Consider the following 57671-nt stretch of genomic DNA (forward strand, 5'->3'; position numbering starts at 1 on the left):
TCAGATCGCTGCCCTCTTTGCGCACAAACTGCAGGCCAGAGCCCACGCCAACCGGCAACCCATCCGGAAAAGCGCTGGCATACGCCCCTTGATATTCCACACGATCGTTTTGCGGAAAGGTGACAACGTAACGGTCAACGTGAAATTCAGCCGCCTGGCAAGCCCAGGGAAAAAGACAGGTGAATAATAGTGCGGGTGCTTTTAATTTCATGCTTTTACGCATCCTTTGATATTGAGTCACCGTTTTATAAAACAGTCAGATGACACAAATATGACGCCCACCCGCCCGCGCTTCACAAGATAAATAAACCTTCCGCCATTTCTGCCGATATTAAAGGAAGCAGCGGTGATTCGTCCGGGTCATCGGTATTAGTAAACGAGAATATTCTATTGATCTAAGGATCTTTTATGTCAGTCAGGCGTTTTTCTATTTTAGTTTTCAGCATCTTACTTATTATCTTTTTAGCCAGTACCGCCTCAAATATCTGGTCGCTCACCCGCAGTAATCAGTCGCTGGATAATGTGAACCGCGAAATTCGCGTGGTGTTGTCGGTTATCGATCCGATTAACCACAGCCGCACTCTGCGCGTGCGGGCGCTTGAGGCGATGGAAGAGATGCAGCGCGGCCGCGCCGAACAGGCACAACAGGCGCTTGAAGGCGCAAGGACGGTATTGGGTAAAACTAACGATGCCTTCCAGGCCTATCTGCAGGCGCCGAAACAACCCGGCGAGCAACCTCTCGCCGACGCGTACCAGGCCGCGTTTCTTGCTTATCGCAACGAGGGTTTGCAGCCGTTGCTCGACGCAGCTTCAGCCAATGACAAACAGCGTGTGAACGATTTGGTGACGATGACCATACCCGCCCTCGATCGCCAGTACGAAATTACGCTGGATAAGCTTCTGGCTTTCCGCGAGCAGTATGCGCAGCAGCTTAACAAAGATGCGCAGTCCCGGTTCAGCTCAAGCCTGCTGCTGATTGCGATATTTGCCGTACTGTTTATCGCCATTCTGGCGGGTATTTACGTCCTGCTGAAATCTCGCCTGCTCAATGAGTTAGACCGCGCCAAAAAGCACTGCAGCGAAATTGCCAGCGGGCAGTTGCATACGCCTGTCGTGGCTCGCGCTAAAGATGAAATCGGTGAAATGATGCGCACGCTGGAGCAAATGCGCCAGTCGCTTGCGCACATCATCGGCCAGGTTCGCGAGTCCAGCCAGACTGTCGCCTACGCCTCAGAAGAGATTGCCGCCGGCAATACCGACCTCTCCTCCCGAACCGAAGAACAGGCCGCATCTCTGGGCGAAACGGCCGCCAGCATGGAGCAGTTGACGGTCACCGTGAAACAGACTTCTGAGAACTCTCGGCAGGCAAATTCGCTGGCAGACGGCATGCTGGTTGCGGCAAATGACGGCAATACTATTGTGGAGGAAGTGATTAGCTCGATGCGTAATATTGAGTCCAGCTCCGGCAAGATAGACAGCATCATCAGCATTATTGAAGATATCGCCTTCCAGACCAATATTCTTGCGCTCAACGCCGCAGTGGAAGCCGCGCGTGCCGGGGAACAGGGCCGCGGATTTGCGGTTGTCGCCTCAGAAGTGCGTAACCTTGCCCAGCGTTCTTCCGTTGCGGCCAAAGAAATCAAAGACCTGATTGAGCTTTCCGGCGAACAGGTCAACCGTGGCAGTTCGCTGGTTAATAAAGCGGGCGAAAGCATGCAGCGCATTTCCAAAGCCATTAAAGAAGTAACCACGCTAATGGAACATATCGCCGTTTCCACAAGCGAACAGAGCACGGGCATTGAGCAGATTAATCAGGCCGTGGTGCAGATGGACGTTGTAACACAGCAGAATGCGGCTTTGGTTGAGGAAGCTTCTGCGGCCGCGATGTCGCTGAAAGAACAGTCGCAAATGCTTAACGAAACGGTGGCGGTGTTCAAACTGGCATAAGCGATATAGCGATAGCCGCGCCCGGGGATTGTCGTTCGTCTCCAATCTGATTTATGTAGCCGCCCGCCGCTTCAGCGGCTGCATAAATCCCCTGTCGCCGGCTACTTTCTCATCCACTGCCCGTTAATGCCGCGCACATATTCGCCCGGCTGCGCGCGCGTCACCAGTTTTTGTCCGGCGAGCTTTGCGACCTCATCCACGGAGATATTATTGCTGTCGGCCAGTTGTTGATAATGGGCCGCCCTTGCCTCGTTAATGCTTTTCACCAGCGCCAGCGCCTCTTTATTCTGCCTGACGGGCGCGATATAGCCGCTCAGCGTTTCCCCTACCAGCCCCTGCTGACGAGCCTCATTCAATGTTAAGGCCAGCAGCGGTTGACTGAACAGCAGGGTAACAATCAGCGCGCCTTTGATTAGGGTTTTCATTAAGCATTCCTCATCAGAACAAGTCGCTGCGGCTTTTAAGCAGGCTTTCGACGTCTTTATCCACCTTAATGTGAATTTCGTGCTCGATTTTCACATTCATGTTGATGGTGATGGGTTCTTTCGGCGCGGCTACTTCAATACGCGGCGTACAGCCCGTAAGCAGCAGACTTCCGGCCGCGAGCCCTGCGGCGATAAATATTTTCATTGTGTTTCCTCACATGCTTCGCCGGGAGTCTGACAGCGCGCACCGGGAAGTGCAGCGTGTTGTTCCAGCCAGTTCTGTAAATTGTCGCCAAAGCGCAGGCTGCGCCACAGCGTGAAAAGGTTTTCCTGATGGGTATAGTTGAGATGGACGGTATTTTTCTTCCCTTCCACATGGCTTATCCCCGTCACGCTGGCGCTCATTGAGACCTCACCCAGATTATCTAAATTAATTTTCGCCCAGGATCGCGAAATCTCCATGTAACGCAGCCAGTTTATGGCCGAGCCCGCCGCCATGTTATTGGCAACGATAGCGTCGGCCATGTCTTTGTCCATGCGAAATGTCATCGGACCTGGATTAGTAAGCCAGCCGTCTTTGATAATCCATTGCGGATGATTAAGCCACAGCGGCAGCGCGCCGGTAAGGCGTCCGGACAAAGTGAACTGCTTGGGATTCACCGCCGTAACCAGCTCGCTTGATGAAATATCCTGTAGCCGAAGCAACGCAGCATCCCGCTGCGGCATGCGGAGCTGCTGCATAAGGATTTTGCCTCCCAGCACATCAACGCTAACGTTGCTTAGCGTCAGCGGTTGTTTGTCGCTCCACGGATACCAACCGTCGAGATCGGCGGTGATATTCCGGGCCGTTACCTGGTTTTTCACCTCGCCGATGCGCAGCGTCACCGGGCCATGGGTGCCCAGATGCCATGTCGAATCGCTAAAACGGAACGGCAGAACAAAGTCGACGCCGTTAATCTGATTATCCGGCAGCCATACGCTCCCGCTCTTCACGACGCCATGCCCACCGGCTTCAAAGCCTTGCCCGCTTGCGGCAGAAAAGGCGATTTGCGCATAAAGATTGCCGTCTTTCAGATCCATCTTCCAGTCCGGCGGGATCAGAGGCTGGAAAACGGTCAATGTCTGTTTTGGCCACCAGGCGTTACCGCGCAGGCGCTCGCCATCCCAGCGGCCCATAACGCGCACCGAGCCAATTTTTCCGGCATGAAGATCGCCCTTAAACTGAAATGAAGAAGGATCTTCGCCATCGAGGCTAAATTTCAACGTTGAAGCGGGTAAAGCGCTGCCGCCGGTAAAGGTCGTGCTTCCTGCCTCCAGCAACAGAGCGCCGGTAAAAGAGGCGCGCTCCTGCGCCCGCTGCCAGCGAACAGGCTTTTCCAGCGCCAGTCGCGGTTTGTTCATCAGCATTGAGCCGTATTGCAGCTTGTCGAACCCCGTTGAAAGCGAGGTCAGTTCGATAGCGCTGTCGCGCCACTCGCCTTTGCCGCTCACATCCCAGCGGGCACTCATCGGCGTGAATGCGCCGTTGCCCCAATAGCGCCATTGCCACAGCCCCGCATCGGGCATGAAATCGTCGGCTTTGCCATCAAGATGTAAGACAAAATTACCCATTTCATTTTCGTGGGCGCGAATAATAGCCTGCAAACGCCCGTCTACGCCCCGCTGTGTTAGGCGCACGCCCGCCAGCGGCCAGCGAATTTCATCGATATCCAGCGAATCAATTACCCGCCCGCGGGAGCGCAGCAGCGCGCCTGGCCTGAACAGCAACTGCGGATCGGTCAGGGCGCCGCTTAACTCTCCGGGCAGTACCGCATAGAAGATGAGCGCATCCTGCTTGGCTTCACCCGTGATCTGGAGCGGCAGCGCGCTGTTTGTCATGCTCAGTTTGCCCGGCCCAATATTCAACACCGCATTGCCCTTGCCCGCTCGCCCCTGCGTAACCACGTTCATGCGGCCGCTAAAAGTGGCGTTTTCCAGGCCCTGCTGCCAGTCATCCACGCGCAAAGCCAGGCCGCCACGCAGCGGAAATCCCTGATATGGCCATGCCCATTGCCCGCCGTTGATTTCAAAAATCTTCTGGCTGATTGTCCAGGGCAGCGAGACCAGCGGTTCGCTATCCCTGGATTTGCGCAGCGTTAAAGCGCCCTGATCTTCATGCCAGTCAAGTTCAACATTAATAAGCTCAGGCTCCTGCGGAATGCGTAGCGCGGAAGTGATGCGCCCTTGCTCCGGCAAACCGTTCGGCACCCGCGGGAGCGTAAACGTGCCGGCCAGCTCAATCGGGTCCATTCCTTCGAACGCGCTAATGTTCAGCTTCTGTAACTCAAGCGTCTGGCCTTTAAGCTTTGCATCAATGGCTAACAGCGGGCCGGAATAATGCACTTCTTGCTGGGATGGCGTCAGCGCGACACGCAGTCCGCCGGCAAACTGCTGCCACGGCGTGACGTTCAACTTATCAATGGTCACCAGCGTGTTGGGCAGCATGGATTGCCATTCGGCAAGCGTTCGCGGCGCGGCCGGGGCGGCATCATCAAGCGGAATTTTGCTGATGCAGTCGGGATTAAGAGTGAGTTCGTTCAGGTGCAGACGCCAGCGGCTCGGATGGCTCAGCCTGGCGTTCCGCAGGTTTGCCAGCTCACAGTCTCCGGCCAGATAGCGAAGATCGGGAATAATAATCGCCCCACGGCTCAGGCGGGGGCTGGCCTCCATGGCAATACGCGTCCCCTGCGGAAGCCAGATGCCGGCAAGCGTCGGCAGCCAGTTGGCGATGGTCAGAAGCAGCGCAAGCGGCAGCAAAATAAACAGTAATGCCAGGGCGATAATGGCTTTGTATTTACCCTTCATGGGCGGTTAATATCCTGATTCAGCGACAATTTATGCCGAAGTATGCGATGATTCTGGCACGATTCGGGCCGGGCGTGAAGTTAACGCTATCGTCTAAGCTTAGATGAGCAACAGACGGCAAGCTTTTCCCGCTTGCGAAAACTAATTTTTAAGAATTGTAAGAAAATTTTAAGCATGGTAATTTGACACTAAAATTATTCTGGAGAAAAGTCTTATGAAACTGGCCGTGTATAGCACAAAACAGTACGACAAGAAGTATCTGGAGAATGTTAACCAGGAATATGGCTTTGAACCTGAATTTTACGACTTCCTGTTAACGGAGAAAACCGCCAAAACCGCGCATGGCTGCGACGGCGTGTGCATTTTCGTTAACGACGACGGCAGCCGCCCGGTGCTGGAAGAGTTAAAAAAGCAAGGCGTGAAGTTTATTGCTCTGCGCTGCGCGGGTTTCAACAACGTGGATTTAGACGCGGCGAAAGAACTTAACCTGCCCGTTGTGCGCGTGCCGGCCTATTCCCCGGAAGCGGTAGCCGAGCATGCCATTGGCATGATGATGTGTCTGAATCGTCGCATCCACCGCGCCTATCAGCGTACCCGTGACGCAAACTTTTCCCTTGAAGGGCTGACTGGTTTTACCATGTTCGGCAAAACGGCGGGCATTATCGGCACCGGGAAAATCGGCATTGCGGCGCTGCGAATTCTGAAAGGTTTTGGCATGCGCCTGCTGGCATTCGATCCTTACCCAAGTGCGGCGGCATTAGAAATGGGCGTGGAATATGTCGATCTGTCGACGCTTTTCTCGCAGGCGGATGTCATTTCTCTGCACTGTCCGCTGACGCCGGAAAACTACCATTTGCTTAACCGCAGCGCGTTTGAGCAGATGAAAGACGGCGTGATGATTATTAATACCAGCCGCGGCGCGTTAATCGACTCGCAGGCGGCCATCGAAGCGCTGAAAAATCAGAAGATCGGCGCGCTGGGCATGGACGTTTATGAGAACGAACGTGATTTGTTCTTCGAAGACAAGTCTAACGATGTGATTCAGGATGACGTATTCCGTCGCCTTTCCGCCTGCCACAACGTGCTGTTTACCGGCCATCAGGCGTTCCTGACCGCCGAGGCGTTAACCAGCATTTCTGAGACGACGCTTGAGAATCTGCGCCAGCTTGAAAGCGGCGAGCCTTGCGTGAATCAGGTCAACTAATTGCCGTTTGGTTTTGCCTCCTCTCCCGCCCGGGAGAGGAGTGTTTAGGATAATCCTTACTGCATCCCGGCGCGCATTTTGCCAAAGTGGCGCCAACTCATTGATGAAACGAACAACTTAGGGAGAAGAAATGAAAAAATTAGCCTCACTGATGCTGGCGACGGCGGTACTGGCCGGCTGTGCGCAATCTGGTGACAAAGGAAGCGTCACCGCACAGGATTTGCAGCATCACCGCTATGTTTTACAAAGCGTGGACGGCAAACCGCTGGAAGGCATCAAACGTATGCCGGAGCTGAGCTTCGGGGAAAATATGCATATTTCAGGCAGCATGTGTAACCGCTTTATGGGCCAGGCAACGCTTGAAGACTCTACCCTGAAGGCGAAAGGATTGGGCATGACGATGATGCTGTGCGTGGAACCGCAGCTTAATCAACTCGATCGTATGATCAACGACATGCTGACCGGCGGCGCGCAGGTTGGCCTGGCACAACAGCAGTTAACCCTGAAAAACAGCCAGCATACTTTAGTGTATAAACTGGCCGATCTGGTCAACTGAGACTAGTAGGCTCCGCAGGTTCCGGCGGCAAGCGCGTTTTCACTACAGCGTTTGCCGTTGGGCATCGCGCACATCCCGATTGCCGACCCGTCAAGCTGACGGGCAACGCTCAGCGTCCCACCAATCATCGCACAACTCGCCTGCCCCTGATTTGACATAGCAGCGCGCATCCCCGGCGGGACGTGAGCGGCGGTAGCTTGTTGAGGTGGTTCATTACTACTGCATGCTGATAACAGTGTTGTTGATAACAACAAAGCGGCACATCCGGCTAAAAACGCAGCGCGCATTACTCTTCTCCCCCTGAACGTTGCAAAACCTAAGAATCATAAGCGTCATGCCCGCGCTGCGTCGAGGGCATCAGGCAAGAAAAAGTGTTGCTTTATGCGAAGCGGATCACTTTTTTGGATAAAACTTCAGATAATTCCCATCAGAAAACATTCACGCCGCCAATACCTATCACACAAAACCGAAAATCGCGCTTTCCGGCCTTTGCTAAACTTAAAACATTATTCAGGGCCGCCGCTGTAATGCGAGCCTCATACTTTAGCGCTTTGTAAGGGTCACTTATGATCACTATCGACGGCAATGGCGCAGTCGCCTCAGTGGCGTTTCGCGCCAGCGAAGTTATTGCCATCTACCCGATTACTCCCAGCTCAACTATGGCGGAGCAGGCCGATGCCTGGTCCGGCGATGGCCGCAAGAACGTCTGGGGAGATACGCCGCGGGTCGTAGAGATGCAGTCGGAAGCCGGGGCCATCGCCACCGTACACGGCGCGCTGCAAACCGGCGCCCTTTCCACCTCATTTACCTCATCGCAGGGTTTACTGCTGATGATCCCCACGCTCTACAAACTGGCCGGGCAGTTAACGCCGTTTGTTCTGCACGTGGCCGCCCGCACCGTGGCTACTCACGCGCTTTCAATTTTTGGCGACCATTCGGATGTGATGGCTATCCGTCAGACCGGCTGCGCCATGCTTTGCGCCAGCAGCGTTCAGGAAGCGCAAGACTTCGCGCTAATTTCGCATATCGCAACGCTAAAAAGCCGCGTGCCCTTCATTCATTTTTTCGACGGGTTCCGCACTTCGCACGAAATCAATAAAATCGTCCCGCTGGCGGACAGCACCATTCTTGAACTGCTGCCGCAAAAAGAAATCGATGAACACCGTGCCCGCGCGCTCAATCCTGAGCATCCTGTCATTCGCGGTACGTCCGCCAACCCGGACACTTACTTCCAGTCCCGCGAAGCAACTAATCCCTGGTACAACGCGGTTTATGCGCACGTCGAACAGGCAATGGACAGCTTTGCGAAAGTCACAGGTCGCCAGTATCGTCCGTTTGAATACTATGGGCACCCGCAGGCCGAGCGGGTGATTATTCTGATGGGTTCCGCCATCGGCACCTGCGAAGAAGTTGTCGATGAGCTGCTGACGCGCGGCGAAAAAGTCGGCGTTCTGAAAGTTCGCCTGTTCCGTCCTTTCTCAGCGGATCATTTGCTGGCAGCGTTACCGGAAAGCGCGCGTCATATTGCCGTGCTGGACAGAACCAAAGAGCCGGGGGCGCTTGCAGAACCGCTGTATCTGGACGTGATGACGTCGCTTGCGGAAGCCTTCAACCGTGGCGAGCGCGAAACGCTGCCGCGCGTCATCGGCGGCCGTTACGGCCTGTCTTCAAAAGAGTTTGGCCCGGACTGCGTGCTGGCGGTCTTTAACGAACTGAAAGAAGCGAAGCCGCGGCCGCGATTCACCGTGGGAATTTACGACGACGTGACCAACCTTTCGTTGCCGCTTCCGGAAAACACCCTGCCGTCTCGCGCGAAGCTCGAAGCGCTGTTTTATGGGCTTGGCAGCGATGGCAGCGTCTCGGCGACCAAAAACAATATCAAAATAATCGGTAACTCCACGCCGTTCTTTACCCAGGGCTATTTCGTTTATGACTCGAAAAAGGCTGGCGGCCTGACGGTTTCGCACCTGCGCGTCAGCGAGCATCCGATTAACTCCACCTATCTTATCGACCGCGCCGATTTCGTTGGCTGCCACCAGCTCCAGTTTATCGACAAATACCAGATGGCCGAGCGCCTGAAACCGGGCGGCATTTTCCTGCTCAACACGCCTTACGATGCAAATGAAGTCTGGCATCGTCTGCCGCAGGAGGTTCAGGCGGTTCTCAACCAGAAAAAAGCGCGTTTCTTTGTCGTCAACGCGGCGAAAATCGCTCGCGAATGCCAGCTTGGCGCGCGCATAAATACCGTTATGCAGATGGCTTTCTTCCATCTCACTCATATTTTGCCGGGCGACAGCGCGCTGGCTGAACTGCAGGGAGCGATAGCTAAAAGCTACAGCAGCAAAGGCCAGGAGCTGGTTGAGCGTAACTGGCAGGCGCTGGCGCTGTCCCGTGAGCTGCTTGCCGAGGTTACGCTGCAGCAGGTCTTCGAAAACAGCCCGATGCGCCCGCCGGTGGTTTCCGACGCCGCGCCGGATTTTGTAAAAACCGTTACCGCCGCGATGCTTGCCGGACTTGGCGACGCGCTGCCTGTATCCGCGCTGCCGCCGGACGGCACCTGGCCGATGGGCACCACGCAGTGGGAAAAACGTAATATTGCCGAAGAAATCCCTATCTGGAAACCGGAGATCTGCACCCAATGTAACCACTGCGTCGCAGCCTGCCCGCATTCGGCAATTCGCGCTAAGGTCGTTCAGCCGCAAGCGTTGGCAGATGCGCCCGCCGCCCTGCAATCGCTGGATGTGAAATCCCGCGATATGCGCGGCCAGAAATACGTTCTGCAGGTCGCGCCTGAAGATTGTACCGGCTGTAATCTGTGCGTGGAAGTTTGCCCGGCGAAAGACCGGCAGAACCCGGAAATCAAGGCCATCAATATGATGTCGCGCCTTGAACATGTAGAAGTTGAGAAAGAGAATTATGATTTCTTCCTTAGCATGCCGGAGATGGACCGCACCAGCCTGGAACGTATCGATATCCGTACATCCCAACTGCTGACGCCGCTGTTTGAGTACTCCGGCGCCTGCTCCGGCTGCGGCGAAACGCCGTACATTAAGCTACTGACCCAGCTTTATGGCGACCGTCTGTTAATCGCCAATGCTACGGGATGCTCGTCAATTTACGGCGGCAACCTGCCCTCCACGCCGTACACAACCGATGCCAACGGGCGCGGTCCGGCATGGGCGAACTCGCTGTTTGAAGATAACGCCGAGTTTGGTCTCGGCTTCCGTCTGACGGTTGACCAACACCGCGTGCGCGTGATGCGCCTGCTGGAGAAGTTCGCGGACCTCCTGCCAGCCGAACTGAATGAACAGCTACACGCCGAAGCCACGCCGGAAGTGCGCCGCGAACAGGTTGCCGCCTTACGACAGCATCTGGCTAACGTAGATGACGCCGATGCTCGTCAACTGTTGATCGATGCGGACGCGCTGGTTGAAAAATCCATCTGGCTGATTGGCGGCGATGGCTGGGCTTATGACATCGGTTTTGGCGGCCTCGATCACGTGCTGAGCCTTACCGAGAACGTCAATATTCTGGTGCTGGATACGCAATGTTATTCCAATACCGGCGGCCAGGCGTCGAAAGCTACTCCGCCAGGCGCGGTGACCAAGTTTGGCGAGCACGGCAAGCGTAAGGCACGTAAAGATCTCGGCGTGAGCATGATGATGTACGGGCACGTTTATGTGGCGCAGATTTCCCTTGGCGCGCAGCTAAACCAGACGGTTAAAGCGATTCAGGAAGCGGAAGCTTATCCGGGTCCGTCGCTTATCATCGCCTACAGCCCTTGCGAAGAGCACGGTTACGATCTGGCGCTAAGCCACGATCAGATGCGTCAGCTCACCGCAACCGGTTTCTGGCCGCTCTACCGCTTCGACCCGCGCCGGGCGGATGAAGGCAAGCTGCCGCTGGCGCTGGACTCCCGTCCGCCGTCGGACGCGCTGGCTGATACGCTGATGAAAGAGCAGCGCTTCCGCCGCCTGAGTTCGCAACAGCCGGAAGTGGCTGAACAATTGTGGAAAGACGCCGCCGAAGATCTGCAAAAACGCTACGATTTCCTGGCGCAGATGGCGGGCAAGGCTGAGAAAGCCGCCGACAGCTAAACGCTATCAGCGCCCAGCAACACAATGCAAGCCCGGGCCGTTGGTTCCGGGCTTTTTAATTTCACGCTGTAAATCGATAATCGCGGTGATAACCAAAGCGGGCAAAATTCCTGAACTCATTCCACTTGCAGACTGTATTCATTGTTTGGTTTAAAGTTGAAAAAATGCACGCATTTCAAGGACGATACTATGCCTATAAGGACTTATAGATTCTCACAAATCGCAATGATGCCAGTTGAAGGCGTTGGCATTCATGCAAGTTTTTCTATTTCAATTGTCGTCAGAGATGAGAGGATCAAAGGGGGTAATCGTAGTGTCCATCTCTCAGCGCATGGAAATAGCAATGCGGCAAAAGCTGCTGGCACAGGGAAACTCTTATTCTGGTGTACAGTTACCAATAATGCTAACCATAAAAAATATGTTCTTGATAACAAAAGAGATGAGATGTTTGCCGCAGGCGTTGAGGATGTAGTTATTGGCTGCGCGAAGTTTATCATTGACGCTAAATATAATATTTACCCTTCTCTTACGGTTGAGGGAGGCTATAAACTTGCAGACTATACAGGGCAACATATCCCCCTGCCTGGAAGGATACGAAGAGTAATTAAACTCGAACCGTTTCAAGGATGATTCAGCATGAAACTTATCATATCTGTCTTACTGTGCTCCCTGATGTTATCTCCCTGTATCGCATCCAGTAGCTATGCGGACAAGGCAACTGAAACGGGTGCAAAACTAGTCGATGAATACACGAAAGCAAGCAGTAAAGGGAAGCAGCGGTTCATCACTGAACTGCAAATATTGACGCATAAAAATCCAGAAAACAGCAATGTACGTAAGATGTATGCAAATGTACTGCTGGCAGACAAGCAATATCAGTCGGGTTTACAGCAGATTGAGATTATTAATAAAAAATATGGCACCCCCTCTTTTTTATTAACTGCGTGCATGGTGAAAGAAAGGCTAAATATGCCATTTAATGGATGTTACAAGGATATCATCAGGATAATGGATAAAAATAATGTAAAGGATGTTAATTATCTGACCGCTTTATTTTTTGCATCCGATCCGCGTTTCGATGAAGAAAGAAGAAAACAATTACGTGCGGATGAAATATCTGGTGAACAAGCAGCATATTATAATCTTTCGCGGGAAGATTTTTTATTAAACCTTTACCCCTCACCTTAGCTGTCTCTTCGCAGGGAGAGAAATTTCTCCCTCACCCTGCAAGGGGGAAGGTCACTATGAAAGTTTTTTTGCTACTCCCGTTACATATTCCCAACATCGCCATTGCGAAGAATATATTCCTGCGCATGATGTCGCTTTGCCTTCCCTGATAGAGCAAATTGATGATTGCCGTTGCTTTAGTTGATGACCATGTTGTGGTGCGTTCCGGTTTCGCCCAGCTTTTAAGTCTGGAAACGGATATTCAGATTGTCGGGCAATACAGTTCAGCCGCCGAGGCCTGGGCTGCGCTTATTAAAAATCCCCCGGACGTTGCCGTACTCGACGTGGCAATGCCCGACGAAAACGGGCTAAGCCTGCTTAAACGCCTGCGCCAGCAGCGCCCGGGTTTTCGCGCCATTATTCTGAGCATTTACGATACCACCGCATTTGTGCAAAGCGCGCTGGACGCCGGCGCAAGCGGCTACCTTACCAAGCGCTGCGGTCCGGAAGAGTTAGTTCAGGCCGTTCGCGCCGTGGGTATGGGCGGGCATTATTTATGCGCCGACGCGCTGCGTGCCCTGCGCCACGCCGGCCAGCCAGCAAAAGCGCTTGAAGGCTTAACCCCTCGCGAGCGCGAAGTTTTTGATCTGCTGGTAAAAGGTGAAAGCGTCAAACATATCGCGGAAATGCTTACGCTAAGCCATAAAACGGTGCACGTGCATCGGGCCAATATTCTCGGCAAGCTGCAATGTGAAAGCACTATCGATCTGGTGCATTTTGCTCTTGACCACCAGTTGCTGACCGGGCACTAAATGGGACGTTCGTGGCGTCATCTGCTGCTATCGCTGTTTATTGTTTTCGCCTGGGGGCTGGGCTGGCAGGCGCTGTGGACCGTTAGTTTTTATCTCACTAATAACGGCCAGCAGGCCACGCTGCTTTTGCCGCAGGGCGTACATCTCGCGCTGCTTATTCTGCTTAACCGGCGTTACTGGCCTGCTCTGTTTGTGCCGGTTATTGGCATGCTGGGCTGGCTGTGGCAGCAACAGCTAATGACCGAACCGGTCATGCTGCTTTCTCCACTTCTTAGCGCAATCCCTGCGCTGCTCGTACAGCGTTACTGGCACCGTTTCACGCTTTACTGGCAGCGGCTTTCTTTGTTGATGGCGGCAATTACCGGCGATGCGCTACTGCATACGCTGATGCTGACGCCCTTTCTGGCAAGTTCCGCTTCGCAAATTTTACTGGCCGCGTTTACCGGCGGGATTTTGCTGACGCCGTTCGTGTATCTGATTTATGAGTACCTGCGCCAGCAGCATCTGGAAAGCCTGCTGGCGCAGGAGACGCCGAACCCGCCGCTGCGTACTTCGCTGCTTATCTGGTGCAGCCTGTTTTTTATTATTGGCGTGGGCGCGCAGATGGTGCTGTCGCCTGAAATCGAGCGGTTGCTGCTGATTGTGGTGTTTCTGCCAAACGTCGTGATGGCCTATAAATTCGGCTGGCAAGGCGGCGTACTGGCGGCGCTGCTGGGCAGCATGATGATCACCATCGCCCGGCAGATCGGCAGCGGTTTTAACGGGCTGATGGAAATGGAGCTGTTTTTGTCGACCCAGGCGCTGCTGGGCATCGGCCTTGGGATCGCCATCAGCCGTCAGCAGCATCTGGCAAACAATCTTCATCGTTACCGCCAGCGGCTGGAAATCGAGCTGCAGGCCCGGCGCGAGCTGATGGAACAACTGGTTCACGCCGAAGAAGATACGCGTAAAGATCTCGCCCGCGAGCTGCACGACGAAATAGGCCAAAACATTACCGCCATCCAAATCCAGTCGATGCTGGTGAAACGCACGGCCAACGGCGATGCCGCGACGCTTGCCGCCGAACAAATCAACCAGCTTGCCCAGCGTATTCACCATTCAACCCGCCAGTTGCTGCGCCAGCTTCGCCCTCCCGTGCTCGATGAAATGTCCCTTGAGAAAGCCCTGCATCATCTGGTGCAGGAGTTTGCTTTTGCCGAGCGCGGCATTGTCTGCCGTTTTACTTACGATCTGCCCGGGCAGCCCGTCAGCGATACCGTGGTGTTCACGCTTTACCGCCTGGTGCAGGAGCTGCTGAACAATATCTGCAAGCATGCTGATGCAAGCCATGTCGACATTTCCCTTACTTCCCGGCCGCACGGCGTGCGGCTTGAGGTGAAGGACGACGGCATTGGCTTTGCCGGCGATATCCGTACCGGCTTCGGATTGCAGGGCATCGAAGAGCGCATCCGCGCTTTAGGCGGAGATTTAACGCTTGAGGGCCGGTCCGGGACGCGCGTAATTGTTAACCTGCCCACACTTTTTCAACAAAATCAGGAATAACCAGGAAAAAGTCTTAGTCGACTAAAACCTTGTCTCATCCCCTGACCGCCGCCGTTTCCTATAGTCGCCTTAACCCGGAGGAATCCCATGATTTCTGAGCAAACCATTGGTCGTGATTATCGTTACTGGCGCCCGCGTTTGCTGTTTTCAATGGTGGTGGGCTACGCCGCTTTTTACCTGACGCGTAAAAGCGTGAGCTTTGTTCTTCCGGCGATGCAGATGGATCTTGGGCTGAGCAAAAGCGATATCGGCCTGCTGGGCACGCTGTTTTATCTCTCGTACGGCCTGTCGAAATTTGCCGCTGGGCTCTGGCATGACAGACGCGGAGAGAGCTGGTTTATGGGCGCAGGCCTGCTGGCCACCGGCGTGCTGAATATCCTGTTCGCCTTTGGCAGCAACCTGACGATGCTGCTGATTATCTGGACGCTGAACGGGTTTTTCCAGGGCTGGGGATGGCCGCCCTGTGCAAGATTATTGACGCACTGGTATTCGCGCAATGAACGCGGCTTCTGGTGGGGGTGCTGGAATACCTCGATTAACCTGGGCGGCGCGGCGGTACCGATGATTTCCGCGCTGATGGCGCTGTGGTTCGGCTGGCAGGCGGCGCTGCTGGTACCGGGCGTTATCGGCATTTTGACCGGTATCTGGCTGTGTCGCCGCCTGACCGGCACGCCGGAAGAAGCAGGACTGCCGCCGGTGGGCGTCTGGCGGCATGACCCGCTGGAGATGCGTCAGGCGCAGCTTAGTCCGCCAATGCCGCTGTGGCAGATGTTCCGCAGCACGGTGCTGCAAAACCCGATGATTTGGCTGCTCGGCGCGAGCTACGTGCTGGTTTATCTAATTCGTATCGCGCTGAACGACTGGGGCAATATCTGGCTTGCGGAAAGCCACGGCGTGAACTTACTTAGCGCCAACGCTACGGTGATGCTGTTTGAAATGGGCGGATTGTTCGGGGCGCTGTTTGCAGGCTGGGGATCGGATTTACTGTTTCGCGGCCAGCGCGCGCCGATGATTTTGCTCTTTGCCCTTGGGCTGTTTATTTCCGTCGCCGCCCTCTGGCTCTCGCCGGTGCACCATTACGCGCTGCTGGCAATGTGCTTTTTTGCCATCGGCTTCTTCGTGTTTGGCCCGCAGATGCTGATTGGCCTCGCGGCGGTGGAATGCAGTCACAAGCAGGCGGCGGGCACCGTCACCGGATTTTTAGGGCTGTTTGCCTATCTTGGCGCGGCGCTTGCGGGCTGGCCGCTGTCGCAGGTGATTGAGCGTTACGGCTGGTCAGGAATGTTTGTGCTGCTGACCATCGCCGCCGCGCTGATTGGATTTTTGCTGATGCCGCTGCTTATGGCGGGCATCAGCGCGCAGGACAGGAGTATTGGGGCCATGGACCCGGCCACCACCTTACCTCAGGACACTTAGGATAATAATATGAAACTGACCGTGCTCTCTTCTCTGGTTGCCGCAGGCCTCGCGCTGGCGACGCTTTCGAATGCCGCCCAGGCCAAAGGCCGTCTGGTGGTGTATTGCAGCGCCACCAACGAAATGTGCGAAACGGAAACCAAAGCGTTCGGCGAAAAGTACGATGTGAAAACGTCTTTCATCCGTAACGGCTCCGGCAGTACGCTCGCGAAAGTGGATGCCGAGAAGAAAAATCCGCAGGCCGATGTGTGGTACGGCGGCACGCTGGACCCGCAGTCGCAGGCAGGTGAAATGGATCTGCTGACGCCTTATAAGTCGGCCAATCTTGAGCAGGTCATGCCGCAGTTCCGCGACCCGGCTAAGCGCAAAGGCAACTATTCGTCTGCCGTATACGTCGGCATTCTCGGCTTTGGCGTGAATACTCAGCGCCTGAAAGAGAAAAACCTGCCGGTGCCAAAATGCTGGAAAGACCTGACTAACTCGATTTATAAAAGCGAAATCCAGATTGCCGACCCGCAAAGTTCCGGCACGGCTTATACCGCCCTTGCGACCTTTGCCCAGCTTTGGGGCGAGGATCAGGCTTTTGATTATCTGAAAAAACTCAACGGCAACGTTTCCCAGTACACCAAATCCGGCATTGCCCCGGCGCGTAACGCCGCACGCGGCGAAACGGCCATCGGCATTGGCTTCCTGCATGATTACTCGCTGGAAAAAGAGAACGGCGCACCGCTGGAGCTGATTTCCCCCTGCGAAGGCACCGGCTATGAAATTGGCGGCGTCAGCATTCTGAAAGGCGCGCGCAATATGGACAACGCTAAGCTGTTCGTTGACTGGGTGCTGTCAAAAGAAGCGCAGGAACTCTCCTGGAAGAAAGGTAAGTCCTACCAGATTCTGACCAACACCACCGCTGAAACCTCGCCGCTTTCCCTGAAGCTCGACGATCTGAAGCTTATCAATTACGACATGGATAAATACGGCGCGACCGACATGCGTAAGGCGCTGATTGGCAAATGGGTAAATGATGTGAAGATGGGTAACTAACCCACCCGCAGGTGACAACGTCACGTCACCTGCTTCTCTTTCTTTTGGCCGATGAGGCACTTATGTCTGAAACTTTACTTTTGCGTACCCCGCAAAAGCGGGACGCTATTATCTGGTGGGTGGCGCTGTGCTGGCTGGCTTTCGCTCTGCTGCCGAGCTGGAGTCTGGATTACGGCCTGTTTGAATCCACGCCTGATGAGATAATCGACGCCTACGGCTGGTCTGGATTAAACGTCAGCCTGCTGTGGTATATCCTGCCTTCGCTGCTGTTGCTGCGGCCGTTTAATGAACCGGGGCCTGAGAAAAAACAGCGCCACTATTTCGACGCTGGCTGGGCCTTATTCTGCATGGCTTTTGTGGTGGTAAGCGCAACGGTTACCGAACGCGGCATGGGCTACGCCACCCTTGTGCTGTTTATCGCGCTGGGCATGATTATTACCCTCGCCCTGACCCGCCTGGAATGGCTGGGCGGCGACCGCTTTGTCATTGGCTCGCTGGTTGCCATTGTGGGGCTGATCGGCGTGTTTATCGTCTGGCCAAGCATTGCGATTTTCATCCCGATGTTCACCAACGCCGCCGGAGACTTTGCGCCGCTGGCGTTTATGGCGGTGCTCGGCCAGGCGCACATTGTGCAGGTGATTATTAACTCCATCGGCCTGTCGATAGCCGTAGGGATTGGCTGCACCTTTTTCGGCCTGGTGCTGGCGATTTACACCACACGTATTGCTAAACGCAGCGCAATTATCGGCCGCATTTTCTCCATCTTGCCAATAGTGACGCCGCCTTTTGTCGTCGGGCTTGGGGTGACGCTGATGATGGGCCGCTCCGGTTATATCACCGAGCTGATGGTGGAGTGGTTCGGGCTGACCAATACCAACTGGCTGTACGGCTTTACCGGCATCTGGCTGGCGCAGGTTCTGGCCTTTACGCCAATGGCTTTTATGATCCTCGATGGCGCCATCAAAACGATTCATCCATCCCTCGAAGAAGCTTCTTACACGCTGCGCGCCACGCGCTGGAAGACCTTTAAAAACGTATTCCTGCCGCTGTTAAAACCGGCGCTGGCCAATGCTTTTTTGATTGTGATCGTGCAGTCGCTGGCGGATTTCAGCAACCCGCTGGTGCTGGGCGGCAACTTCGACGTGCTCGCCACCCAAATCTATTTCTACATTACCGGCTCGCAGCTTGATTATCAGGCCGCCAGTACGCTCGGCGCGTTCCTGCTGCTGTTCTCGCTGATGGTGTTCTGCATTCAGTATATGTGGATTGGCAAGCGTTCGTACGTAACGGTTTCCGGTAAATCTAACCGTGGCGACGTGCAGCCGCTGCCCGTGACGCTGGTGTGGGCGGTTATCGCTCTTCTGGCGGTCTGGATCGCGTTTAACGCCCTGCTGTACGGCAGCATTTTTTACGGCAGCTTTACGGTGAACTGGGGCGTGGACTACACCCTGACGCTGGATAATTTTATCAAGCTGTTCGGCCAGGGCATGAGCGACGGCGCATGGCCTTCCCTGCTCGACACTCTGCTTTATGCCGGGATTGCCGCGCCGATCACCGCTTTCTTCGGTCTGCTAATCGCCTGGGTCGTGGTGCGCCAGCAGTTCCGCGGCAAAAAAACCATCGAATTCACCACCATGCTGTGCTTCGCGGTACCGGGCACCGTGGCGGGCGTTTCTTACATTCTGGCGTTTAACAGCGCGCCGGTTTATCTGACGGGCACCGCCGCCATCGTCATTATGTCGATGGTGATGCGTAACGTGCCGGTGGGCATTCGAGCCGGAATTGCCGGGCTGGGGCAGATTGATAAGTCGCTCGACGAGGCTTCATTGAGCCTGCGCGCAGGCTCCATGCGCACCATTGTCAATATTCTGTTGCCGCTGCTGCGCCCGGCCATTCTCTCAGCGCTGATTTACAGCTTTGTGCGCGCTATTACTACAGTCAGCGCCATTGTCTTCCTGGTAACGCCGGATACCCGCGTGGCGACGGCCTACATTCTTAACCGCGTGGAAGACGGCGAATATGGCGTGGCGATCGCTTACGGATCGATTCTGATCGTCGTCATGCTGACGATTATCTTTATTTTTGACTGGCTGATTGGCGAGGCGCGTATTTCCCGCTCGAAAGCCAAAACCAACGCGTGATTACGGAGTTAACCATGACACACCCTCATTTTGTAGAACTGCGCGGCGTCACGAAACGGTTTGGCAATAATACCGTCCTGGGCGGCATCAATCTGGCCATTCCGAAAGGCGAGATGGTTACCCTGCTCGGCCCGTCCGGCTGCGGCAAAACCACCGTGCTGCGCCTGGTGGCCGGGCTGGAAAAACCCACCGAAGGGCAGATTTTGATTGATGGAGAAGATGTTACCCATCGCTCTATTCAGCAGCGTGATATCTGCATGGTATTTCAGTCCTACGCCCTGTTCCCGCATATGTCGCTTGGCGACAACGTCGGCTACGGCCTGAAAATGCTGGGCACGCCGCGAGCGGAGATCAAAACCCGCGTGAAAGAAGCGCTGGCGATGGTCGATCTTGACGGCTTCGAAGACCGCTTCGTGGACCAGATTTCCGGCGGACAACAGCAACGCGTGGCGCTGGCGCGCGCCCTGATCCTCAAACCCAAAGTGCTGCTGTTCGATGAGCCGCTAAGTAACCTCGACGCCAACCTCAGGCGCAGCATGCGAGATAAAATCCGCGAGCTGCAAAAGCAGTTCAATATTACGTCGCTGTATGTCACCCACGATCAAAGCGAGGCGTTTGCCGTGTCGGATACGGTGCTGGTGATGAACAAAGGCGAAATCATGCAAATTGGCAGCCCGCAAACGCTTTATCGCCAGCCGGCTTCACGCTTTATGGCGAGCTTTATGGGCGACGCCAACGTCTTCCCGGCGCGCTTTGGCAGCGATTATGTTGAAATCCACGGATATCGTCTGCCGCGCCCTCCGCAGCTTGAAATTGCGCAAGCGGAAGGAACAGTGGGGGTACGACCGGAAGCCATCACGCTTAGCGAACACGGTGCGGAAAGCCAGCGCTGCTTGGTTCGCCACGTGGCCTATATGGGGCCGCAGTATGAAGTCACGGTGGAATGGCATGGCCAGGCGCTGCTGTTGCAGGTGAACGCCACGCGTTTGCAGCCTGACGTCGGGGATAATTACTACCTGGAGATTCACCCGTACGGGATGTTTGTGCTGGCGGATGCGGCTTAGGATTTGCTGCGTGAAACAGGTGGATGGCGCTGACGCTTATCCACCCTACCGTTTTGTAAGTCGGGTAAGCGAAGCGCCCCCGACGTTTACCGCAGGTTACTTCAGCAAACGAACCTTAACGGATTTGCCTTTGATTTTGCCCTGCTGAAGCTGCTTCCACGCATGGCGGGCAACGGACTGACGTACCGCAACGTAGACGTGAATCGGATGCACGTCTATTTTGCCGATGTCCGCCCCATCAAGCCCCATATCGCCAGTCAGCGCGCCAAGAATATCGCCCGGACGCATTTTGGCTTTTTTACCGCCGTCGATGCACAGGGTTGCCATTTCAGCCTCCAGCGGCTTGATGCTGATGCCCATCGGCGCCTGCTGCCAGTTCAACGAAAGGTTTAACATCTCTGCCAGCACGCTTGCGCGCTGCGCTTCTTCTGGCGCACAGAAGCTGATTGCCAGACCGCTCTGCCCTGCGCGGGCGGTACGGCCGATGCGGTGAACGTGCACTTCCGGGTCCCAGGAGAGCTCGTAGTTAATCACCATTTCCAGCGCTTTGATGTCCAGCCCGCGAGCGGCTACGTCGGTTGCCACCAGTACGCGGCTGCTTCCGTTGGAAAAACGTACCAGCGTTTGATCGCGGTCGCGCTGCTCCATATCGCCGTGCAGGGCCAGCACGCTTTGATTGCTTTCGCTCAGCGCATCGCACACGGCCTGGCAGTCTTTTTTGGTGTTGCAGAACACCACGCAGGAAGCCGGCTGATGCTTGCTGAGTAATTTTTGCAGCAGGCCAATTTTGCCGCCGCGGGAAACTTCATAGAACTGCTGTTCTACGGACGGCAGTTCGTCTACAGAATCGATTTCGATAGTCAGGGGATCGCGCTGCACGCGTTTACTGATGGTGGCTATTGCCGTGGGCCAGGTTGCGGAGAAGAGCAACGTCTGGCGTTTGGCGGGCGCATGGCTTATCACCTCATCGATAGCGTCGGCAAAGCCCATATCCAGCATGCGGTCGGCTTCATCCAGCACCAGGGTTTGCAGCGCGTCCAGCTTTACCGTCTCTTTTTTCAGATGGTCGAGCAGACGGCCCGGCGTGGCCACAATGATGTGCGGGGCGTGCGTCAGGGAATCGCGCTGCACGCCAAACGGCTGCCCGCCGCATAGCGTCAGCACTTTAATATTTGGCATATAACGCGCAAGGCGGCGTAGCTCTTTGGCGACCTGGTCGGCAAGCTCGCGCGTCGGGCAAAGCACCAGGGACTGAGTAATAAACTGGCTGGCGTCAATATGTTGCAGAAGACCAAGTCCAAAGGCGGCAGTTTTTCCGCTGCCGGTTTTAGCTTGAGCGCGGACATCTTTCCCTGCAAGGATGGCGGGCAAAGCAGCAGCCTGAACCGGGGTCATGGCGTGATAGCCCAGTTCGTTAAGGTTGGCGAGTTGTTCCGCAGGCAGAATGTTTAAGGTAGAAAAAGAGGTCACAATTATACTCTCGATAAATGGGCTGTCGGTCAGCGGCTGGTGCGCATTCTAGCAGCTTCGGCTGGCAGGGTCATTTATCTGCGTATTTATCACCAGACAGGGCGCTGATTACGGTACTCATTGCCTTTGTTGTTAACTCAGAACGCTTTATTTTTTGATTTGCAAGCGAGGCCCGTAATACGCCGGCTATGACGATATGTTTGGGTTCCTGACCCAGATCGCGCATCTCCAGCACGACCTTACCCACAACGCGACACATTTCCTGGTACAGCTCTTCGTCTTTAGTCTGGTTTCCCATGCTCACTCCATTTTTAAATTCGCGTAGCACAGTAGCATCATGCAGGCGGGAATTTCAGCCCGGGCTCGCTTTTATTGTCCTCGCATCACAATTTCAACCGCTTCGTGGCTTATTGCGCTTCCGATACCATCGCCGATTATTTTTCCCTGCCGGTACAGTTCATCAATGATGTTGTCGCGATTTATTACGGTTCCTTCGGCTATCAAACTGACCACTGCCGCACCAATGGCGCAGCCGATTAACTGCGCACGTTCTTCATCCTGCCTCATTAATCCGCTCTCTTGTTATTACCCTTAGAAAAACTAGCACAATTTTCAGAGCGCGCCATGATGCGAAGGGAGGGAAAGTTTTTAGATTGAAGGGGAAGCGTAAGGGATCGAAAGCTCCGCGATTTTCTTCATAAAAATCGCCTGAAGGCACACTTAACGGCCCCAGGGCTTCGTAAAGGTATTCAGGCTCCGCATTCTGCACCGTTAATGATTGATGTTTGCCTGAATGCCGCTGTAAAACTTTCTGGCATTCGGCGCGCCGATCCGTACCATACACGCCAGCATTACGCGTTACGCGTGTTGGTTTACAGCCCGAGAATTCCATGACCAGTCAAAAAGAACAGTACAATCTGAACAAATTACAAAAACGTCTGCGCCGCAACGTGGGCGAAGCGATTGCTGATTACAATATGATCGAAGACGGCGACCGCATTATGGTTTGCCTCTCCGGTGGTAAAGACAGCTACACCATGCTGGAAATTTTGCGCAACCTGCAGCAAAGCGCGCCCATCAGCTTCAGCCTGGTGGCGGTTAACCTCGATCAGAAACAGCCTGGCTTTCCGGAACATATTCTCCCGGCCTGGCTGGAGAGCATCGGCATTGAATATAAGATTGTCGAAGAGAACACTTACGGCATCGTAAAAGACAAGATTCCGGAAGGTAAAACGACCTGTTCTTTATGTTCTCGCCTGCGTCGCGGCATTTTGTATCGCACGGCCACGGAGCTGGGCGCGACTAAGATCGCTCTTGGCCACCATCGTGATGACATTCTGCAAACGCTGTTCCTGAATATGTTCTACGGCGGGAAGATGAAAGGCATGCCGCCGAAATTAATGAGCGACGACGGCAAGCACATTGTTATTCGTCCGCTGGCCTACTGCCGCGAGAAAGATATTGAGCGTTTCGCCATCGCGCGCGAATACCCTATCATTCCGTGCAACCTTTGTGGCTCGCAGCCTAATTTACAGCGTCAGGTCATTGGCGAAATGCTGCGCGACTGGGATAAACGCTATCCTGGCCGTATCGAAACCATGTTCAGCGCGATGCAAAACGTGGTGCCTTCACACCTGTGCGATACCGAACTGTTCGACTTCAAGGGCCTGAAACACGGCGCGGAAGTGGTGGACGGCGGCGATCTGGCGTTCGATCGTGAAGAACTGCCGATGCGGCCTGCCGGCTGGCAGCCAGAAGAAGACGACAGCGAAACGCCGCTGCAACGTCTGGACGTACTGGAAATCAAATAAAAGACCTTCCCTCTCCGCCCTGGAGAGGGAACCCTTTACATGTGCGGCGGCGGATCGATGATGGGCTTCGGATCGGGGTCAACAGGTGGATCGGGTATCGGTTGCGGTTTTGGAAAAGGATCGGGATTCGGTACCGGATCGCTGGGGGTCGGGTCGCTCATAAATATGCCTCGGTGATAAGTCATAAACTCCTCCTGTTAGTTCTCCCTTTAAGCATAGACAACAAATCGCAGACAAAAAAAAGCCGACTGTTAAAGTCGGCGTCGTACGAATCAATTGTGCTATGCAGTAATTCTAAAAAAAAGGAAGTAAGACAATATGGAGCGCAACGCCCATCGCTTGACGTTGCATTCACCTGCGGGAGAGATATTGCCTCTAATGGCGTGGCGGTTTATTGACTTCGCTCAAATCAGGCGGCCTTTTTTGGTGACAATTATGTTAAAAATGTGAAATTTTACAACCATTTACTGCGATGTAACCACCAGGCAACACCGCCAATCAGAACCACCAACATAAGGCAGAACAGGCTAAAGCCAAAATGCCATCCGCCGCCCGGAATACCGCCAAGGTTTACGCCAAACAACCCGGTAAGGAAGGTGCTGGGTAAAAACACCATCGCCATCAGCGACATGGTGTAGGTTCGTCGTCCCATCGCTTCCTGCATGACCTGCGCGATTTCGTCCGTCATCACCGCCGTGCGGGCTATGCAGGAATCTATTTCGTCCAGCCCTCGCCCTAACCGATCTGAGATATCCTGCATTCGACGGCGATTATCATCGCTCATCCACGGCAGCCGCTCGCTTGATAAACGTGCGTAGACATCCCGCTGCGGAGCCATGTAACGACGCATCACAATCAGTTGCTTGCGCAGCAGCGCCAGGAAACCTCGCGGAGGAATTTGCTGATCGAGCAGGTTATCTTCGAGATCGATAATTTTGTCATGGAGCTGTTCGATAAATTCGCTGGCGTGATCGGTCAGCGCATCGCAAACATCCACCAGCCAGCTACCGCAGTCCGTAGGCCCGGTGCCTTCGTTCAGATCGTTAACCACGTCATCAAGCGCCAGAACCTGTCGCTGACGGGTCGATACGATAAGGCGTTCGTCCATATACAAACGCATCGCAACAAGCTGGTCCGGACGTTCATCGGTGCTGCCGTTAATGCAGCGCAAAGTGATTAATGTCCCCTCCCCAACGCGCGACACGCGCGGGCGCAGGCTTTCGCCGGCCAGCGCATCCCGGACATAATTCGGCAGTAGCGGCGTTGTCGCCAGCCAGTCTGCGCTGTCACGATTGGTGTAATTAAGATGCAGCCAGCATGGATGCTCACGATCGATGATGGTGTCGTTTTCAATCGGTTTGACCCCGCCCTGCCCGTCCAGTTGCCAGGTGAACACGGCATCAGGCACATTGAGCTCGGCCCCTTTCAATACTTCCACTCTCTTTCCCTCAACGGATAACGACTCTGTTGTCAGTCTAGTCATCCTGTTTTGTTAATCAACCTGCATCTGTAAGCAAACGCGCTGAATTAATTAAAGAAAAAACGTTTCTCACCGTTAACCATTAGACAAGATAGCCACACGCGCTACAGTTAACCGCAAAGAGAAATCTCTTTATACGCGGTTCCAGGAGAAGAGTTTGTCAGACAGACGTAAAGCATGCCCCGATTTTGACTTACGCCTCAGCATGATACGCCAGCACGCCATCACCGTCAGCGGCACCTGGTTTCTTTGGATAAATATCCTGTTTTCCGCGTTTATCCTCGGTCGTAATTACTTTTCCCCTGAGAGTCTGGCGGCCGGGCCGCATCATCCCCGACATCTGCTGGAAATCTCAATGGTGCTGATACTCGCCTTATCGGCAGCGGTCATCTTCATTCTGCGGATGGCCCCCGACCAGCAAGCGCCCTGGCTTAGTAAACTCACTCACTGGACGATGTTTTGTCTCAGCGGACTGTGGGCCCTGTGTTTTTATGTCTTTATCGCCAGCGGCGATGTGAGAATTGTTTTCCCATTTTCGGCGCTGCTCATTTTTACCGCCTTAATTTCGCTGTACTTTGACGGGCGAGTTTTGCTCAGCTTTACCTTGCCGGTTTGGATAGTGATTCTGGTATGCAACTTTGTCTATCCCACCACGCTTACCGCTTTAAATGCGATTTTATACGTGCTGATGGCGGCACTGTTTGAGTCCGGCAGGCGAATTCTGCGTAGCTGGTTTGTGCTCGCCATTCGTCGCGAGCAGGAAAACGTCGATTTAATCAACCAGCTAAAGCTGCTGGCGAATCGGGACCCGCTGACCGGTATCGCCAACAGACGTTCTTTCCAGCTACTGCTGGAAAAAGAGATCCAACGCCTGCAGCAAACGAACGCTGAACTTACGCTTATCATGTTGGATGTCGATCATTTCAAAAAATATAACGACCGCTACGGACATCAGGCCGGAGATGAATGCCTGATCAACGTGGCGCGTTGTCTGGAAAGCGCTGCGCGTAACACTCAGGACGTAGTGGCGCGCTTTGGCGGTGAAGAGTTTATTATGCTGCTGCCGGATACTTCACCGCAGCAGGCGGTGGCGATTGCCGAACGTGTGAAAATGAATTTGCAGGCGCTGGGGATGGAGCATAAAAGCTCGCCGATTTCTCCCTTCGTGACAATCAGCCAGGGCATTGCCAACTGCGTTAAAGGCACTTCTGCCATCCGGCTTATTGCGCAGGCTGATGCCGCGCTTTATCAGGCGAAAGAAGCGGGCAGGAATCGCTGGCAGAGCTACCAGCCTGAGGATTGACTAGCGCAACTGGCTGTCTTTCGAGCCGCGTCGGTTGTAGCCTGAAAACGTAGATCTTCTGGCGTCTTCCTCCTGCTGGCACTTCACGCACAGCCGCACGCCGGGAATCGCTTTGCGGCGTTTTTCAGGGATAGGCGCTCCGCATTCCTCACAATGCGTCAGGCTTTCACCTTTTGGTAATTCGCTACGTGCGCGAGCGACGGCATCATCTATCGTGCTGTCGATTTGCTCCTGCACCGCGTCGTCATTTGCCCAACCAGATGCCATTTTCCACCTCGATAAGGGTATTTTTTCGTTCAGCTACCTAAATGAAGATTACCTGATAAAGTTAGTTGAATAATCGGTGAAGCGACGCCGTGTTGTCTTAATTAATTATGAGCGGATGTTGATCCTTAAGGATGGCTTCCTGTACTCGCTCAACCTTGCTGGAAATATGATGAGACAATACCGATACTCCGTTTTTGCCCGCTGTCTTTTCCTGATAATTAGCGTCAAAGCTCATGCTGAGCTCGATCTGGGCTCGATTGATATATTTTCGCAGAACAACGCCTCCAGCCCGGTTCCTAAAGGGTTTGTGCCAGGCGTAGCCGTTATTGGCGGCCAGGCGCGTTATGATGCGCAGAAGAACGACGCCCTCGTGGTTCCCGGCGCCGTTTATTTCGGCAATCAGTTCATGTACCTGGGCGACCGGGCTCGTTACTACTTCCACCTCGATGATACGGTGGCCGCTTACGGCTACGGCAGAGTGCGTTTTGGCAATCTTGATCCCGACGACAGTAGCGCATTCGATGGCATGGAGAAGCGCAAATGGGAGTTCGAAGCGGGCGCAGGCGCGACCATCATCACGCCTTACGCTCTGCTAAGCGCACGAATCGCCTCCGATGTAAGCGGTCGCAGCAACGGGCAGGAAGCTTTGCTGTGGGCCGACTTCCCCATCATTATGGATAAACTGCTTGTGATGCCGGGTATGGGAATGATGATCCGCAGCGACAGGCTGGCAAATTATTACTTCGGCGGCGTATCGGCTAACGAGGCCACGCCCCGGCGGCAGCAATGGGACACGGGAACAACCTACTCCCCGATGGCAGCCGTTATTACCAGCTATCGCTGGAGTTCCAGATGGGTAAGCATGGTTGCTGCCAATTATGAGCTCTATGACAAAGATATCGCAGACAGCCCCCTTGTTCAGCACAGGGGCGAGCTATACGCTATCGCCGCGGTAGGCTACATCTGGTAAATCGCCGGGCTGAAGTTAACCAGGCACAGCGGCCATGCGATCTTTTATTGGCGGCAGTCCGTACATGCGGCGGTATTCCCGGCTAAACTGCGACTGGCTGTCATAACCCACCTGGAAGGCAGCGCTTGCCGCATCCATTTGTTCAAAGAGAATGAGCCGTCGGGCCTCGTGCAGACGAAGCTGCTTTTGATATTGCAGCGGCGTGAGCAGCGTAGCTTTTTTAAAATGCAGATGAAGGGCCGACACGCTTAAACCGGCATGCTTTGCGAGCTTCGTCATGCTGAAACCGTGCGCATAGTTTTCCTTCAGCCAGGCAATGGCGCGAACGACCGAAGCCTCGGCTTGCCGGCTAAATACCATCCGGCAGAGAAATTCTCCTTCGGGTTTTCTGAGAATACGGTAAATAATTTCCCGTTCGGCCATAGCGCCAAGAAGCTTTGCATCCACAGAATTTTTCAGACTTTCAGTCAGCCGTCTGAAAGCATCGGTTATACCGCTGTCGTTATCAACCAGCGAAATTCCCGTGGCCTTCTCGCCCCTGTTTTGTTGCTGTAGCCCCGCATCGGTGATGACATCCATAATCACCTCCCGGCATAAAGACAAACGCAGGCAAATATAAGGACATTGCGCTGACGCCTGAATAATCTGGCCGGTCAGAGGTAAATCAACGGAAACCAGCAGGCTGGAATAACGATCGTATTCATAGACATGCCCGGCAACATCCACCCTTTTGGCGCCGGATATCACTACGCAGAGCGCAGGTTCATGCAAAGTGGTAATAAGTTCCCCAGGCTTTTCACCGTAAATAAAATGCACCCGCGGATGGGCCGTATCGATAATCCCTTCGCGGTTATTATGTTGATTTATAAAATCAATGGCCTCGTTTAGCATCGTATCTCCGGTTGAGAAAGCTGATTGCGTGAATAATAGAAGAAAACGGATGATTTACTATTTAAAAGTAGGATCGTGCAATAAAAAAAGAGGATCTGTTTAACGGGCAACTTCAGGCGCGCCATACACTTGTTTCCGGCAATTCTGCCGAACTTGCGGAACTCTGACGATGAAACAAACCTGGTTAATCACCGGCGCCACCCGTGGCATCGGCATGGAAATAGTGAAAGCGGCGCTGTCTGCCGGTATGAACGTCTGCGCAACGGGCCGTAGCCTCGAAAAACTGCGGGACACTTTCCCGGCGCAGCCCGGCCTACTGTTACTGCCGCTGGATGTTTGCGATCGGCAACAGCAGTCGCAGGTGGTGGAAGACTGCGTGAAGCATTTTGGCCGTATTGATGTGCTGGTTAATAACGCCGGTTATGGCCAGATGGGATATTTCGAAGAGGTGACAACCGATTCTGTAAAAGCGCAGTTTGAAACTAACGTCTTCGGCCAGATAGCCATGACGCAAACCACCTTGCCCTATATGCGCCAACAGCGCGCAGGCCAGATTTTTAATTTTTCCTCCATCGGCGGAGCGATAGGCTACGATATTGCCTCTATTTATTGCGCCAGCAAATTCGCAGTGGAAGGATATTCAGCCTCGCTCGCCCGGGAAGTTTCACGTTTTGGCATTACTATCACCATTGTTGAGCCTGGTTTCTTCCGTACTGATTTTCTTGATGACCGATCGGTGCATTTTGCCAGCCCATCGGTCAGCGATTATGATTCGCTGCGACAAGAGGGGGAGAAAAGCTATCGCGAATACAACCATGCTCAGCCGGGCAGCCCAGCTAAGCTTGCCCAGGCGCTGTTGACGCTGGCAGCAGCTCAGGAAAAACCCTTACGATTTGCAGCCGGCTCGGATGCTTTCGATCTTCTGACGCAGGAGTACGAATCGCGTCTGGCAGAATTAACAACATGGAAAAACCTCATCTGCTCGACCGATATTGCCCGGTAAATGATTTGACTACCTCTGAGCGATAGAAAATGACATTCCCTGCTCTTATGAGCAGGGAATGTGCGTTGAGCATCAGTGCGCCACAATATACATCGTGCGGCTGTAGGCAACGTCTTCCGGGTTATTTATCGGGTATCCCTTCAGCCATGGCTTAATTAAACGCCCGTTGGTGTACTGATAAACAGGCGCGATTGGCGCCTGCTCCTGGATAATTCTTTCCGCCTGGTTGTAATCTTTATTACGGGCCGCATCCGTCACTTCCTGACTCGCCTGAGCCAGCACTTTGTCATAGGCCGGTGAATTAAAGCGCGCAATATTGCCGCTGTGTGTAGAAGTAAGCAGCGAAAGGAACGTTGAAGGCTCGTTGTAATCACCAACCCAGGAAGCGCGAATCACATCAAAATTGCCGGTGTTGCGGCTATCGATATAGGTTTTCCACTCCTGGTTTTGTAATTTCACCTCCGCGCCGAGGTTTTTCTTCCACATGGAGGCCACGGCAATGGCAATCTTCTGGTGATTTTCCGAAGTGTTATACAGCAGCGTAAGTTTAAGCGGTTTATTGGCGCCGTAACCTGCCGCGCGCAGCAGCGTTTTCGCCTGAGCGTTCAGCTCTTCCTGGCTCATTTGTTCGAACGGCGACGGGTCCGGTTTAAAGCCTGCCGTCACGTCCGGCGTAAAGCGCCAGGCCGGTTTTTCGCCGGTTCCAAGCACTTTTTCGGCCATAATGCGGCGGTCGATGGTCATGCTCAACGCAAGGCGGACTTTCGCATCTGCGGTTGGGCCTTTTTGCGTATTAAATGCGTAGTAATACGTGCCGAGCTGCGGCGGAGTGTATACCTGGTCCGGAATGTCCTTCAGCAGCTTCTGATACAGGGTTTTCGGGAAGGACTCCGTGATATCTATGTCGCCTGCCAGGTAGCGTTTTGTTGCCGCGGACTCCTGGTTTATGGGCATAAAGGTCACTTTGGTCAGCACGGTTTTACCGTTGTCCCAGTAGCTTTTATTCGGTATCACCACCAGCTTTTCATTTACCACGCGTTCGCTCAGGGTAAATGCGCCGTTGCCAACCAGGTTGCCGGGTTTGGTCCAGTCCTGCCCCAGCTTTTCCACCACGGTTTTGGGAACCGGATAAAGCGAGAAGTTCGCCGTCAGATTCGGGAAATAGGCAACGGGTTTATCGAGTTGAATACGCAGCGTGTGAGCATCCACCGCCGTGACACCCAGCTTATCCGCAGGCATTTTGCCATCAATAATGGCCTGAGCATTCATTATGCCAGCAAGTGCCGCAAACCAGGCAAAGGGCGAAGTGTTTTTCGGGTCAACCAGACGCTGCCAGCTATAAACGAAATCTTCTGCCGTAACCGCAGAGCCGTCAGACCAGCGGGCATCGTCACGCAGGGTAAACGTCCAGGTACGGTTATCATTGCTGCGCCATTTTGTTGCCACGCCCGGCACCAACTCCCCTTTCTCATTCTGATTAAGCAGGCCTTCGAAAAGATCGCGGATGACCTGGATTTCCGGCAGGCCAACGGCTTTAACCGGGTCCAGAGACGCAGGCTCGTCTTTAATATGACGCACAAGTTCCTGAGCGGGCGCAAGCCGGGTTCCGGCAGGCACTTCCGCCGCCCAGGTTTGCGAAAACGTGCAGGCCACGGCCAGCGCACAGCAGGTAATACGAAAAGTTTTTTTCATCAGTTACCTTATTTAGGATTGCATTTTCGGCGGTAAACGCACGCCTGTCGTTGATGGGCAAAGTAGCGCAATTGCTTGTTTTGCCAATCAGAAAAGCAAACAACATGCCGCAATGCAACCGCGGGGGGCAATTAAATTCTTATAACTTGAGCGCTGTCATTTGTCGCAGTCCGGGCGAGGCCCGCGCACGGCCCGGCAGCCGACTGTTTCAGATGAGATTTTCGTTAAACCCTGCTATTAATGTTGGAAACTTTTGACTCATATAAGGAATGCTATGCCCGGTCACCGCCCTCGCCCACAACGCGGCCATCTGCCGCCCGGCAGCGAACGTTACGGTAAATCAGTGTTCGGCGCGCCCTTGCTGTGGTTCCCGGCAAGCCCGGGCGAAACACGCAGCGGTTTGATCATTGCCGGAACGCACGGCGATGAAAACGCAGCGATGGTGACGCTTTCCTGCGCCCTGCGCACCCTTGAGTCAAAATATCGCCGTCATCACGTGGTACTCGCGGTCAACCCGGACGGCTGCCAGCTTGGCCTGCGCGCCAATGCCAACGGCGTCGATCTGAATCGCAACTTCCCCGCGGCGAACTGGAAAGCAGGTGAAACGGTTTATCGTTGGAACAGCAGCGCAGACAAACGTGACGTGGTGTTATCTACCGGCGCAAAACCCGGTTCCGAGCCCGAAACTACCGCACTTTGCCAGTTAATTCATTCGCTCCAGCCTGCATGGGTCGTTTCGTTTCACGATCCGCTTGGCTGCATCGAAGACCCCGACAACTCTTTGCTGGGCAACTGGCTTGCGGATGCTTTTGAATTACCGCTGGTGACAAGCGTGGGCTACGAAACGCCGGGCTCGTTTGGGAGCTGGTGTGCGGACCTTAACCTGCCATGCATCACCGCAGAGTTCCCGCCTGTTTCCGCCGATGAAGCCAGTGAGCGTTATCTTGATGCGATGATGGGGTTGCTGCACTGGCATCGTTAAAGCGGTTAAGGATAAAGTTTCCCGTTTTCGAAATGCAGGGCTGGCTCAACGTCCACAGCAAGCCAGGTTGGACCATCCAAATCGGCAAAGCGAACTTTAGCCGCCAGCGGTAGTGCTGCGGCAATGGCGCGTGAGGTACAAAGCATGCAGCCCAGCATCACATCAAAGCCCTGCTCACGCGCGGCCTGCGTTAAGGCCAGCGCTTCGGTCAGGCCGCCGGTTTTATCCAGTTTCACATTCACCATTTCATAGCGTCCTTTCAGCGCGGCGAGGCTTTCACGCGTATGACAGCTTTCATCGGCGCAGATCGGCAGCGGATGGATAAAGTTTGTCAGCGCGCCGTCTTCGCTGGCAGGAAGCGGCTGTTCAAGCATCGCCACGTTTAAATCGGCCAGTAGCTGGCAGCGTGCAGCCAGTCCGTCGCTATGCCAGGCTTCGTTGGCGTCAACAATCAACACCGCTTCCGGCACCGCCGCGCGAATGGCGACCATGCGTTCGGCAATCAGACGATCGTCGAGCTTCACTTTCAGCAAACGTGCGCCTTTCTTCCACAATAACGCGGCGGCGGCGGCCATCTGCTCAGGAGCGGCAATGCTTACCGTTTGTGCCGTCGTTATCATCTCCGGTAATTCAACGCAGGCAAGATGCGACACGGAAGTTCCTTTGCGTCGCGCCTCCAGGTCCCACAGCGCGCTATCAACGGCGTTACGAGCGGCTCCCGCTGGCAAAGCCTGCTGCAGCGCCTCGCGCGTCATGCCAAGTTCAAGCTGCGGGATTATCGTTGTAATCTGCGCCAGTACCGAAGCTTCGCTTTCGCCATAGCGCGGATACGGCGTGCATTCACCCACGGCTTTGATCCCGTCTTCTTCAAGTTCAACCACCACCACAACCGCTTCGTTGCGCGTGCCGCGCGAGATAACAAACGGCGTATGCAGCGGCCATGCTTCCTGATAAACCTTAACTGTTCTCATCGTTAACCTTGTCACCGGGGTTTTTTGCTCAGTATAGGAGCGAACACTTTTACGTGCAGTATCAGTTTTTTATATTCATCCGATGAATCCTGGAATACACTGCATGCGGCGTTAATTATATGTAAAAAGGAAAATCAAACATGTCACAACTCGTTCATTTCCAGGGCAACCCGGTTGCGGTTGCAGGTCAAATCCCACAGGCTGGCAGCAAAGCCGCTGCTTTCTCGCTGGTCGCAAAAGACCTTTCTGACGTTGCACTGAGCCAGTTCGCGGGCAAACGTAAAGTGTTGAACATTTTCCCAAGCATCGACACCGGCGTGTGCGCGGCATCCGTGCGTAAATTCAACCAACTGGCGACCGAGCTTGAGAACACCGTGGTTCTGTGTGTTTCTGCCGATCTGCCGTTTGCGCAGTCTCGCTTCTGCGGCGCAGAAGGTCTGAGCAACGTCATTACCCTGTCCACCCTGCGTAACCCTGAATTCCAGCAGGATTATGGCGTAGGCATCGCCGAAGGCGCGCTGAAAGGTCTGACAGCCCGTGCGGTTGTTGTGATCAACGAAAAAGACGAAGTGGTATTCAGCCAGTTAGTTAACGAGATTACTAACGAGCCGGATTATGCTGCGGCGCTGGAAGCCCTGAAGGCTTAAGGTGTGAATGTCCCCCACAAGGGGGACATTAAAAAGATTACTCTTCGGTTTTACGCTGGCTCAGGCCATATTCACGCAGTTTGTTGGCAATCGCCGTATGCGACACGCCAAGACGTTTCGCCAGTTTACGGGTGCTTGGATAAGTACGATAAAGCTGGGTCAACACCGAGCGCTCAAAACGTCGCGAAATATCATCCAGCGTCCCTTCCATCGCTTCTTCCCCAACCGCAAGGCTCGCGGTATCAAAATCAGGCAACAGAATATCCTGCGGACGCAGCTCGTAACCTTCAAGCTGGGTTAAGGCCCGATAAATGGCGTTTTTCAACTGACGAACGTTGCCCGGCCAGCCGTAACGCGTTAATACGTTACTGAGATCGCTGGCCAGTTTAGGACGCGGCACGCCCTGTTCATCGGCAAAGCGCGCCACAAACAGTTCGGTGAGCGGCATAATATCTTGCGGGCGATCGCGCAGCGGCGGCAGATTAAGCGTCAATACGTTCAGACGATAATAGAGATCTTCGCGGAACTCGCCTTTCTGTACCAGCTCCACCAGATTTTTCTGCGTCGCGCAAATCACGCGCACGTCGACATGCACCTCATGCTCTTCTCCCACCCGGCGGAACGTGCCGTCGTTGAGAAAACGCAGCAGCTTGGTTTGCATGCGCGGCGACATTTCGCCGATTTCATCAAGCAATACCGAGCCGCCGTTCGCCTGCTCGAAGAAGCCTTTTTTCCCTTCTATAGCGTTGGCATAAGCGCCCGGCGCGTGGCCGAATAATTCGCTTTCAACCACGTCATCCGGCATCGAACCGCAGTTCAGCGCCAGGTAAGGTTTTTGCGCGCGCGGGCTGCTGAGGTGGCAGGCGTGAGCGAGCAAATCTTTCCCGGTGCCGGTATCGCCAACGATTAGCAGCGGAGCATTCAGCAACGCCAGTTTCTGCGCCTGCTCGACGACATGACGCATTTTCGCGCTGACCGCAATAATCTGGCTGAACGCGCTGGTATCGGCCTGGGTGATGTTCTGTAGCTGGCGACCCATACGCACCGTTGAACGCAGCATCACAACTGCGCCAACCAGCATCGGCTGGTTATTTTCACCATCCAGATGCACCGGCGTGATTTCCATCAGGAAATTCTGCCCGTTGATGACCACATGCTCAGTGTGCGAATCCGCAGGCGAGCCTTCCAGCCAGCGCATAAAGTTGAAACCGTTGATAAGGCTTGCCGCGTTATGGTTACGGAGCTTGTCTTCGCCCTGCCCAAACAGCGCGCAGCTCGCCGGGTTGGCCAGCTCAACTTTGCTCTTCATATCCAGGGACAGTACCGGCTCCGGCAAGGCTTCAAGCAGCGCGCTCAGCGCCCGATGCTCGCGTTCAGACGGCATCCACGGCACCGTACGCACGTCCTTCACGCCTGGGATACGACGGATCTCAGCCATAAGGCTGCTGAATGAGTCGAAATCCAGGGTAGAGAAATTCAGGTAAATGAGACCAATCGGGTCAATTTCTATGCCTCGTAAATCAATACCGCGCAGCACTAATAAATCGAGTAATTCGCGTGTCAGACCAAGGCGGTCTTCACAAAAGACTTCCAGACGCATGGAGGTGACCTTTTTGCATTAAAACGGAATCATTGGGTAGAGTGATAATACTCCAGATACCTGCGGGTCAGAAGAGATGTGTGAAGAAAAGTTGACAGATAAGTGTATGAATGCGGGCAATGCCGTAAAGCCAGACGGTCACGGCATTGCCTGAGTGTCAGGCGGAGGGCGGAGTTTTGCTCTTGCTCATGGTTTCTTTAAGCTGCACCAGCAACTGGCGACGGAAATCACCCAGACGAGGTTTATCGTCCTCCATCCATGGCAGCGGGCGGCAGAGCTCCATGGCTTTGATGCCAAGGCGCGCCGTGAGCAGTCCGGCCCCTATCCCCTGAGCGGCACGAGCCGAAAGACGGGCGGCAATATCCTGCCCGACCCAGTCCATCCCCACTTCGCGCACCAGTTCACTTGCGCCTGCGAACGCTATGTTAAGCAACACCAGGCGGAACAGGCGAATGCGGCTGAAATAGCCCAGTTCGATGCCGTAAAGCGTTGCGATGCGGTTGATCAGGCGCAGGTTGCGCCAGGCGATAAACGCCATGTCCACCAGCGCCAGCGGACTAACGGCAATCATCAACGTAGATTCCGCAGCGGAACGGCTAATTTCACGGCGAGCCTGGCCGTCAAGCACCGGCTGTACCAGTTGAGCGTAAAGCGCGACAACTTCACGATCGTTTTGCGTTTCGTGAATCGAGGCGTACCAGCGCTGCAATGCAGGATGCCCCTGGTCAAGGCCAGCCTGACGCGCCAGTTTTTCACAAAAAGCCCGGCCTTTGCCCATGCTGTGGCTGCTGAGCAACTCTCGCGCTTCATCGCGCTCCTCCGCACGCTGACGCAGACGCCATAAACGCCGCCATTCTGTCGCCAGGGAACCGACGCCAGCAGCGACGATTAAGCCGCCTGCAATACCGCCGCCCAGCGCAATCCAGTCCTGAGTGACGAACGCGTTATGCGTCCACTGTACGCCCTGAGCGACAACGCTGATACCAAACAGCCCCAGACCTGCGGTGACCATGCGCCGCCAGATGCTGCGCTTTGGCCGCAGTGCCGCCTCCACCGCCGCTTCGGCCAGGCTTTCTGCTTCCGTTTCTTCAGGAGTGGCAAGCGCGGGGGTGAATTTTTCGGCTTCCGGCTCGCTGAAAGCCAGAGCGGCCTTGTAGGCCTTTTCTTTTTCTACTTCCAGCGGCTGTGCGAAGTCGATATGTGGTTTTAAGGGTTCGGTCATCGCAATTTATCCCCAATCAAAAATTCCAGCGCGGCGTCAAGGCGTATATGCGGCAGCGGCCTGTCGACGTCCAGCGCCTGCGGGCGGAACTGTTCAAACTCAAAGCCCTGCTTTTCCCAGAATGCGCTGCCCGGCAGGCGCGCCGGGACTTCGCCCGGATAAACCGTCAGCGGTGCGCCGTCGCTTAAGCGATTCCCGCGTAGCGCAGGGATTTGTTCGCCCTGCACATCCACCAGGCCGCTTTGCGTCGCCTGCACCGAGGCAATGCCCATGCATTCGCGATCGATACCTTCAAATGCGGCGTTCTGCCAGGCGTCCTGCACCAACTGCTGTAATAACGAAACCATATTGGCGTGCTGATCGACGGTAACGTGATCGGCTTTGGTCGCGGCGAATAACAGCTTGTCGATAACCGGCGAGAAAAGCCTGCGGAACAAGGTGCGCTGCCCGTACTGGAAGCTCTGCATAAGCTGAGTCAGCGCAAGGCGCATATCATTAAATGCCTGTGGCCCGCTGTTAAGCGGCTGCAGGCAATCCACCAGCACAATTTGTCTGTCAAAACGCAGGAAGTGATTTTTATAAAATCCCTTCACCACTTTTTCGCAATAATAATCAAAGCGCGAACGCAGCATGCCGAGGTTAGTGGTTTTATCGGCCTGGGCGAGCTTAGATTCGCCAAAATTATCGACGTCCGGCCACGGAAAGAATTGCAGCGCAGGCGCGCCGGCCATATCGCCCGGCAGCACAAAGCGGCCAGGCTGAATAAAGTGCAGCCCTTCGCTTTTGCAGCGCAGCAGATAATCCGTCCAGGCTGCGGAAATTGCCGCAAGACGGTTTTCATCGGCCGGAGCAAAGGGATCTAAACCTGCACATAATTTGCGCCATTCGGCTGACCATCCGGCGCGGTCGCCCTGTAACAGGCCGGTCATCTGGCGCGACCAGCTTAAATAATTCTGCGCCAGCATCGGCAGGTCCAGCAGCCATTCGCCCGGATAATCCACGATTTCAAGATACAAGGTTGAAGTGTCTTTGAAGTGCCGCAGCAGCGAATCATTAGAGCGATAACGCAGCGCAAGACGCATTTCACTTACGCCGCGAGTCGGCGTCGGCCAGCTCGGCGGCTGGCCATAAAGCTGCGCCAGCCCTTCGTCATAGGTGAAACGCTGAATGCCTAAATCACGCTGCGGCACGCGCTTAACGCCGAGCAGACGCTCTTCACGCACCGCGCTAAGCATCGGCAGGCGAGCGCCGTTATTGACGCTCAGCAACTGGTTAACCATCGCCGTGATAAATGCGGTTTTGCCGCTGCGGCTCAGGCCGGTGACCGCAAGCCGCAGGTGCCTATCCACGCCGCGGTTTACAAGAGCGTTGAGTTCATTCTTGATTCTGTTCATCTGCGTCCTGGTTGCGCCCATTTCACTAACGGGAAAGTTATCTTCACTGAGTGTAATAAATATGGATTATGAATAGCGAATCAAAGAGGGAGGAAAAAGAAATCAACCAGAGCGGGAGAACGCTACTTCGTTATTCTCCCGGAAACTTTACGCAACACGCGCGCCAGCATCGGCTCAAGCATCATGGCGAGCAGCATTTTAAGCGGACGACGCGCGACGGATTTCACCGCCCATCCCGCAACGCCCGCCGGGCCGTAGCGCAAGGCGACGAGCAGAACCAGTTTACCGGCGATTTTCAGACCAGGCTTGGCTTTTTGACTGGCAGTACGGAATGTGGTCATGGGTTCTTTCTCCGCAGGGTGGAAAATTCGTAGGGTGGATAAACAATGTGCCATCCACCGCTACGGCGTGGCGGATGGCGCTAGCTTATCCGCCCTACAGGTTGGTTATAGCTGACGGAACCGGCTGCGTAACGTGAAAGTATCCGACGTTATGTAACGCTCCATCGAACGCAAACGCTGCTCTCCTGCCGCCAGTTGCGCATCCACTTCATCAAGCAGGTCACGGCTGGTGGGCTGCGGCTTTTCCATATCGGCGCCCTGCGGCATCGGATCAAGGATAAACGTCAGAGCGATGTAGGCCACCAGTACAAAGAAGAACAGGCCAAAAATCATAGATAAAACAACGATCAGGCGTACCAGCTTCACCGGCACATCAAGGTATTGCGCAATGCCTGCGCATACGCCCTTCAGCATTCCCTTTTCAGGAATACGCCACAATTTACGACCGGAAAATGTATTCACCATTATTTGTCTCTCCAGTTCGGGTGCTCAGCGTCGAGGATCTGTTCCAGCGCCTGAATGCGGTCACGCATACGCTTCGCCTCGTCAGTGAGCTGCGCCAGCCGTTGTTGTTCGCCCTGGGAAAGCTGCCCGCCGTTTGCGGAGCGATTGTTGTAATGCAACCACAGCCAGATAGGGGCGACAAACAGCACAAAAATCGTTAACGGTATGGCCAGAAAAAGCGCGCTCATGTGTACTCCTTACAAGTCAGACGAACTGCGGTGTGCCACGCACAACCGCAGTTGCGAAAAATTAACCGCGATCCTGGGCGTTCATTTTTGCTTTCAGCGCCGCAAGCTGTTCGCTGATTTCATCATCTGCTTTCAGTTCGGCAAACTGGGTATCAAGATTTTTTTGCTTGCCGAAGCCGTGGCTTTCAGCTTCCGATTCCATCTGATCGATGCGGCGTTCGAAAGATTCAAAACGAGCCATCGCTTCATCAAGCTTACCGCTGTCCAACTGGCGACGTACGTCACGGGAAGACGAAGCTGCCTGGTGGCGCAGCGTTAATGCCTGCTGGCGCGCGCGGGTTTCGCTGAGTTTGTTTTCCAGCTCGCCAATTTCTTTTTTCATGCGCGCCAGGGTTTCGTCGACATGAACCGCTTCATCTTCCAGGGTCGCGATCAGGTCGGTTAATTTTTGTTTTTCGATCAGTGCCGCACGGGCCAGATCTTCTTTCTCTTTACGCAGCGCCAGCTCCGCTTTTTCCTGCCATTCAGCCTGCTGAGCCGTTGCCTGTTCTACGCGGCGGGAAAGCTGTTTCTTTTCAGCCAGCGCGCGAGCCGATGTGGAACGCACTTCAACGAGCGTGTCTTCCATTTCCTGAATCATCAGGCGTACCAGTTTTTGCGGATCTTCCGCTTTTTCCAGCAGCGAGTTGATGTTGGCATTCACGATGTCGGCAAAACGAGAAAAAATACCCATAATTCAATCCTCTTTAGTCATTATTTCAGGTGCCTGGCACCCTGCACGTAATGAATAATACAATTGCCGTGCCAACTTTTTATTTCTTTGATTTTAAAAAGAATAGTTAAATTTGACTCTTTAAGGATAGCGTTTATAGTGGTTTTATTCACTAACAGTTGGTTAATTTCATCATGGCAGAACACAAAGATAACCTGATCGGCGAGGCAAACAGCTTTTTGGAAGTGCTGGAGCAGGTTTCCCGCCTCGCTCCTCTCGAAAAACCCGTGCTGGTCATTGGCGAGCGCGGCACGGGTAAAGAGCTGATTGCCAACCGCCTGCACTTTCTTTCTCGCCGTTGGCAGGGGCCGTTTATCTCGCTGAACTGTGCTGCGCTCAACGATAACCTGCTGGATTCCGAGCTTTTCGGCCATGAAGCCGGAGCCTTTACCGGCGCTCAGAAACGTCATCCCGGTCGCTTTGAGCGCGCGGATGGCGGCACGCTGTTTCTTGATGAGTTGGCGACCGCGCCGATGATGGTGCAGGAAAAACTGCTGCGAGTGGTGGAATATGGCGAGCTTGAGCGCGTCGGCGGCAGCCAGCCTTTGCAGGTCAACGTGCGCCTGGTATGCGCGACAAATGCCGATCTGCCAAAACTCGCCGAAGAAGGAAAATTCCGCGCCGACCTGCTGGACAGGCTGGCCTTCGACGTCGTCACCCTCCCCCCTTTGCGCGAGCGCCAGCCCGACATCATGCTGATGGCCGAGCATTTTGCGATTCAAATGTGCCGCGAATTGCAACTGTCTTTCTTTCCTGGCTTTACCGAGCAGGCGCAGCAAACACTGCTGAACTACGCGTGGCCCGGCAATATACGCGAACTGAAAAACGTGGTGGAGCGCTCGGTTTATCGCCACGGCACCAGCGAAGAGCCGGTTGATGAAGTGATCCTCGACCCGTTTGCTCGCCGCACCGTTATCTCTTCCCCCGTTGAATCCTCGGGACTGCCTGCTTTGCCTGTCGATCTGCGGCAGTGGCAAAACGAGCAGGAGAAACGGCTTCTCGAAACCAGCCTGAAACAGGCTAATTACAACCAGCGCCGGGCGGCGGAATTGCTTGGCCTGACTTATCACCAGCTACGCGCCATGATGAAAAAGCATCTTATTCACCCGGGAAATATTTCCTGAAAGGACGCCTCGCGGCGCTTTTATCATCACTCTGTCCAGAAAACTGCCAATCATCGTCACTTATTTTGGGGGGAAGGCCAGAGTGCGATACACTTTGCCTATCACCTTTGAAAACTCAAAAACTTATGCGCGGAATTATCCCCTCCCTCTTACTGAGTCTGAGCTGCCTGAGCAGCATGGCGCTGGCGGCTACGCCTGAACAGAAGCCTGACGACATTCGCAAGAGTGGGTTTGTTTATTGTGTTAATGGCCAGGTTAATACCTTTAATCCGCAAATGGCGAGCGGCGGCCTGACCGTGGACACGCTCGCCGCACAGTTGTATGACCGCCTGCTGGATGTCGATCCCTATACCTATCGCCTGGTTCCTGAGCTGGCGCAAAGCTGGGAAGTGCTGGATAACGGCGCCACTTACCGCTTCCACCTGCGCCCGAACGTACAGTTCCAGACAACGCCCTGGTTTAAGCCAACGCGAGCAATGAATGCCGACGACGTGGTGTTCAGTTTTCAACGCGTGTTTAATCGAAATCACCCGTGGCACAACGTCAACGGCGGAAACTACCCTTATTTCGATAGCCTCCAGTTCCCGGATTCGATAAAAAGCGTGCGTAAACTGGACAACAATACGGTTGAGTTTCGCCTGGAAAAGCCGGACGCTTCGTTCCTGTGGCATATGGCGACACATTACGCTTCGGTAATGTCCGCTGAATACGCAGCGCAACTGACCAAAACCGATCGTCAGGAGTTGATGGATCGCCAGCCGGTCGGCACCGGCCCGTTCCAGCTAAGCGAATACCGGGCCGGACAATATATCCGCCTGGTTCGCAATCCTGCCTTCTGGCGCGGCGTGCCGCTGATGCCGCAGGTGGTGCTGGATCTGGGCTCCGGCGGCACCGGGCGCTTATCAAAACTGCTGACCGGCGAGTGCGACGTACTGGCTTACCCTGCCGCAAGCCAGCTAACCATTTTGCGCGACGATCCGCGCCTGCGCCTGACCTTGCGTCCTGGCATGAACATCGCGTATCTGGCGTTTAATACCAACAAGGCGCCGATGAATAATCCTGAAGTGCGCCATGCGCTCGCTTTGGCCATTAACAACCAGCGCCTGATGCAGTCTATTTATTACGGAACGGCGGAAACCGCCGCGTCGATTTTGCCGCGCGCGTCCTGGGCATACGACAGCGATGCCAAAATTACCGAATACAATCCGGAAAAAGCACGCCAGCGGCTGAAGGCGCTGGGGGTTAACAATCTGGAACTGCGCCTGTGGGTGCCAACCAGTTCTCAGGCCTGGAACCCAAGCCCGCTGAAAACCGCCGAACTGATTCAGGCCGATATGGCGCAGATTGGCGTGAAAGTGATTATTGTCCCCGTGGAAGGCCGTTTCCAGGAGGCGCGTTTAATGGACATGAACCACGATCTGACGCTGGCCGGCTGGGCTACGGACAGTAACGATCCGGACAGCTTCTTCCGCCCGATGCTGAGCTGTGCGGCTATTCGTTCGCAAACCAACTACGCTCGCTGGTGCGATCCGGAGTTCGACGGCGTGCTGCAAAAAGCGCTTGCGTCCCAGCAGCTCGCCTCGCGCATCGAAGCCTATAACCAGGCGCAGGATATTCTGGCTAAAGAACTGCCTGTGCTTCCGCTGGCTTCCTCGTTGCGTCTGCAGGCCTACCGTTATGACATTAAAGGACTGGTGCTGAGCCCGTTTGGCAACGCGTCCTTTGCCGGCGTTTCCCGTGACGACGTCGAGGTGAAAAAACCATGATCATCTTTACCATGAGGCGTTTGTTACTGCTATTCATCACCTTATTTTTCCTGGCGATAGTCGGTTTTAGCCTGAACTATTTTACGCCGCATGCTCCTTTACAAGGCGCGTCGTTATGGAATGCCTGGGTGTTCTGGATTGAAAGCCTGCTGCACTGGGATTTTGGCGTTTCCAGCATCAACGGACAATCCATCAACGAACAGTTGCGCGATGTCTTCCCGGCGACCATGGAACTGTGCCTGCTGGCCTTTGGCCTTGCGCTGCTGATTGGCATCCCCGTGGGTATGCTCGCGGGTATCACGCGTAATAAATGGCAGGACAAACTGATCGGCGCGATAGCGCTGCTTGGTTTTTCTATTCCGGTGTTCTGGTTCGCCCTGCTGCTGACGCTGTTTTTCTCGCTCACGCTCGGCTGGTTTCCCGTCTCCGGGCGTTTCGATTTGCTTTATGAAGTGAAGTCCGTCACCGGCTTTGCGCTGGTGGATGCATGGCTTTCCGACTCGCCTTATCGCGATGAGATGATCATGAGCGCCGTGCGGCACATCGTGCTGCCGGTTATCACGCTTGCCGTTGCTCCAACGACGGAAGTTATTCGCCTGATGCGCCTGAGCACCAGCGAAGTATTCGATCAGAACTATATCAAGGCGGCGGCCACGCGCGGTTTATCCCGCTTCACCATTCTGCATCGCCACGTGCTGCACAACGCGCTGCCGCCGGTTATTCCTCGCCTGGGCTTGCAGTTTTCAACCATGTTGACGCTTGCGATGATTACCGAAGTGGTCTTTAGCTGGCCTGGGCTTGGACGCTGGTTGATTAATGCCATCCGTCAGCAGGATTACGCGGCGATTTCCGCAGGCGTTATGGTCATCGGGTCGTTAGTTATCATTGTTAACGTGATTTCCGATATTTTGGGTGCCATGGCTAACCCGCTGAAACATAAGGAATGGTATGCCTTACGATAGCGTCTATCGCGAGAAACGGCCGCCGAGCACGCTGCGCCTGACATGGCGCAAATTTTATGGCGATACCTCGGCGATGGTTGGCCTTTATGGCTGCGGCGCGCTGGTTCTGCTGTGCATCTTTGGCGGCCTTTTTGCGCCTTATGGTCTCGATCAGCAATTTCTTGGCTATCAACTGCTGCCGCCTTCCTGGTCACGCTATGGCGAGGTGTCTTTCTTCCTTGGCACGGATGATTTAGGGCGCGATGTTTTAAGCCGTCTGTTAAGCGGCGCAGCCCCCACCGTAGGCGGCGCTTTTGTGGTTACGTTAGGGGCAACGGTTTGTGGCGTAGTGCTGGGCGTAATTGCGGGCGCGACCCACGGTCTGCGCTCTGCCGTACTTAATCATATACTTGATACGCTGCTTTCTATTCCTTCGCTGCTGCTGGCGATAATCGTAGTGGCGTTTGCCGGCCCGCACCTTACGCACGCGATGTTTGCCGTTTGGCTGGCATTGCTGCCGCGCATGGTTCGCTCGGTTTACAGCGCGGTTCATGACGAACTGGAAAAAGATTACGTCGTTGCCGCGCGTCTTGACGGCGCCTCAACGCCCAATATTTTGTGGTTCGCCGTGATGCCCAACACCGCCTCGACGCTGGTCACGGAAGTCACTCGCGCACTGTCGATGGCGATTCTGGATATTGCCGCGCTCGGCTTTTTGGATCTCGGCGCGCAGCTTCCTTCTCCAGAATGGGGTGCGATGCTTGGCGACGCGCTGGAGCTAATCTATGTTGCCCCCTGGACCGTGATGCTTCCGGGGGCGGCGATTATGATTAGCGTATTGCTGGTCAATCTGCTGGGCGACGGTTTGCGCCGGTCAATCAACGCGGGGGTGCAATAATGCCATTACTTGATATCCGCAATCTGACCATCGAATTTATGACCTCCGAAGGCTGGGTGAAGGCCGTCGATCGCGTCAGCATGACGCTCAATGAAGGCGAAATTCGCGGCCTGGTCGGCGAGTCCGGTTCGGGTAAAAGCCTTATCGCCAAGGCCATCTGCGGCGTCACCAAAGATAACTGGCGCGTGACCGCGGACCGCATGCGCTTTGACGATATCGACCTGCTTCGCCTTACCGCACGACAGCGCCGTCGGCTGGTCGGCCATAACGTGTCGATGATTTTCCAGGAGCCGCAGTCGTGTCTCGACCCGTCCGAAAGAGTGGGCCCTCAGCTTACACAAAATATCCCGAGCTGGACGTACAAAGGCCGCTGGTGGAAACGCTTTGGCTGGCGTAAACGCCGCGCGATCGAACTGCTTCACCGCGTGGGAATAAAGGATCATAAAGACGCGCTGCGCAGCTATCCGTATGAGCTGACCGATGGCGAATGTCAGAAAGTCATGATTGCCATTGCGCTGGCAAACCAGCCGCGCCTGCTGATTGCCGATGAACCGACAAACGCCATGGAACCGACTACCCAGTCGCAAATATTCAAGTTGCTGACCCGGCTTAATCAGTACAACAACACCACGATTTTGCTTATCAGTCACGACCTGCAAATGCTCAGTAAATGGGCGGATAAAATCAACGTGATGTACTGCGGGCAAACGGTGGAAACCGCCCCCAGCGAAGAACTAATCGCCACGCCGCATCATCCGTACACCCAGGCCCTGATTCGCGCTATTCCGGACTTCGGCAGCCCCATGCCGCATAAAAGCCGCCTCAACACCCTGCCTGGCGCGATTCCCCTGCTGGAACATTTGCCGATTGGCTGCCGCCTGGGCCCGCGCTGCCCGTATGCGCAGCGAAAATGTATTGAAACGCCGCGCCTCACGGGGGCGAAAACGCATCTTTATGCCTGTCATTTCCCGCTGAATATGGAGAGTCAGTAATGGCCGAAACCTTGCTGGAAGTTCGCAATTTAAGTAAGACGTTTCGCTACCGAACCGGGCTGTTTCGCCGTCAGCATGTCGAAGCCGTTAAGCCGCTGAGCTTTACCCTGCGCGAGAAGCAGACGCTGGCGATTATTGGCGAGAATGGCTCCGGGAAATCCACCCTTGCCAAGATGCTTGCCGGGATGATTGAACCCACGGGCGGCGAACTGGTCATTGACGATCATCCCCTGCACTTTGGCGATTATTCGTATCGTAGCCAGCGTATTCGTATGATATTTCAGGATCCAAGCACCTCGCTTAACCCGCGCCAGCGCATTTCGCAGATTCTGGATTTCCCGCTGCGCCTGAATACCAGTCTGGAGCCGGAAGCGCGTCGGAAAAGGATTGTCGAGACATTGCGCATGGTGGGCCTGCTGCCCGATCACGCCAGCTATTATCCCCATATGATCGCGCCCGGGCAGAAACAGCGTTTAGGCCTTGCGCGCGCGCTGATCCTGCGTCCGCAAGTGATCATCGCCGACGAAGCGCTGGCCTCGCTGGATATGTCCATGCGCTCGCAGCTCATCAACCTGATGCTTGAGCTGCAGGAAAAACAGGGCATCGCCTACATTTACGTGACGCAGCATATCGGCATGATGAAGCACATCAGCGATCAGGTGATGGTGATGCATCAGGGCGAAGTGGTGGAACGCGGCAGCACGGCGGACGTACTGGCCTCTCCGCTTCATGAGCTGACGAAGCGCCTGATAGCCAGCCACTTTGGTGAAGCGTTGACGGCGGATGCCTGGCGTAAAGACCGTTAGGACAGGCGCGACATCTGGCGACACGATAACCACTCGCCCCCCGGCTGGAAAAATAACGTGACACAACCAGGCGTGAGTGGGATATAATTTCAATTTAGTGTTGAATAATTGTGACTAATCGTTTGTAACCTCATGATTATACAGTTATAAAATTAGCAGAAACTATAAGGATTCAAAGCTATGGGTTTTCTTACCGGTAAACGCATTCTGATCACTGGCCTGGCCAGCAAACTTTCCATCGCCTACGGTATCGCTCAGGCGATGCACCGTGAAGGCGCTGAACTGGCTTTCACCTATCAGAACGACAAACTGAAAGGCCGTGTGGAAGGTTTTGCTGCCGATCTGGGTTCCAGTATCGTTCTGCCGTGCGACGTTGCAGAAGATGAGAGCATCGACGCGCTGTTTACCGAACTGGCGAAAAGCTGGCCGAAATTTGACGGTTTCGTTCACTCCATCGGTTTCGCGCCGGGCGACCAGTTGGATGGCGACTATGTGAATGCCGTTACCCGTGAAGGCTTCAAAATCGCTCACGACATCAGCGCTTACAGCTTCGTTGCGATGGCTAAAGTGTGCCGTGAAATGCTCAACCCAGGTTCCGCCCTGCTGACCCTTTCTTATCTGGGTGCGGAACGCGCTATCCCTAACTACAACGTTATGGGCCTGGCTAAAGCATCTCTGGAAGCGAACGTGCGTTACATGGCGAACGCAATGGGTCCTGAAGGCGTGCGCGTTAACGCCATCTCCGCAGGTCCAATCCGTACTCTGGCAGCAAGCGGCATCAAAGATTTCCGTAAAATGCTGGCGCACTGCGAAGCGGTTACGCCGATTCGTCGTACCGTGACTATCGAAGATGTGGGCAACTCCGCAGCCTTCCTGTGTTCTGACCTCTCCGCCGGCATCTCCGGTGAAGTGGTCCACGTTGACGGCGGTTTCAGCATCGCGGCAATGAACGAGCTGGAACTGAAAGACTAATTCCGCGCGTTTCGGGGCGGGCATCCGCCTGCCCCATTAACTTTCTGTTTTCTTCCCGCTGTTTTAACGCCCCATATAGCATTCTGATATTTATTATCACCGATCATTCTTTTGTCACCTTCCGCGCTTGCGCCAGGATAAAGCAGCGAACCAGGCCTCCCTTTACTTATCGGCCTGTTAACTCTTTGACCAAGGAACGACCATGGAACAACGCCACTTTTCCGGCAAAAGTCACTGGTATCATGAAACCCAGTCCAGTCTCTGCCCGGCAGATGTACAGCCGTTAGTTCCCGAAGCCGCGCATGCAGACCGTTTTTTACTCGATCTCGCTTTAAGTCCAGAGCAACTTGCCGAAGAACAGCCGTGGATAACGGCTGCACGTAGCGCCAGCGAGACGCTGCTGCCGGAAAGCGTCTGCGTGAACCGCATGCACACTCTGAGCAGCTACGATCGCCTCAGCACCGCGCTTACCGTCGCGCAGGTTTATGGCGTGCAAAGACTTTGTAACCACTATGCGGCCCGCCTGGCGCCGCAGCCTGGACCGGATTCTTCACGTGAGAGCAACCGCCGCCTGACGCAAATCACCCAGTACGCTCGCCAGCTTGCCAGCCAGCCGACGCTTATCGATAACGCTTCACGCACTCAACTCGATGAAGTTGGGCTATCGGTAAACGATATCGTCACCTTCAATCAGCTTATTGGTTTTATTGGCTTCCATGCGCGCGCCGTGGCCGTCTGGCAGGCGCTGCAGGGCTTGCCCGTTCGTTGGCTGCCGGGACTCGATACGCTGCAGGACGCCCCTGCAGAACTCTTTACCACCGCGGGGGCGTCCTGGGCTGCTGATTTACCTGCTGTGGAACTGCGTTACGCGCAGACCGAACAGCTCGAAGTGCTCAGCATAAGCCAGCCTCTTCGTCCGTTGCAGGGCATGAGCTGGCTTTTGGCGCATGACGCCCCGGCGCTTTGCGCCCTGAGCCAGCTAATTCGTCTGCTATGGCAGCCAGCCCCGACCCAAACTGACGAACAAACGCTGGTGATGCTGCTTTCCGCCCGCATCAACGGCAGCCCTTCGTGCTTTACTGAAGCAGCGCTGCTTTGGCGCGGCGACAGCGGCCTGCCCGATGCGGTGCGAAATGGCGAAAGAGCGCTTCAGGCATGGAGCCATAACCATCCCCGGGAACGCGCGATTATTCAGGCCGTACAGATGCTGACTCGCGCGCCGGACAGATTCAGCGCCGCGCATATTCAACCCTTGCTGGAACAAGGTTTTTCCGCATCGCAAGCATTAAGATTGTTGGTCAGCTCCGGGCTGTTTGGCTGGCTTAACCGACTAAAAGTGGGGCTGGGAAGCCAGGCGTAAGCATTGAATTTGAGGTGCTTTTGAGGCAAACATCGCTTGCCGCAAAGGCCTTATTCGCGTAAAACTGTCAGCCGCTCTTTTGGCCACGAAAACTAAACATTATGTTTCAGGATAACCCGCTGCTCGCGCAGCTTAAACAGCAACTGCATTCCCAGACTCCTCGCGCCGAAGGCGTGGTAAAAGGTACTGAAAAAGGCTTTGGCTTCCTCGAAGTCGACGCCAATAAAAGCTACTTTATTCCGCCTCCGCAGATGAAAAAAGTGATGCATGGCGACCGTATCACCGCTGTGATCCACAAGGACAAAGACCGGGAAACCGCTGAGCCAGAAGAGCTTATCGAACCTTTCCTGACCCGCTTCGTTGGCCGCGTGCAGAAGAAAGACGATCGCCTTTCTATCGTGCCGGACCACCCTTTATTAAAAGACGCGATTCAGTGCCGTGCGGACCGTAACGTTACGCATGATTTCCAGAATGGCGACTGGGCCGTGGCGGAAATGAAGCGCCATCCGCTCAAAGGCGACCGCGGTTTTTACGCCGAACTGACTCAGTTCATCACCTTTGGCGACGATCACCTCGCGCCGTGGTGGGTTACACTGTCACGTCACAACCTTGAGCGCGAAGCGCCAAACGGCGTCGCAACCGAAATGCTTGACGACGGGCTGGTGCGTGAAGATTTAACCGCCCTGAACTTCGTCACCATCGACAGCGCCAGCACAGAAGATATGGACGATGCGCTGTTCGTTGAAGAGCTGGCGGACGGCAAGCTGCAGTTAACCGTAGCCATTGCCGATCCCACCGCATGGATTGCCGAAGGCAGCAAGCTGGACAACATCGCCAAAGTGCGCGCGTTCACCAACTATCTGCCGGGCTTCAACATTCCGATGCTGCCGCGCGAGCTGTCTGACGACCTGTGCTCGCTGCGCCCCAACGTCACCCGCCCTGTGGTGGCCTGCCGTATGGTTATTGAACGCGATGGCGCAATCGGTAATGACATTCACTTCTTCGCCGCCACCATCGAGTCCAAAGCCAAACTGGTTTATGACGAAGTGTCCGACTGGCTGGAAGAAAAAGGCGAATGGCAGCCGCAAAGCGAAGAAATTGCTCAGCAGATTCGTCTATTGCAGCGCTTTTGCCACAGCCGTGGCGAGTGGCGCCACACCCACGCGCTGGTCTTCAAAGATCGTCCGGATTACCGCTTCGTGCTGGGCGAAAAAGGCGAAGTGCTGGATATCGTTTCCGAACCGCGTCGCATAGCTAACCGCATCGTTGAAGAAGCGATGATCGCCGCCAACGTTTGTGCCGCCATCATTCTGCGCGAAAAACTCGGCTTCGGTATTTATAACGTGCATACCGGCTTCGACCCGGCCAATACCGAACAACTGGCGAACATGCTTGCGGGCCACGGCTTTACCGTAGACGCCCAGGAAGTGCTGACGCTCGATGGCTTCTGCAAACTGCGCCGCGAGCTAGACGCCCAGCCGACAGGTTTCCTGGACAGCCGTATCCGCCGCTACCAGTCCTTCGCTGAAATCAGCACCGAACCAGGCCCGCACTTCGGCCTCGGACTGGAAGCTTACGCGACCTGGACTTCCCCGATCCGTAAATACGGCGACATGGTTAACCACCGTCTGCTTAAAGCGATCGTTAAAGGCGAATCCGCTACGCGTCCGCAGGAAGACACCACCGTACAGATGGCAGAGCGCCGCCGCCTGAACCGCATGGCGGAACGCGATGTGGGTGACTGGCTGTACGCCCGCTTCCTGAACGACAAAGCCGGCACCGATACGCGCTTTGCCGCTGAAATCATTGATGTCAGCCGCGGCGGAATGCGCGTGCGCCTGGTTGAAAATGGCGCAGTGGCGTTTATCCCCGCTCCGTTCATCCACGCGGTACGTGATGAACTGGTTTGCAGCCAGGAAAACGGCACCGTGCAGATTAAAGGCGAAGTTGCTTATAAAGTGACGGACGTTATCGATGTGACCATCGCCGAAGTGCGCATGGAAACACGCAGCGTGATCGCCCGTCCGGCGGCCTAAAATTTAAATAACTAATCAAAAAGGCTGAATATTTTTTCAGCCTTTTTGCGTTTCTGCTGCTTCTTTTCTCGCTTTTTTGTCATATCTTCTTAGCGGCTATTTTCGTTAATCATCAAGCCAATCCTTTGCTTTATTTAATAATTTCAGCAGTGAATTAATAAGAAACACTAAGAATTAGCGACGTTCTTTACTCTGTATGCTTCCAGAAACTATGCAAGTTACTTCCATTTTTCTGACGGTTAACACATATCTGTAGGTTTTTAACTGTTGCCGCTTGTTTAACATTGGCTTTATGTTGCTAATATAAATAGTAAACTGACGCGCCATGCACCGGTTCAGGAGAAAGCATGAAAGACGAGTTGGAGCAGAACCTGCTTTACCGTTATTTAGGGACAACCAGCCCATACTGGCGTTTGCCTTCGGACAGCAACGCCCTGCAACTCGCCGCCCACGAAAATGCAGACACAAGCCAGGTAATAGCGTTAAGCCAGGAGCAGGCTGACGAGATACGTCAGATGACGGTGATCACATCAAGCATCACCATGTCGATATCTCTGTTTGGCACCGACGTGCCGGTCCACCTTGTTGGACGCAAAGTGTCAAAGCGCGAATGGGCCGGAACAGCTTCAGCGTGGCACGACACCCCTTCCGTTGCGCGAGATCTCGCGCAGGGGCTCTCTTTTGCTGAACAGGTGGTCTCCGAAGCAAATTCGGTTATCGTCATTCTCGATCGACAGGGCAATATTCAGCGCTTTAATCGGCTCAGCGAAGAATATACCGGCCTTAAAGAGCAGGAAGTCATCGGACAGAACGTTTTTAAACTTTTTATGAGCCGCAGCGAGGCCGCCGCCTCTCGACGCAATATCAGCGGTTTCTTCCGCAACGGTAACTCTTACGAAGTCGAACGCTGGATTAAAACCCGCAAAGGCCAGCGCCTGTTTTTGTTCCGCAATAAGTTTGTCCACAGCGGCAGCGGCAAAAACGAAATTTATCTGATTTGTTCGGGTACAGACATCACGGAAGAACGTCGAGCTCAGGAGCGGCTGCGCGTGCTGGCCAACACCGATACCATCACCGGGTTGCCAAACCGCAACGCTATCCACGATCTCATCAGCAGCGCCATAGAAAACCGTGGTGAAAATCAGGTGGGCATTGTTTATCTCGACCTGGATAACTTTAAAAAAGTGAACGACGCCTACGGGCACATGTTTGGCGATCAGCTTCTGCAAGCCGTTTCGCTGGCAATTCTTAGCTGTCTTGAAGAAGGCCAGGTACTGGCAAGGCTTGGCGGAGATGAATTTATTGTCCTGGCAACCGACACGTCGCAGGCGACGCTTGAAGCGATGTCCTCCCGTATCCTTACGCGCTTAAAACTGCCCTTCCGTATTGGCTTAATTGAAGTGTATACCGGCTGCTCGCTGGGTATTTCTCTCGCCCCGCAGCACGGTGAAGACAGAGAAAGCGTAATCCGCAATGCGGATACCGCTATGTACACCGCTAAAGAGAGCGGCCGCGGCAAGTTTTGCGTTTTCTCCCCGGAAATGAACCAGCGAGTTTTTGAATATCTGTGGCTCGACACCAATCTGCGTAAGGCGCTGGAGAACGATCAACTGGTAATCCACTATCAGCCGAAAATGACCTGGCGCGGTGAAGTACGTAGCCTGGAAGCGCTGGTGCGCTGGCAATCTCCGGAGCGGGGCCTGATACCGCCGCTGGATTTTATCTCCTATGCGGAGGAGTCCGGGTTGATTGTGCCGCTTGGCCGCTGGGTAATGTTAAGCGTGGTGCAGCAGGTAGCGAAATGGCGCGATAAGGGCATTAATCTGCGCGTAGCGGTGAACGTTTCCGCCCGGCAACTGGCCGATCAGACTATTTTTAGCGATCTAAAGCAGGCGCTAAAAGATTTAGATTTCGAATATTGCCCCATCGACGTGGAGCTCACCGAAAGCTGCCTGATAGAAAACGAAGAGCTGGCGCTGTCCGTTATTCAGCAGTTCAGCAAGCTTGGCGCCCAGGTTCACCTGGACGACTTCGGCACGGGTTATTCGTCGCTGTCGCAACTGGCGCGTTTCCCAATCGACGCCATCAAGCTCGATCAGGCATTTGTACGCGATATCCATAAGCAATCCGTCTCGCAGTCTCTGGTGCGCGCCATCGTAGCCGTAGCGCAGGCGCTGAATTTGCAGGTGATTGCCGAAGGCGTCGAAAACAAAAAAGAAGATGCGTTTCTGACCAAGAACGGCGTTAATGAGCGACAGGGATTTTTGTTTGCGAAACCCATGCCCGCCGCCGCATTCGAACGCTGGTTAAAACGTTATCAGGCACGAACGGCTCGTTAACTGTCCAATGGAAAAGTGGGTAAAGGTTATTACCCACCTTCCTAAACTTTAAGGATTTTTATTCTGGAATTGATGACCAACCCTTATTACACCCCCCAAATAAATAACGCATTGGGCAATGCAGAGCCAATGAATATTATATAATCCAAACATTCTCCCAATCTTTATATGTGATGCATCTTTAACTATAAACATAACCGATATCAAGAAGACGCCGTCCGAATAAATAACGGCGCCATTAACGGCAAATTTGTACTTAACGAATATTATCCGCAGCCGTTGACGAGGTTGCTTAAACGTTAACTGGCTTTACGCAAAGCCGTCGAGGTGTGACGATTTTGCAACTGCACCAGCCTTTCCATATACGCGATATCTTTAGGTTGCAGACAAAATGCTGCCTCCACCCAGTCTTCCGTGATATCCATCAGCTCAGCGCGGGGCAGTTGCAACACGCGCTGGCGAGCGCGCAGCATACCCCGGACGCCGTTCAGCTTGGGTTGCAGGGTGTCGATAAAGGTCCGGGTTGCGATATAGCCCTGATCGGGTTCGAACAATAAATCCACCAGCCCATATTGCTCATGCCATTCCGCAGTGTGCGACTCCCCTTTATAAATCAGCTCCTCTGCAAGCTTCATTCCTGAACGGCGAGCGACCAGCGAATAGCCTCCCATTCCCGGAAACAAATTAAAGGCTATTTCCGGAAAGCCCATGCGCGCGTCGCGTTGCGCAAGGACAAAGTGATGAGCGAGCGCCGCCTCAAAGCCGCCGCCCAGCGCGCTGCCTTCCACCATCGCAAGGCTGATGGCGCCGGTATCAAATCCGCGAGAGGCCGCATGAACGCAATCCACGCAGGCCCGCGCATACGCGCGTAATGCTTCGCGCCGCCCTTGCTGAATGGTCTCAACGAAAAAGCCTAAATCACCTCCGGTATTGTACATTCCCGGGACCAGCGAACCGGTTACCCAGAAGTCGACAGCAAACCCCGAACGCTGTACCAGATAACTCATGTTCATGATCTCTTCGATCAGCACATGGTTAAAGCAAGGACGAGGCTGTGCGCGAAGCATCATCCATACCGTGCGGCGTTCTTCTTCGTAATAACCCGACAGTTGGGTAAAACGTGCAGTGTCGGTAAACAATTTGCAGGTTGGTTGGTTTATCACAGTCATCTTTTTATCCTGGGTTTAAGGGTGGAAGAGCGACCTAAGGGGCCTTAGATCGCATTGCAAAGCAGTGCATTACCGCCGTGCATGCGCAAACTTTAGATACTGTTCACACCATGTCGCGGTAATTTTTTGCCCTATCAATTTCCCACAGCTTGTTAAGCCAGATGACAAAACCCATAGATTATTTATATATGACTTACTGATAAGACATGAAAAAAACGCCCGTCAGGAGGGGCGTCTGTAAATCAGGCATTTTATTCAGTAAATAACCCCGCGAGCGCGGGGCTTGTTACCCGCTCATTAACTGCTGGCTTTTTTCGGCAGGGTTTTCATCAGCTCATCCGGGCTGATTGTCGCAACGATGCTGCCGGGCAGCGGCATCTTAAGGATATGATTTTTCATTTTGCCGATAACGTGCATTTCGCACGGGCGACAGTCGAATTTCAGGGTCAGAACCTCATCGCCGTGCACCAGTTGCATTGGCGTTGCGCGCCAGCTTTTAATATTACCTTTCGCCTGTTTCGGACACAGGTTAAACGCAAAACGCAGGCAATGTTTGGTGATCATCACCGGCACTTCGCCCTTCTCTTCGTGCGCCTCATAAGCGGCATCAATAAGCTTCACGCCATAACGCTGATAAAATTCACGGGCTTTATGGTTGTAGACGTTCGCCAGGAAAGTGAGATGCTCTTCCGGATAAACGGGAGCAGGAACACTGACAGCTTTACGCGCCCCTCGCTGATACTGCTGTAAACGCGCTTCCGTAAGCTGGTCAATGGTGTCGCGACGTAGCTGGTTTAGCTGGCCGTTCGGCACAAACAGTGGTGCCGGCAGTGCGATATTTACCGCGCGCGCGGAATACATCGTCTGGCCGAGCTTCACGAGTCCGTCGCGCAGGCTGTCATACGCTTTCTGCGGGTTGTTTGCTGTTTCGAACTGGCCTTCCAGCGTCCGGGTTACGCTTACGCCATCTTCGCAGGTCAGGGTCAGCACGAGCTGTTCTTCCCAACCGCTCAGTTCCATATCCACCGCCACGCGACGTTCGCTGGAGGTTTTCAGCAGGGCCTGTTGCCAGTTGTGGTCGAGATTGCGGTTAAGCGGATGATGCGGGCGTACATTTTTCAGCGTGTCCGGCATTTCGTTTGGCCAGACGCGGTACTGATTTTTGCCCGTTTTCTCAACCGTGTTGGCGCGGAACCCGACGATTTCACGCTTGATTAACACGTTCAGACCATCGCCGTTTGTCAGCGTACTGGCCTCGGTAACCGCAACGTCCAGATGATCTTTGCCGACCTTCAGCACTTCACCCACCGGCAGACCGATGAACTTCGGCGAATCGAAGGCGCCGATATCAATTTTGCGTTCGTTAACGAAATAGTCCGTGCTGCCGCGGTGGAACGTTTTGTCCGGCGAAGGAATAAAGAAATGCGAAGTCACGCCTGCAGAAGCGCGCTGCAAGTCCGTGCGATTTTCCATTAGTTCATCAAGGAGCTGGCGATAATAAGCGGTGATATTCTTCACATAGCTCATATCTTTATAACGGCCTTCAATCTTGAAGGAGCGCACGCCTGCATCCACCAGCGCCGCAAGGTTTGCGCTCTGGTCGTTGTCTTTCATCGACAGCAGGTGTTTTTCGAACGCGACCACGCGTCCCCGATCGTCTTTAAGGGTATACGGCAGGCGGCAGGCCTGCGAGCAATCGCCACGGTTTGCGCTGCGCCCCGTCTGGGCGTGAGAAATATTGCACTGGCCGGAATACGCGACGCACAGCGCGCCGTGAATAAAGAACTCAATGGTGGCATCAACGTTCTGATGAATGGCACGAATCTGATCCAGATTCAGCTCGCGAGCCAGAACGATCTGCGAGAAGCCCACGTCTGAGAGAAACTTCGCCTTTTCCACGCTGCGGATATCGCACTGGGTGCTGGCATGCAGTTCAATGGGCGGCAGATCCATTTCCAGCACGCCCATATCCTGAACAATCAGCGCATCAACGCCGGCCTGGTAGAGATCGTGAATCATCAGCCGCGCGGGTTCCAGCTCGTTGTCATGCAGGATGGTATTTAAGGTGACAAAAATTTTGGCGCCGTAGCGATGGGCAAAAGGCACCAGTTCGGCAAGGTCGCGCAGGCTGTTACCGGCATTATGGCGAGCGCCAAAACCGGGACCGCCGATATACACGGCGTCAGCGCCATGCAAAATGGCTTCGCGAGCAATGTCGGTATCGCGGGCGGGGCTGAGTAATTCAAGATGATTAGCGTGCAGGCGCATAGTTCGTCGTTTTAAGTAGATAGGCGAAAGGCGGCTATTGTAGTCAGAAAGGACGAGTAAAAACAGGAGATGTTTTGTTCAAATATCATTCAGATTCCAGAGGGGCGGATAAGCGCAAGCGCCCGCCGCCCTTCAGGACTTAAATCACCCAAAAGCCATGCGTGCCATCGCGCTCAAGCTGCGCCACCAGGCCGTATTCCCATTGCAAATAGTCTTCCATCGCCTTGCGAGGAACGTTTGTGCCTTCATAAGGGCGGCGATAGCGATCTTCCGGGCGATGCAGTTCGCCTTCAACGCCCTGTGCCAAAGGACGGTTTTCAGCAATCCATGCCAGCGTCCCGCCCTGCAGGACATAAACCGGACGCCCGGACAGCGCCTGTAATTCCGGCGCGGCAAATCTTGCCAGCGCGCTGCTGCCGCAGGTAACAACCCAACGATCCGGCTCGGGCAGCGTTGCAACGGCAGCTTTTAGCTGTGCGCGGCCAAGCCATTTTGCGCCGGGAATGTGCCGTGCGCGGAAGTTTGCGGACGTGGTGAAATCCAGCAGCGTTGTGCCCGGCTGTTCCAGCCATGCGGCCAGCGTTGCAGGCGAAATTTCTTCAACTTTTGGCGCCGCTGGTACAGGAGCCTGCCAGTCGCCTCGGTCGGTGAACAGTTCACGAGACGCTTCCAGCACCGCCACCTCCCAGCCCATTTGCGCAAGCCATGATGCGGCCATTGGCGCGCGTACGCCATCATCATCCACCAGTACGATTCTTCCGCCCCGCACGGCTGCATAATGATCGGTTTCCTGCACCAACTGCCCGCCCGGCACCGATCTGGCGCCAGGTAAATGGCCCGCTCGATATTCTTCAGGCGAGCGCACATCGAAAAGCCAGGTGTTGCGGTCGCTGTTATGCCGCCAGACTTGCCAGTCGCTCCACGCAACAAAACTCACCCCCGCGCTGGTTGCCAGCTCCCAGGCCGCAATGCGTTCGGCTTCTTCTTCGCCGCTGCTTTCCTGCGCCTGACGTTCCTGTCCCTGCTCAAGCGCCTGGCCCGCCAGCGTCCAGCCGATAGTGCCATTTCGCAGGGCCGCAACCGGGTTGCTGATGCCCGCGTTAATTAACGATTGCGCGCCGATAATGCTGCGTGTGCGGCCTGCGCAGTTCACCACAATCTGCGTTTGCGGGCCGCTAACCTGCGCGCGCGCTTTAAGCACAAGATCGCCGCCGGGCAGGCTGATACTGCCCGGAA

At 54.6% G+C, this 57671-nt stretch carries 52 protein-coding genes (2 of these 52 running past the window's edge); 28 read left to right on the forward strand and 24 right to left on the reverse strand.

Annotated features, from left to right (window positions below):
- A protein-coding gene (locus tag MUA00_RS19260) for an esterase-like activity of phytase family protein (protein ID WP_271124601.1) crosses the window boundary here: on the reverse strand, positions 1 to 211 show its 5' portion. The gene continues 1139 nt to the left of window position 1, outside the view; the window shows 211 of its 1350 coding nt (coding positions 1-211); its start codon is at positions 209 to 211; its stop codon lies off the left edge, out of view.
- A 197-nt stretch (positions 212 to 408) separates the two neighbouring features.
- Here MUA00_RS19260 and MUA00_RS19265 point away from each other — a divergent pair, with 197 nt between their 5' ends.
- The gene (locus MUA00_RS19265; RefSeq protein ID WP_271124602.1) at positions 409 to 1947 is read left to right on the forward strand and encodes a methyl-accepting chemotaxis protein; all 1539 of its coding nucleotides are present in this window, start codon (positions 409 to 411) and stop codon (positions 1945 to 1947) included.
- A gap of 101 nt (positions 1948 to 2048) precedes the next feature.
- Here MUA00_RS19265 and MUA00_RS19270 read toward each other — a convergent pair whose 3' ends face one another.
- Genes MUA00_RS19270 through MUA00_RS19280 form a run of 3 tightly spaced genes read right to left on the reverse strand, consistent with a single transcriptional unit; the run spans position 2049 to position 5216 of the window.
- Positions 2049 to 2372 carry a YdbL family protein gene (locus tag MUA00_RS19270; RefSeq protein WP_271124603.1) on the reverse strand — a complete coding sequence of 108 codons (324 nt, stop codon included), beginning with the start codon at positions 2370 to 2372 and terminating at the stop codon, positions 2049 to 2051.
- Positions 2373 to 2385: 13 nt separating this feature from the next.
- Positions 2386 to 2577: a YnbE family lipoprotein gene (locus MUA00_RS19275; protein ID WP_271124604.1), complete on the reverse strand. Its 192-nt coding sequence runs from the start codon at positions 2575 to 2577 to the stop codon at positions 2386 to 2388.
- Entirely contained in the window at positions 2574 to 5216 is a 2643-nt protein-coding gene (locus MUA00_RS19280) for a YdbH family protein (RefSeq protein ID WP_271124605.1), read from the reverse strand. Before MUA00_RS19280 ends, MUA00_RS19275 begins: the two co-directional genes overlap by 4 nt.
- A 214-nt stretch (positions 5217 to 5430) precedes the next feature.
- Here MUA00_RS19280 and MUA00_RS19285 point away from each other — a divergent pair, with 214 nt between their 5' ends.
- Positions 5431 to 6420: a 2-hydroxyacid dehydrogenase gene (locus MUA00_RS19285; RefSeq protein WP_271124606.1), complete on the forward strand. Its 990-nt coding sequence runs from the start codon at positions 5431 to 5433 to the stop codon at positions 6418 to 6420.
- Between the two features lie 130 nt (positions 6421 to 6550).
- Positions 6551 to 6976: a heat shock protein HslJ gene (hslJ, locus tag MUA00_RS19290; RefSeq protein ID WP_271124607.1), complete on the forward strand. Its 426-nt coding sequence runs from the start codon at positions 6551 to 6553 to the stop codon at positions 6974 to 6976.
- A gap of 2 nt (positions 6977 to 6978) precedes the next feature.
- Here hslJ and MUA00_RS19295 read toward each other — a convergent pair whose 3' ends face one another.
- Entirely contained in the window at positions 6979 to 7263 is a 285-nt protein-coding gene (locus MUA00_RS19295; protein WP_271124608.1) for a putative hemolysin, read from the reverse strand.
- A 279-nt stretch (positions 7264 to 7542) separates the two neighbouring features.
- On the opposite strand from MUA00_RS19295, the gene nifJ reads away from it, so the two are divergent.
- The 9 genes from nifJ (at position 7543) to fbpC (ending at position 20256) form a co-directional block, all read left to right on the forward strand.
- The gene (gene nifJ, locus MUA00_RS19300) at positions 7543 to 11073 is read left to right on the forward strand and encodes a pyruvate:ferredoxin (flavodoxin) oxidoreductase (protein WP_271124609.1); all 3531 of its coding nucleotides are present in this window, start codon (positions 7543 to 7545) and stop codon (positions 11071 to 11073) included.
- A 189-nt stretch (positions 11074 to 11262) separates the two neighbouring features.
- Positions 11263 to 11703 (forward strand): hypothetical protein, encoded by a 441-nt coding sequence (locus MUA00_RS19305; protein WP_271124610.1) that lies wholly within the window; start codon positions 11263 to 11265, stop codon positions 11701 to 11703.
- Positions 11704 to 11709: 6 nt separating this feature from the next.
- Positions 11710 to 12261, forward strand: coding sequence for a hypothetical protein (locus MUA00_RS19310; RefSeq protein ID WP_271124611.1), 552 nt, complete (start codon positions 11710 to 11712; stop codon positions 12259 to 12261).
- A gap of 161 nt (positions 12262 to 12422) precedes the next feature.
- Positions 12423 to 13052 carry a response regulator transcription factor gene (locus MUA00_RS19315; protein WP_271124612.1) on the forward strand — a complete coding sequence of 210 codons (630 nt, stop codon included), beginning with the start codon at positions 12423 to 12425 and terminating at the stop codon, positions 13050 to 13052.
- Positions 13053 to 14594, forward strand: coding sequence for an MASE1 domain-containing sensor histidine kinase (locus MUA00_RS19320; protein WP_271124613.1), 1542 nt, complete (start codon positions 13053 to 13055; stop codon positions 14592 to 14594). It abuts the gene before it with no gap.
- Between the two features lie 87 nt (positions 14595 to 14681).
- A complete protein-coding gene (uhpC, locus tag MUA00_RS19325) occupies positions 14682 to 16010 on the forward strand; it encodes an MFS transporter family glucose-6-phosphate receptor UhpC (protein ID WP_271124614.1) in 1329 nt (442 codons plus the stop codon).
- Between the two features lie 9 nt (positions 16011 to 16019).
- Positions 16020 to 17051, forward strand: coding sequence for an ABC transporter substrate-binding protein (locus tag MUA00_RS19330; RefSeq protein WP_271124615.1), 1032 nt, complete (start codon positions 16020 to 16022; stop codon positions 17049 to 17051).
- Positions 17052 to 17113: 62 nt separating this feature from the next.
- Positions 17114 to 19192, forward strand: a complete 2079-nt coding sequence (locus MUA00_RS19335; RefSeq protein WP_271124616.1) for an ABC transporter permease — start codon at positions 17114 to 17116, stop codon at positions 19190 to 19192.
- Positions 19193 to 19206: 14 nt separating this feature from the next.
- Positions 19207 to 20256, forward strand: a complete 1050-nt coding sequence (fbpC, locus tag MUA00_RS19340) for a ferric ABC transporter ATP-binding protein (RefSeq protein WP_271124617.1) — start codon at positions 19207 to 19209, stop codon at positions 20254 to 20256.
- 96 nt (positions 20257 to 20352) lie between these two features.
- Here the strand turns inward: fbpC and dbpA are convergent, their stop codons facing one another.
- The 3 genes from dbpA to MUA00_RS19355 all read right to left on the reverse strand — a co-directional run bounded on the left by dbpA (position 20353) and on the right by MUA00_RS19355 (position 22293).
- Positions 20353 to 21726, reverse strand: coding sequence for an ATP-dependent RNA helicase DbpA (gene dbpA / locus MUA00_RS19345; protein ID WP_271124618.1), 1374 nt, complete (start codon positions 21724 to 21726; stop codon positions 20353 to 20355).
- A 70-nt stretch (positions 21727 to 21796) separates the two neighbouring features.
- Positions 21797 to 22024 (reverse strand): fumarate hydratase FumD, encoded by a 228-nt coding sequence (fumD, locus tag MUA00_RS19350; RefSeq protein WP_271124619.1) that lies wholly within the window; start codon positions 22022 to 22024, stop codon positions 21797 to 21799.
- Between the two features lie 71 nt (positions 22025 to 22095).
- The gene (locus MUA00_RS19355; protein WP_271124620.1) at positions 22096 to 22293 is read right to left on the reverse strand and encodes a hypothetical protein; all 198 of its coding nucleotides are present in this window, start codon (positions 22291 to 22293) and stop codon (positions 22096 to 22098) included.
- A gap of 323 nt (positions 22294 to 22616) precedes the next feature.
- Here MUA00_RS19355 and ttcA point away from each other — a divergent pair, with 323 nt between their 5' ends.
- Positions 22617 to 23537, forward strand: a complete 921-nt coding sequence (gene ttcA, locus MUA00_RS19360) for a tRNA 2-thiocytidine(32) synthetase TtcA (protein ID WP_271124621.1) — start codon at positions 22617 to 22619, stop codon at positions 23535 to 23537.
- Positions 23538 to 23572: 35 nt separating this feature from the next.
- On the opposite strand, the gene MUA00_RS19365 is transcribed toward ttcA, so the two are convergent.
- Together MUA00_RS19365 and zntB are read right to left on the reverse strand one after the other, a co-directional pair.
- On the reverse strand, positions 23573 to 23722 hold the full coding sequence (locus tag MUA00_RS19365; RefSeq protein WP_271124622.1) for a hypothetical protein: 150 nt from the start codon (positions 23720 to 23722) through the stop codon (positions 23573 to 23575).
- A 269-nt stretch (positions 23723 to 23991) separates the two neighbouring features.
- On the reverse strand, positions 23992 to 24975 hold the full coding sequence (zntB, locus tag MUA00_RS19370) for a zinc transporter ZntB (RefSeq protein WP_271124623.1): 984 nt from the start codon (positions 24973 to 24975) through the stop codon (positions 23992 to 23994).
- Between the two features lie 199 nt (positions 24976 to 25174).
- Here zntB and MUA00_RS19375 point away from each other — a divergent pair, with 199 nt between their 5' ends.
- Positions 25175 to 26320 carry a GGDEF domain-containing protein gene (locus tag MUA00_RS19375; protein ID WP_271124624.1) on the forward strand — a complete coding sequence of 382 codons (1146 nt, stop codon included), beginning with the start codon at positions 25175 to 25177 and terminating at the stop codon, positions 26318 to 26320.
- Here the strand turns inward: MUA00_RS19375 and MUA00_RS19380 are convergent, their stop codons facing one another.
- Positions 26321 to 26587, reverse strand: coding sequence for a DksA/TraR family C4-type zinc finger protein (locus MUA00_RS19380; protein ID WP_271124625.1), 267 nt, complete (start codon positions 26585 to 26587; stop codon positions 26321 to 26323).
- Between the two features lie 169 nt (positions 26588 to 26756).
- On the opposite strand from MUA00_RS19380, the gene MUA00_RS19385 reads away from it, so the two are divergent.
- Entirely contained in the window at positions 26757 to 27557 is an 801-nt protein-coding gene (locus tag MUA00_RS19385; RefSeq protein ID WP_271124626.1) for a MipA/OmpV family protein, read from the forward strand.
- A gap of 15 nt (positions 27558 to 27572) precedes the next feature.
- Here MUA00_RS19385 and MUA00_RS19390 read toward each other — a convergent pair whose 3' ends face one another.
- Entirely contained in the window at positions 27573 to 28448 is an 876-nt protein-coding gene (locus MUA00_RS19390; RefSeq protein ID WP_271124627.1) for an AraC family transcriptional regulator, read from the reverse strand.
- A gap of 169 nt (positions 28449 to 28617) precedes the next feature.
- Here MUA00_RS19390 and MUA00_RS19395 point away from each other — a divergent pair, with 169 nt between their 5' ends.
- A complete protein-coding gene (locus MUA00_RS19395; RefSeq protein WP_271124628.1) occupies positions 28618 to 29451 on the forward strand; it encodes an SDR family NAD(P)-dependent oxidoreductase in 834 nt (277 codons plus the stop codon).
- Positions 29452 to 29523: 72 nt separating this feature from the next.
- On the opposite strand, the gene MUA00_RS19400 is transcribed toward MUA00_RS19395, so the two are convergent.
- Complete coding sequence (locus tag MUA00_RS19400; RefSeq protein WP_271124629.1) at positions 29524 to 31143, reverse strand: peptide ABC transporter substrate-binding protein; 1620 nt, start codon at positions 31141 to 31143, stop codon at positions 29524 to 29526.
- Positions 31144 to 31417: 274 nt separating this feature from the next.
- On the opposite strand from MUA00_RS19400, the gene mpaA reads away from it, so the two are divergent.
- Positions 31418 to 32125, forward strand: coding sequence for a murein tripeptide amidase MpaA (gene mpaA / locus MUA00_RS19405; RefSeq protein ID WP_271124630.1), 708 nt, complete (start codon positions 31418 to 31420; stop codon positions 32123 to 32125).
- A 5-nt stretch (positions 32126 to 32130) separates the two neighbouring features.
- Here mpaA and ycjG read toward each other — a convergent pair whose 3' ends face one another.
- Positions 32131 to 33096: an L-Ala-D/L-Glu epimerase gene (gene ycjG, locus MUA00_RS19410; RefSeq protein ID WP_271124631.1), complete on the reverse strand. Its 966-nt coding sequence runs from the start codon at positions 33094 to 33096 to the stop codon at positions 32131 to 32133.
- 140 nt (positions 33097 to 33236) lie between these two features.
- Here ycjG and tpx point away from each other — a divergent pair, with 140 nt between their 5' ends.
- A complete protein-coding gene (gene tpx / locus MUA00_RS19415) occupies positions 33237 to 33743 on the forward strand; it encodes a thiol peroxidase (RefSeq protein ID WP_271124632.1) in 507 nt (168 codons plus the stop codon).
- 37 nt (positions 33744 to 33780) lie between these two features.
- Here tpx and tyrR read toward each other — a convergent pair whose 3' ends face one another.
- The 7 genes from tyrR to pspA form a co-directional block, all read right to left on the reverse strand.
- On the reverse strand, positions 33781 to 35343 hold the full coding sequence (gene tyrR / locus MUA00_RS19420; RefSeq protein ID WP_271124633.1) for a transcriptional regulator TyrR: 1563 nt from the start codon (positions 35341 to 35343) through the stop codon (positions 33781 to 33783).
- A 157-nt stretch (positions 35344 to 35500) separates the two neighbouring features.
- Positions 35501 to 36565, reverse strand: coding sequence for a YcjF family protein (locus tag MUA00_RS19425; RefSeq protein WP_271124634.1), 1065 nt, complete (start codon positions 36563 to 36565; stop codon positions 35501 to 35503).
- Complete coding sequence (locus MUA00_RS19430; RefSeq protein WP_271124635.1) at positions 36562 to 37959, reverse strand: YcjX family GTP-binding protein; 1398 nt, start codon at positions 37957 to 37959, stop codon at positions 36562 to 36564. Before MUA00_RS19430 ends, MUA00_RS19425 begins: the two co-directional genes overlap by 4 nt.
- 122 nt (positions 37960 to 38081) lie before the next feature.
- The gene (gene pspD / locus MUA00_RS19435; protein WP_271124636.1) at positions 38082 to 38300 is read right to left on the reverse strand and encodes a phage shock protein PspD; all 219 of its coding nucleotides are present in this window, start codon (positions 38298 to 38300) and stop codon (positions 38082 to 38084) included.
- Positions 38301 to 38405: 105 nt separating this feature from the next.
- Complete coding sequence (gene pspC, locus MUA00_RS19440) at positions 38406 to 38765, reverse strand: envelope stress response membrane protein PspC (RefSeq protein ID WP_271124637.1); 360 nt, start codon at positions 38763 to 38765, stop codon at positions 38406 to 38408.
- Positions 38765 to 38992 carry an envelope stress response membrane protein PspB gene (gene pspB, locus MUA00_RS19445; protein WP_271124638.1) on the reverse strand — a complete coding sequence of 76 codons (228 nt, stop codon included), beginning with the start codon at positions 38990 to 38992 and terminating at the stop codon, positions 38765 to 38767. Before pspB ends, pspC begins: the two co-directional genes overlap by 1 nt.
- A gap of 61 nt (positions 38993 to 39053) precedes the next feature.
- The gene (pspA, locus tag MUA00_RS19450) at positions 39054 to 39725 is read right to left on the reverse strand and encodes a phage shock protein PspA (protein WP_271124639.1); all 672 of its coding nucleotides are present in this window, start codon (positions 39723 to 39725) and stop codon (positions 39054 to 39056) included.
- Between the two features lie 173 nt (positions 39726 to 39898).
- Between pspA and pspF the strand changes: the two genes are divergently transcribed.
- The 10 genes from pspF to pdeR all read left to right on the forward strand — a co-directional run bounded on the left by pspF (position 39899) and on the right by pdeR (position 52998).
- Positions 39899 to 40888, forward strand: a complete 990-nt coding sequence (gene pspF, locus MUA00_RS19455) for a phage shock protein operon transcriptional activator (protein ID WP_271124640.1) — start codon at positions 39899 to 39901, stop codon at positions 40886 to 40888.
- 125 nt (positions 40889 to 41013) lie between these two features.
- Entirely contained in the window at positions 41014 to 42654 is a 1641-nt protein-coding gene (gene sapA / locus MUA00_RS19460) for an ABC transporter substrate-binding protein SapA (RefSeq protein ID WP_271124641.1), read from the forward strand.
- Positions 42651 to 43616, forward strand: a complete 966-nt coding sequence (sapB, locus tag MUA00_RS19465) for a putrescine export ABC transporter permease SapB (RefSeq protein WP_271124642.1) — start codon at positions 42651 to 42653, stop codon at positions 43614 to 43616. The genes sapA and sapB overlap by 4 nt, the downstream gene beginning before the upstream one ends.
- Entirely contained in the window at positions 43603 to 44493 is an 891-nt protein-coding gene (sapC, locus tag MUA00_RS19470; RefSeq protein WP_271124643.1) for a putrescine export ABC transporter permease SapC, read from the forward strand. The genes sapB and sapC overlap by 14 nt, the downstream gene beginning before the upstream one ends.
- Positions 44493 to 45485: a putrescine export ABC transporter ATP-binding protein SapD gene (gene sapD / locus MUA00_RS19475; protein ID WP_271124644.1), complete on the forward strand. Its 993-nt coding sequence runs from the start codon at positions 44493 to 44495 to the stop codon at positions 45483 to 45485. The genes sapC and sapD overlap by 1 nt, the downstream gene beginning before the upstream one ends.
- Positions 45485 to 46291 (forward strand): putrescine export ABC transporter ATP-binding protein SapF, encoded by an 807-nt coding sequence (gene sapF, locus MUA00_RS19480; RefSeq protein WP_271124645.1) that lies wholly within the window; start codon positions 45485 to 45487, stop codon positions 46289 to 46291. The genes sapD and sapF overlap by 1 nt, the downstream gene beginning before the upstream one ends.
- A 180-nt stretch (positions 46292 to 46471) precedes the next feature.
- The gene (gene fabI / locus MUA00_RS19485; protein ID WP_271124646.1) at positions 46472 to 47263 is read left to right on the forward strand and encodes an enoyl-ACP reductase FabI; all 792 of its coding nucleotides are present in this window, start codon (positions 46472 to 46474) and stop codon (positions 47261 to 47263) included.
- A 202-nt stretch (positions 47264 to 47465) separates the two neighbouring features.
- Positions 47466 to 48623, forward strand: a complete 1158-nt coding sequence (locus MUA00_RS19490; RefSeq protein ID WP_271124647.1) for a CMD domain-containing protein — start codon at positions 47466 to 47468, stop codon at positions 48621 to 48623.
- Positions 48624 to 48724: 101 nt separating this feature from the next.
- On the forward strand, positions 48725 to 50659 hold the full coding sequence (locus MUA00_RS19495; RefSeq protein WP_271124648.1) for an exoribonuclease II: 1935 nt from the start codon (positions 48725 to 48727) through the stop codon (positions 50657 to 50659).
- A gap of 347 nt (positions 50660 to 51006) precedes the next feature.
- Positions 51007 to 52998, forward strand: coding sequence for a cyclic di-GMP phosphodiesterase (pdeR, locus tag MUA00_RS19500; protein WP_271124649.1), 1992 nt, complete (start codon positions 51007 to 51009; stop codon positions 52996 to 52998).
- A gap of 299 nt (positions 52999 to 53297) precedes the next feature.
- On the opposite strand, the gene MUA00_RS19505 is transcribed toward pdeR, so the two are convergent.
- From MUA00_RS19505 to MUA00_RS19515, 3 genes are all read right to left on the reverse strand, one after another.
- Positions 53298 to 54167 carry a crotonase/enoyl-CoA hydratase family protein gene (locus MUA00_RS19505; protein WP_271124650.1) on the reverse strand — a complete coding sequence of 290 codons (870 nt, stop codon included), beginning with the start codon at positions 54165 to 54167 and terminating at the stop codon, positions 53298 to 53300.
- A gap of 297 nt (positions 54168 to 54464) precedes the next feature.
- Complete coding sequence (locus tag MUA00_RS19510; RefSeq protein ID WP_271124651.1) at positions 54465 to 56435, reverse strand: peptidase U32 family protein; 1971 nt, start codon at positions 56433 to 56435, stop codon at positions 54465 to 54467.
- A 139-nt stretch (positions 56436 to 56574) separates the two neighbouring features.
- Positions 56575 to 57671, reverse strand: the 3' portion of a protein-coding gene (locus MUA00_RS19515; protein ID WP_271124652.1) for a rhodanese homology domain-containing protein. Its footprint extends 475 nt past the window's final position; only the last 1097 of its 1572 coding nucleotides appear in the window; its start codon lies off the right edge, out of view — the gene reads right to left on this strand; its stop codon occupies positions 56575 to 56577.

Origin of the sequence: Dryocola boscaweniae (assembly GCF_025215095.1) — a bacterium.
In the GTDB taxonomy this organism is placed as follows: Bacteria; Pseudomonadota; Gammaproteobacteria; order Enterobacterales; family Enterobacteriaceae; genus Dryocola; species Dryocola boscaweniae.

Excerpts from the sequence above, each read along its gene's own strand:
- MUA00_RS19265 (WP_271124602.1), top strand. The coding sequence starts at position 409 with ATGTCAGTCAGGCGTTTTTCTATTTTAGTTTTCAGCATCTTACTTATT.
- MUA00_RS19270 (WP_271124603.1), bottom strand. The coding sequence starts at position 2,372 with ATGAAAACCCTAATCAAAGGCGCGCTGATTGTTACCCTGCTGTTCAGT.
- MUA00_RS19275 (WP_271124604.1), bottom strand. The coding sequence starts at position 2,577 with ATGAAAATATTTATCGCCGCAGGGCTCGCGGCCGGAAGTCTGCTGCTT.
- MUA00_RS19280 (WP_271124605.1), bottom strand. The coding sequence starts at position 5,216 with ATGAAGGGTAAATACAAAGCCATTATCGCCCTGGCATTACTGTTTATT.
- MUA00_RS19285 (WP_271124606.1), top strand. The coding sequence starts at position 5,431 with ATGAAACTGGCCGTGTATAGCACAAAACAGTACGACAAGAAGTATCTG.
- hslJ (WP_271124607.1), top strand. The coding sequence starts at position 6,551 with ATGAAAAAATTAGCCTCACTGATGCTGGCGACGGCGGTACTGGCCGGC.
- MUA00_RS19295 (WP_271124608.1), bottom strand. The coding sequence starts at position 7,263 with ATGCGCGCTGCGTTTTTAGCCGGATGTGCCGCTTTGTTGTTATCAACA.
- nifJ (WP_271124609.1), top strand. The coding sequence starts at position 7,543 with ATGATCACTATCGACGGCAATGGCGCAGTCGCCTCAGTGGCGTTTCGC.
- MUA00_RS19305 (WP_271124610.1), top strand. The coding sequence starts at position 11,263 with ATGCCTATAAGGACTTATAGATTCTCACAAATCGCAATGATGCCAGTT.
- MUA00_RS19310 (WP_271124611.1), top strand. The coding sequence starts at position 11,710 with ATGAAACTTATCATATCTGTCTTACTGTGCTCCCTGATGTTATCTCCC.
- MUA00_RS19315 (WP_271124612.1), top strand. The coding sequence starts at position 12,423 with ATGATTGCCGTTGCTTTAGTTGATGACCATGTTGTGGTGCGTTCCGGT.
- MUA00_RS19320 (WP_271124613.1), top strand. The coding sequence starts at position 13,053 with ATGGGACGTTCGTGGCGTCATCTGCTGCTATCGCTGTTTATTGTTTTC.
- uhpC (WP_271124614.1), top strand. The coding sequence starts at position 14,682 with ATGATTTCTGAGCAAACCATTGGTCGTGATTATCGTTACTGGCGCCCG.
- MUA00_RS19330 (WP_271124615.1), top strand. The coding sequence starts at position 16,020 with ATGAAACTGACCGTGCTCTCTTCTCTGGTTGCCGCAGGCCTCGCGCTG.
- MUA00_RS19335 (WP_271124616.1), top strand. The coding sequence starts at position 17,114 with ATGTCTGAAACTTTACTTTTGCGTACCCCGCAAAAGCGGGACGCTATT.
- fbpC (WP_271124617.1), top strand. The coding sequence starts at position 19,207 with ATGACACACCCTCATTTTGTAGAACTGCGCGGCGTCACGAAACGGTTT.
- fumD (WP_271124619.1), bottom strand. The coding sequence starts at position 22,024 with ATGGGAAACCAGACTAAAGACGAAGAGCTGTACCAGGAAATGTGTCGC.
- MUA00_RS19355 (WP_271124620.1), bottom strand. The coding sequence starts at position 22,293 with ATGAGGCAGGATGAAGAACGTGCGCAGTTAATCGGCTGCGCCATTGGT.
- ttcA (WP_271124621.1), top strand. The coding sequence starts at position 22,617 with ATGACCAGTCAAAAAGAACAGTACAATCTGAACAAATTACAAAAACGT.
- MUA00_RS19365 (WP_271124622.1), bottom strand. The coding sequence starts at position 23,722 with ATGACTTATCACCGAGGCATATTTATGAGCGACCCGACCCCCAGCGAT.
- MUA00_RS19380 (WP_271124625.1), bottom strand. The coding sequence starts at position 26,587 with ATGGCATCTGGTTGGGCAAATGACGACGCGGTGCAGGAGCAAATCGAC.
- MUA00_RS19385 (WP_271124626.1), top strand. The coding sequence starts at position 26,757 with ATGAGACAATACCGATACTCCGTTTTTGCCCGCTGTCTTTTCCTGATA.
- MUA00_RS19390 (WP_271124627.1), bottom strand. The coding sequence starts at position 28,448 with ATGCTAAACGAGGCCATTGATTTTATAAATCAACATAATAACCGCGAA.
- MUA00_RS19395 (WP_271124628.1), top strand. The coding sequence starts at position 28,618 with ATGAAACAAACCTGGTTAATCACCGGCGCCACCCGTGGCATCGGCATG.
- MUA00_RS19400 (WP_271124629.1), bottom strand. The coding sequence starts at position 31,143 with ATGAAAAAAACTTTTCGTATTACCTGCTGTGCGCTGGCCGTGGCCTGC.
- mpaA (WP_271124630.1), top strand. The coding sequence starts at position 31,418 with ATGCCCGGTCACCGCCCTCGCCCACAACGCGGCCATCTGCCGCCCGGC.
- ycjG (WP_271124631.1), bottom strand. The coding sequence starts at position 33,096 with ATGAGAACAGTTAAGGTTTATCAGGAAGCATGGCCGCTGCATACGCCG.
- tpx (WP_271124632.1), top strand. The coding sequence starts at position 33,237 with ATGTCACAACTCGTTCATTTCCAGGGCAACCCGGTTGCGGTTGCAGGT.
- tyrR (WP_271124633.1), bottom strand. The coding sequence starts at position 35,343 with ATGCGTCTGGAAGTCTTTTGTGAAGACCGCCTTGGTCTGACACGCGAA.
- MUA00_RS19425 (WP_271124634.1), bottom strand. The coding sequence starts at position 36,565 with ATGACCGAACCCTTAAAACCACATATCGACTTCGCACAGCCGCTGGAA.
- MUA00_RS19430 (WP_271124635.1), bottom strand. The coding sequence starts at position 37,959 with ATGAACAGAATCAAGAATGAACTCAACGCTCTTGTAAACCGCGGCGTG.
- pspD (WP_271124636.1), bottom strand. The coding sequence starts at position 38,300 with ATGACCACATTCCGTACTGCCAGTCAAAAAGCCAAGCCTGGTCTGAAA.
- pspC (WP_271124637.1), bottom strand. The coding sequence starts at position 38,765 with ATGGTGAATACATTTTCCGGTCGTAAATTGTGGCGTATTCCTGAAAAG.
- pspB (WP_271124638.1), bottom strand. The coding sequence starts at position 38,992 with ATGAGCGCGCTTTTTCTGGCCATACCGTTAACGATTTTTGTGCTGTTT.
- pspA (WP_271124639.1), bottom strand. The coding sequence starts at position 39,725 with ATGGGTATTTTTTCTCGTTTTGCCGACATCGTGAATGCCAACATCAAC.
- pspF (WP_271124640.1), top strand. The coding sequence starts at position 39,899 with ATGGCAGAACACAAAGATAACCTGATCGGCGAGGCAAACAGCTTTTTG.
- sapA (WP_271124641.1), top strand. The coding sequence starts at position 41,014 with ATGCGCGGAATTATCCCCTCCCTCTTACTGAGTCTGAGCTGCCTGAGC.
- sapB (WP_271124642.1), top strand. The coding sequence starts at position 42,651 with ATGATCATCTTTACCATGAGGCGTTTGTTACTGCTATTCATCACCTTA.
- sapC (WP_271124643.1), top strand. The coding sequence starts at position 43,603 with ATGCCTTACGATAGCGTCTATCGCGAGAAACGGCCGCCGAGCACGCTG.
- sapD (WP_271124644.1), top strand. The coding sequence starts at position 44,493 with ATGCCATTACTTGATATCCGCAATCTGACCATCGAATTTATGACCTCC.
- sapF (WP_271124645.1), top strand. The coding sequence starts at position 45,485 with ATGGCCGAAACCTTGCTGGAAGTTCGCAATTTAAGTAAGACGTTTCGC.
- fabI (WP_271124646.1), top strand. The coding sequence starts at position 46,472 with ATGGGTTTTCTTACCGGTAAACGCATTCTGATCACTGGCCTGGCCAGC.
- MUA00_RS19490 (WP_271124647.1), top strand. The coding sequence starts at position 47,466 with ATGGAACAACGCCACTTTTCCGGCAAAAGTCACTGGTATCATGAAACC.
- MUA00_RS19495 (WP_271124648.1), top strand. The coding sequence starts at position 48,725 with ATGTTTCAGGATAACCCGCTGCTCGCGCAGCTTAAACAGCAACTGCAT.
- pdeR (WP_271124649.1), top strand. The coding sequence starts at position 51,007 with ATGAAAGACGAGTTGGAGCAGAACCTGCTTTACCGTTATTTAGGGACA.
- MUA00_RS19505 (WP_271124650.1), bottom strand. The coding sequence starts at position 54,167 with ATGACTGTGATAAACCAACCAACCTGCAAATTGTTTACCGACACTGCA.
- MUA00_RS19510 (WP_271124651.1), bottom strand. The coding sequence starts at position 56,435 with ATGCGCCTGCACGCTAATCATCTTGAATTACTCAGCCCCGCCCGCGAT.